This is a genomic window from Leifsonia sp. 2MCAF36 (assembly GCF_052115525.1).
GTDB lineage: Bacteria > Actinomycetota > Actinomycetes > Actinomycetales > Microbacteriaceae > Leifsonia.
Map to the genome: position 1 here is coordinate 1 of NZ_JBFRGV010000006.1, position 56,018 is coordinate 56,018.

The window sequence follows — 56,018 nt, forward strand, 5'->3', positions numbered from 1 at the left end:
CCAACACCACAGCGATCTGCGGAATCCGCAAACCCTGCCCCCACAACGCCTCAATCTTGCCGCGCTCCACCACCGACAACCGTGTCCCGACCATGAGCAGAATCCTCCCGGATCAGCCCGTTGCATCCACCACTAGACCCAGCCCGGCGAAAGTGTGTAAAAAGTGTGGACTCGGCGGCGGGGCTCTGGCCCAGGAGTAGGGACCGGCGGCGGGGCTCAGGCCCAGGAGGCGGGACCGACGGCGGGGCTCACGCCCAGAAGGCGGCGATGCGGGGCGCGAGGGATGCGGCCTGCGCGTGCCCGGCGCGGGCAGCGGCAGGCCGTAGGGTCGGATCCATCGCATTCGGGCCGAACAGGTGCTCCGCCTCGGCATCCGGGAAGATCGTCTCGACCCGGCTCCCGGCCGCGCGCAACGCGTCGACCTGCGCGGCGAGGTGGGTGCCCCATCCGGCCGGCACCAGCGACCGCCCGCCGAACGGCGAGAGCACCAGGACACGGGCGTAGCCGGAGGCGAGGTCCGCGTTCTCGGCGTTCGAACGGAAGCCGCCGTCGAGGTAGCGCTCGTCGCCGATCCGGAGCGGCAGACCGCTGGAGCAGCTCGCCGCGATGGCGTCGGCGAGGTCGACCCCGCTGTCCCGGTCGAACAGCACAGGGTCGCCGGTGCGGGCGTCGATCGCGGTGAGGATCACCCGGCGGTCGGGCCACTCCTGACGAGGCAGGCGTGCGGCCACGATGGTGCGCCACTGGTCCGACCAGGAGCCGTCGGATGCAGCATCCAACTCGAGCGCCGACGCGCTCAGGCGACGGCGGTAGTCGTCGGCATCCGCTGAAACCGCGATCGTCGACGTCAGCCGCTCCAGGTGATTGGCCCCCGGCCGGGCAGGAGCGCGCCCGCCGGATGGCGCAGGAGGGATCTGCCGAGGTGGCGGAGCAGTGAGAGTTGCGGCGTACAGCTCGGCCGGGTTCGCTCCGGCGATCTGCGCTGCGGCGGTCGAGCCGGCCGAGGTCCCGACCGTGAGGTCGGGTGCGGTGATGTCCACCCCGGCATCGTAGAGCCCGGCGATGACGCCGATCAGCCACGCGTTGCCGGTCGAACCGCCGCCCCCGAGGACGAGGGCGCGATCGCGCGCAGTGGCGGACGCAGAGGAGAGCAAAGAAGAGGAAGGTGTTGTGTTCATGGGAGTCGCCTTTCGTGCGAGCCGTATCGGCGCTCCCGGTGGCGACTACCTCAGTCGCGTGATCGTGGACTGCAGGGGAGCGCCCACTGTTGATGCTGCGTACATGGGTCTCACCTCCTGCCGGTCGATAACGATCGCCTGAACACTAGCATGCGCGACGTCGCCGTGCGCGGATCGGGGTCAGCGGGTGGCGTCGAGGAGTTCGTCCTCGACGTCGGCGTCGGTGCGCTTGGCGCGGCGGCGGCGCTCCCGGTCGGCGGCGCGCGCCTTCTCGGCGGGGTCGTCCGAGTTGAGCTTGCGGTACTCGGTCACCAGGGCGTAAGCCAGGCCGAAGAAGCCGATCAGCGCGAAAATGATCCACTGGATCATGTACGACCAGTGGAGGCCCTCATCCTGGGTCGGGGGAGAGGTCACCGTCGGTGTCGGGGCCGTGGCCGGAGCCGGGTCCTCGCTGTCGAGCAGCCCGTAGGCGCCGGTGTACACATCCGCGCCGTCGAGCTTCTGCTTCACGACGGAGAGCTGGATGGTGCCCACCTGGTCACCGGTCGCCGAGCGTCCCGGAATGGCCGGCTCACTGGCCTTGAGCCGCGAGACGACGCTCACGGAACCGGCCGGCGCGGCGGGGACGTGATCCGGTGCGTCGGTCTTGTTACCGGTGGGGACCCATCCACGGTCCACGATGAACAGGGAACCGTCGGCAGTCCGCAGCGGGGTGAGCACCTCGAACCCCGGGCTCCCGTTGAACGGTCGGTTGCGGACCAGGAGTTGCTGGTCGCGCTCGTACGTGCCGGTCACGATGACACGCCGCCACTCCTGCTTGGCGGAGAACGACCCGAGCGTCGGCAGTTCGTCGGTCAGCGCGACCGGTTTCGAGTCGAAATTCTCGGTGACCAGCGCGTTCGCCGCCGCGGCCTCCTTGCTGCGGGCCAGTTGCCAGTTCGAGAGGAAGCCGCAGGCGATGGCGAACACGATCGCGAACGCCAGATAGCCGAGCCAGCGGCGCGAGAAGGCGAACCGCCACCCGGTGGTGCCGGAATCGTCCACCCGACCGTCCCGGCTCACGCGATCGTCCTGGCGTCGTCCGGCTCGCTCGCGGACACCACCCGGAGCGGGAAGTCGCGCGCCGCGAGGAACTCGCGCAGGAACTCGACGTGCTCGTCGCACGCCAGCCAGACCTTCACGCGGTCGGCCGAATGGATGCGCGGGTTGCGCCACTCGATCCGCCACGATGCGGTCTCTCGACAGCCGGCGCGCGAGCAGGTCAGCGGCGCGGGCTCGCCCATACCGATCACTGGCCCATCCTGCTCACTGGCCCTCCCGGTCGTCCTCTCGCGGCCCCGGGGGTGGGGGCGCCATAGGAACGATACTGCCTGGACGCTGGACGTCGACCCGGCCCTGCTCCACCGACACGTTCGCGATCACCACAGCGAAGTACGGGAGGAAGATCGCGGCGACCAGCGGAACGGCGGCCCACCAGCCGGGCACGATGACCGCCAGGATCAGACACAGCACGCGCACGCCCATAGCGACCGAATATTTGATCATCCGGTGCTTTCGCTCCTCATCGGGAGAGAGGGGGAGACTCGTGATCGGCGGGGCTGAGGTCTTCTTCATGTGCGTTGAGTCCAGCGTACGTCCATAAACTTGGGTTCGGCCCCGCTGGGGTCGAATCCGCAGAAAGCTGTTTTTCCTGAAGGGAAGCGCATGACCACGCCACGCACCGTCCTCGTCACCGGAGGCAACCGGGGGATCGGCTATGCCATCGCCGAGGAGTTCGTCGCCCAGGGTCACCGGGTGGCGGTCACCGCGCGTTCCGGCCAGGGTCCGGAGGGTGCGCTGACGGTGCGCGCGGACGTCACGGACGCCGCCTCGGTCGACGCGGCGTTCACGGAGGTCGAGGAGAAGCTCGGTCCGGTGGAGGTCGTGGTCGCGAACGCGGGCATCACCAAGGACACGCTGCTGATGCGGATGACGGACGAGGAGTTCGACTCGGTCATCGAAACGAACCTCGGCGGCGCGTTCCGTGTCGTCAAGCGTGCGAACAAGGGGATGCTGAAGGCGCGTTTCGGCCGGATCGTCCTGATCTCCAGCGTCGTCGGCCTGTTCGGCGGAGCCGGCCAGGTGAACTACGCGTCATCGAAGGCGGGCCTGGTCGGCATGGCGCGCTCGATCACGCGCGAGCTCGGCGCTCGCGGAATCACGGCCAACGTCGTCGCGCCGGGCTTCATCGAGACCGACATGACGGCCGAACTGCCCGAAGCCCAGCAGGCGGAGTACAAGAAGAGCATCCCGGCCGGCCGTTTCGCGTCGGCCGCCGAGGTTGCGAAGGTCGTCACCTGGATCGCCGGCGACGACGCCGGCTACATCTCCGGCGCCGTCATCCCCGTCGACGGCGGCCTCGGGATGGGCCACTGACCGTCAACGCTTCCTCACTTAATCCGCGGAATCGGCCCGGATTCCCGGACTAACCGAGGAAGCGATGGTGAGGGGCGGGAGGCCGGCAGGGGTCAGCCGCGGAGGCCCAGGAGGGGGAGCACCTGGGAGAGGTCGGGGCGGTCGATCACCAGGTCCGCCTCGGCCCGCACCTTGGGCTTGGCGTTGAAGGCGACGGCGAGGCCGGCCTCCGCCATCATCCGCAGGTCGTTGGCGCCGTCGCCGATCGCGACCGTCTGACGCAGGTGGACGCCCGCGGCGGCCGCCCAGAACAGCAGCGCTTGCGCTTTGGCGGCCGCGTCGATCACCGGACCGTCGACCTCCCCGGTGAGTACACCGCTCCGGACCACCAGACGGTTCGCCCGCCAGTGGTCGAGCCCCAGCCGCTCGCCGATCGGGTCGAGCAGTTCGTGGAAGCCGCCGGAGACGACACCGACCACACCGCCCGCGGCCTGGACGCCCGCGATCAGCTCCGGGACGCCTTCGGTCACCCTGATCCGCTCGCCGACATGGTGGAACACCGACGCGGGCAGGCCCTTCAGGGTACGGACGCGCTCACGCAGGCTCCGCTCGAAGTCGAGCTCGCCGCGCATCGCGCGTTCGGTGATCTCGGCGACCTCCGTGCGCGACCCGGCCTCCTCCGCCAGCAGCTCGATGACCTCGTCCTGGAGCAGCGTGGAGTCGGCATCGAGCACGACGAGGACGGACGCTGTTCTGTGCGTGGGCTCGCTCATGGAACGACGTGCACGCCCTTGCCGACGACGGTGATGCCGGAATCCGTCACGGTGAAGCCGCGAGCGCGGTCGCGGTCCGGGTCGACGCCGATCTGCGCACCCTCGGCGACCACCACATCCTTGTCCAGGATTGCGCGGCCGACGAACGCGTTCGGCTCGATGACCGCGCGCTCGAAGACCACCGAGTCGATCACCTTCGCGCCGGAGTCGACCTTGGCCCACGGCCCGAGCACACTGCGCTCGAGGTGGGCTCCCGAGATGACCGAACCGAGCGAGACGATGGAGTCGATGGTCGTGCCGAGCGCGCCGCGCCCGTCGCGCACGATCTTGGCGGGCGGGGAGTTCAGCACCTGGCTGAAGATCGGCCACCTGCTGTTGTAGAGGTTGAAGACCGGCAAGGCGGAGATGAGGTCCTGGTGGGCCTCGAAGAACGAGTCGATCGTTCCAACATCCCGCCAGTAGTAGCGGTCGCGGTCGGTCGACCCGGGAACGTCGTTGTTGCTGAAGTCGTAGACCGCCGCCTCGTTGCGCGCGACGAAGTCCGGAATGATGTCGCCGCCCATGTCGTGGTTGGAGTCCGGCCGGTCGCCGTCCCGCACCACCGCGTCGATCAGCGCGTCGGCGTCGAACACGTAGTTGCCCATCGAGGCGAGCACCTCGTTCGGCGAGTCGGGCAGGCCGATCGGGTCGGTGGGCTTCTCGCGGAACGCGGCGATCCGCGAGGGGCGGTCGGCCTCCACCTCGATGACCCCGAACTGATCCGCGAGCCCGATCGGCTGACGGATGGCGGCAACGGTGGCGGGTGCGCCGGAGTCGATGTGCGCCTGGATCATCTGGCCGAAGTCCATCCGGTAGACGTGGTCGGCGCCGACGACGGCCACGATGTCCGGCTTCTCGTCCCGAAGCAGGTTGAGGCTCTGCAGGATGGCGTCGGCCGAGCCGCTGAACCAGCGCTTGCCGAGCCGCTGCTGGGCGGGCACGGAGGCGATGTACGAGTTCGTGATGCCGTCGAGGCGCCAGGTCTGCGACACGTGGCGGTCGAGGCTGTGGGACTTGTACTGGGTGAGCACCACGATCTGGCGCAGCTGTGAGTTGATCAGGTTCGATAACGCGAAATCGATGAGACGGTACTGCCCACCGAACGGGACGGCGGGCTTCGCCCGGTCCGCCGTCAACGGCATCAGCCGCTTTCCCTCTCCGCCCGCGAGGACGATGCCGAAGATCTTCTTGCCTGGTGCCATGTCCATAACAGTAGAGGCGAAGTGTTCCCTGTACTAGCGTTTTGGTCATGCGCGTCGACCTACTGACCCGGGAGTACCCGCCGGACATCTACGGCGGAGCCGGGGTGCACGTGACCGAACTGGTGCGAGCCCTGCGAACGGATACCGAGGTGATCGTGCGCGCCTTCGGGGAACCGCGAGACGAACCGGATACCGCGTCGTACCGCGTCCCCGCGGAGCTCGCTGACGCGAACGGCGCGCTCGCCACCCTCGGTGTGGACCTGCAGATGGCGCAGGACTGCGGGGGAGCGGATGTCGTCCACTCGCACACCTGGTATGCGAACGGGGCCGGCCAGCTCGCGAAGCTGCTGCACGGCGTCCCGCATGTCGTCACGGCGCACAGCCTGGAGCCGCTGCGCCCCTGGAAGGCCGAGCAGCTGGGCGGCGGCTACCGCGTGTCCAGCTGGATCGAGAAGACCGCCTTCGAGTCCGCCGACACCGTCATCGCGGTGAGCGAGGGGATGCGGCGCGACATCCTCGCCTCGTACCCGAACCTGGACCCGACGAAGGTCGTCACGATCTACAACGGCATCGACCTGGAGCGCTGGCAGCCGCTTCGGGACGACGACAGGGCCCGCGCCCTCGGGATCGACCCCGAGCGACCCGCTGTCATCTTCGTCGGCCGCATCACCCGCCAGAAGGGCCTGCCCTACCTGCTGCGGGCCGTGCGCCGGCTGCCACCGGAGGTGCAGATCATCCTCTGCGCCGGGGCGCCGGACACGAAGGAGATCCTCGCCGAGGTGACCGGTCTCGTCGAGCAGCTGCAGAGCGAACGCGACGGAGTGGTGTGGATCGACCGCCTCCTCCCGAACGACGAGCTGCGGATCGCGCTCACCGCATCCACCGTCTTCGTCTGCCCGTCGATCTACGAGCCGCTCGGGATCGTCAACCTGGAGGCCATGGCGTGCGGTCTGCCGGTGGTCGGAACGGCGACCGGGGGCATCCCCGAGGTCATCGTGGACGGCGTGACCGGCCGGCTCGTCCCCATCCAGCAGCTGCAGGACGGCACGGGCACGCCGACCGACCCGGAGCGCTTCGTCGACGACCTCGCCGCTGCCCTCACCGAGGTCGTCAGCGACCCGGCGCGCGCCGCCGAGATGGGTCGCGTGGGGCGCGAGCGGGCGGAGACATCGTTCAGCTGGACGACCATCGCCGAGCAGACCCGGGACGTCTACCGGTCGCTGGCCAACCGTCACTGATGGCCGCCACGCGCAGGTAGGCTGGAAGACATGGCCGACAGCGTTCTCCGACTTTCCGACGTGTCCGTTGTGCGGGACGGCAACCCCGTCCTCCAGGGAATCGACTGGACGGTCGAGCCGGACGAGCGGTGGGTCATCCTGGGTCGGAACGGCGCCGGGAAGACGACGCTCCTGCAGATCGCGGCCGCCGCGCTGCACCCCAGCTCAGGCGAGGCCGTCGTGCTGGGCGAGTCGGTCGGCCACACCGACCTGGCGGAGCTTCGCCCGCTGCTCGGCTTCGCGTCGAGCGCACTGGCACGGCGCATCCCGCGCAACGAGCGCGTCCTGGATGTGGTGATGACCGCCGCCTACGCGGTGACCGGCCGCTGGAACGAGCTGTACGAAGAGATCGACGAGCGTCGCGCCCGCCGCGTGCTCGCCGAATGGCATCTCGACCACCTCGCCGAGCGGAGCTTCGGCAGCCTCTCCGACGGCGAGCAGAAGCGGGTGCAGATCGCCCGCTCGGTGATGACGGACCCGGAGATCCTGCTGCTCGACGAGCCGGCCGCCAGTCTCGATCTGGGCGGCCGCGAGGAGCTGGTCTCGTTGCTCGGCGGCTACGCGCGCGACCCGAAGTCGCCCGCGATCGTGATGGTGACCCACCACGTGGAGGAGATCCCGCAGGCCTTCAACCGCGCCCTGCTGCTGAAAGACGGCCGGATCGCCGCGCAGGGCCCCATCGACGAGGTGCTCACCAGTGAGAACCTCAGCGACACCTTCGGCATCGATGTCGAGCTCAGTGCGGCCGACGGCCGTTACACGGCACGCGCCACCTCCGGCGAATGACCGCGACGCGCCCGGCCATCTGCTAAACTCGATAGCTGGCCCCGCCGGGCCGAAAGCTTTCCGTCCTCACGCCGACCGGCGCGGACACGACCGAACACTACACGCAACAAGGAAGTCCTGATGAAGACTGGCATCCACCCCGACTACGCCCCGGTGGTTTTCCGCGACCTGGCCTCGGGTGCGACGTTCCTCACCCGCTCCACCGTCTCGAGCGACAAGACCATCGAGTGGGAAGACGGCAACACCTACCCGGTGATCGACGTCGAGATCTCGTCCGAGTCGCACCCGTTCTACACGGGCAAGCAGCGCATCATGGACTCCGCCGGCCGCGTCGAGAAGTTCAACTCGCGCTACAAGAACTTCGGCAAGTAACCCGCCGAGTTCGCCGCTTACGACGAAGGCCCCCGTCTGTTGGACGGGGGCCTTCGTCGTGGGGGCGGCGGCGGTTGCGTCGTGTCGTTGGGGCGGCGGCGGTCGCGTCGTGTCGTTGCGGGCGGCGGCGTTGCGTCGGAGATTCGCCGCCGTGCGTCGGAGATTTCGCCCGATCCTCACCGGTTTCTCCGACCTACCGCGGTCAGTCGGAGAATCGGGCGTCAGTCTCCGACGCTGGTGAGAGACCACGTACAGAGCAGCACGAAGGCCCCCGTCCACGGACGGGGGCCTTCGTCGTTGCTCGCGGGACGGGTCAGGAGGTGCTGTAGGTGATGCCCGCGTTGGCGGCCGCGACGCCGATGATGATGGCGACGATGATGCCCAGGGCGAGGGCCACGAAGCCGATGATGATGGCCGCGAGGGCGAGGCCGCGGCCCTGCTCCCCGGTGCGCTTGATCTGCGAGAGGGCGACGAAGCCCAGGATGATGCCGAGGATGCTGATGAAGAAGGTCGCGATGAAAGCGACGATGGACATGGTGTTCCAGCCGGGCTGCGCAGGGGCGCCATACGGCTGGGCGTACTGGGGCTGCTGCGGCGGGAGGGGCTGCGGATTCAGATTCGAGTCGCTCATAGGGCAGACAATAGCGCCTGGAGCAGACTCACCAGTAGCCCCCAGGTAGAGGGAGGCCTCAGCGCAGCGGCCAGGCTCCGGAGGTGGTGAACTGGGGGTCGCGCTCCCGCCGCATGTAGTCCTGGAAGTCGGCCGCCTGCTCCCGGCACCAGTCGACCTGACGCAGGTGCAGCTCGGCGGCCTCCAGCGCGAGAGCCTCGGCGTGGATGCGCGCCAGCGCTTGGGCGACCCGGCCGGCAGCGATCGCGTCCGCGCCCGCGTCGTGGGCGGCGAGCAGGTCGACGCCATAGTGCGTCGCCGTGACGGTCAGCGTCCGCTTGCCGCGGCGGAACTTGTCGACGGCCTTGTCGATGACCAGCGGGTCGATGATCGGGCCGGGGGAGACCAGCGGGGCGACGTCGTAGCGGCGGGCCTCCCGGTCGAGCAGGGTGAAGTCGTAGGGAGCGTTGTACGCGACGACGGGGATGTCGCGGTCGAACAGGCTCCGCAGCTGCGCCACGATCGCGGAGACGGCGCGGGCCGGCTCCATCCCGAACTCACGGGCCGTCTCGGTGGTGATGCCGTGGACCGCTGTCGCCTCCGACGGAATCTCCACGCCCGGGTCGACGAGCCAGTCCCGGCGGTGGAGCACCTCGCCGGTCTCGTCGAGAAGGCCCACGTGGGCGGTGACGATCCTGGCCGATTCGACGTCGATTCCCGTGGTCTCCAGATCGAAGACGCCGAGACGGTGGTGCCAGGTGCTCATGTCCCCAACGCTAGGCAGGACCGCCGTCATCGCGCGGATGGCACGCCGAAGTGCTTGCTGTTGCGGTTGACACGCCGTGCTGGGGCGCGACTGCGAGCACCTCGGCGACGGGCGGTGCGTCAGTCGCGGCGGGGCTCGATGTGCAGCCAGTAGAAGTTCTGCGTGCCGAGGGTCAGCGTGAAGCGGCCGTCGTCCGCGATGGTCGGGAACTCCGCGCCACCGAACAGGTCGTACAGTGCGCGCCCTGCGAGCTCCGGCGCCTCCAGGGTGACGGAGACGGGATTGTGCGCGAACGAGAATACGCACAGCACGTCCTCCGGCTGGTCGCCGAAGTGCGTGCCGCTGCCCGCGTAGGTGCGCACGAACGCCAGCACCGACTCGTGGTCCGTCGGGAGGACGCGGATGTCGCCGAGCCCGAACACCGGGTGCGCCTTCCGCACGTGGATGACGTTCCGGATCCAGTGCAGCAGCGAGCGGGACTGCGCGAGCTGCGCCTCCACGTTCACCTGGTTGTAGTGGAACACCAGCGACTGCACGACGGGCAGGTACAGCTTGCCCGGATCGGCGCTGGAGAAGCCGGCATTGCGGTCCGGCGTCCACTGCATCGGGGTGCGTGAGCTGTCGCGGTCGGGCAGCCAGATGTTGTCGCCCATCCCGATCTCGTCGCCGTAGTAGAGGAACGGGCTTCCGGGCAGCGAGAACAGCAGCGCGTGTGCGAGCTCCAGCTCGGCGCGGGAGTTGTCCAGCAGCGGAGCGAGCCGGCGCCGGATGCCGATGTTGGCGCGCATCCGCGGGTCGTACGCGTACCAGCCGTACATCGCCTGGCGGTACTCCTCGCTCACCATCTCGAGCGTCAGCTCGTCGTGGTTGCGGAGGAACACGCCCCAGGCCGACCCGTCCGGCACGTCCGTGGTCTCCGACAGGACGCGGACCAGCTCGCCCGCCTGCTGCGACCGCAGCGCGTAGAAGATGCGCGGCATGACGGGGAAGTCGAAGGCCATGTGGCACTCCGGCTCCTCTTCGCTGCCGAAGAATGCCGCGACCTCGCGCGGCCACTGGTTCGCCTCCGCGATCATGATCCGGCCGGGGTACTCGCGGTCGACCCACTCGCGCAGCTTGATGATGAACTCGTGGGTCTTCGGCTCGCCCTCGCCGTTGCCCTCGTCGGACTCGTAGAGGTAGGGGATCGCATCCAGCCGGAACCCGTCGACGCCGAGGTCCAGCCAGAACTTGACCATGTCGTACATGGCCTCGTGCACGGCCGGGTTCTCGAAGTTGAGGTCGGGCTGGTGCGAGAAGAAGCGGTGGAAGTAGAACTGGCGGCGCGCTTCGTCGAAGGCCCAGTTGGAGTCCTCGGTGTCGACGAAGATGACGCGGATGTCCGGCCACTTCTCGTCCGTGTCGTTCCACACGTAGAAGTCGCCGTACGGCCCATCCGGGTCCGAGCGCGACTGCTGGAACCACTCGTGCTGGTCGGACGTGTGGTTGATCGGCAGGTCGATGATGATGCGCATGTTGCGCTCGTGGGCCTTCGTCACGAGCTCGCGGAACTCGTCGATCGTGCCGAACTCGGGGAGGATCGCCTTGAAGTCGGAGACGTCGTAGCCGCCGTCGCGCAGCGGCGACTGGAAGAACGGGGGCAGCCAGAGCGCGTCGATGCCGAGCCACTGGAGGTAGTCCAGCTTGGAGGTGAGCCCCGCGATGTCGCCGGAGCCGTCGCCGTTGCTGTCGACGAACGACCGCACCATCACCTCGTAGAACACCGACCGGCGGTACCACTGCCGGTCGAGGGCGAGACCGGGCAGCGTGATGGGCGCGGTGAAACTCACGGTTCTCCTTGTGGCGACAGCGTAGAGCGGGGGATGGGACGCGGACACAGGGTGGGTGCAAGCGATTGCGTTCAGCAGAGTCTAGGGCGTCGAGGCCGTGGCCTGTCCAGTCCGCTTCCGGACGCGCCGCCTAGACTGTGAGGCGATGTCTCTCACCTCACCCTACGCCGCCGCTCTGGAGCGGGTCGCTGTGCGCGAAGGGGCTCTGCGCATCCTCGGTTCGACCACCCGGTTCTGGGATTACGGCGACCCGGATGCGACCACCACGCTCGTGCTCGTCCACGGTTTCCGCGGCGACCACCACGGCCTGGAACCGGTGGTCGCGCAGCTTGAAGGGGTGCGGATGGTGTCGCCCGATCTGCCGGGGTTCGGTGCGTCCACGCCGATGACCGAGGCGCCGCACGACATCGACGGCTACGGCCGCTGGCTGGGGGAGTTCGTGGCCGGCCTCGACCTGCCCGCGGGTGGGCGTCTGGTGCTGCTCGGGCACTCCTTCGGGTCGATCGTCGTCGCCGGTTCGCTGGCCGCCGCGTCACAGGCCGCTGGGTCCCAGGCCGCCGCGTCGCAGACCGCTACGTCACAGGCCGCTGCCGCGTCGCAGACCGCTGGGCCGCTGGCCGCCAGGCCGGACGCCGTCGTGCTCGTGAACCCGATCGGCCAGCCCGCGCTGGAGGGACCGCGCGGCATCGCCACCCGCCTGGCGATCTTCTACTACTGGCTCGCGGCGGTGCTGCCAGAGCGCCTCGGCTTCGCCCTGCTGCGCAACCGGGTGATCGTGCGGGCGATGAGCGTGGCGATGGCGAAGACGAGGGATGCGTCCCTCCGCCGCTGGATCCACGACCAGCACGACCGCTACTTCTCCGCCTTCAGCGACCGCGGGGTGGTGCTGGAGGCGTTCCGCGCCTCCGTCTCGCACGACGTCAGCGAGTACGCGGCGCGGGTGCCGGAGCCGACGCTGCTGGTCGCGGCCGAGAAGGACGACATCACGCCGATTGCGGCCGAATACCGGCTGCAGACGCTGTTCCCGCAGGCGGAGCTGGTCGTCATCCCGGATGTCGGACACCTCATCCACTACGAGACGCCGGTGACCGCCGCCGAGGCCATCCGCCGATTCCTGGCCGACGGGGTGGACGCGTGAGGGTCCTCTTCGACTGCCGCTACACCCGCATCGGCCGCCACGACGGGATCAGCCGCTACACCGCCGGGCTGGTTGCCGCGCTCGCCAAGCTGCACCCGGTCACCATGCTGATCAGCGACCACCGTCAGCTGGAGCTGCTCCCCGACCTGCCGTGGCAGCTCATCCCGTCGCCGACCTCGGCGCGGGAGCCGTGGGTCGCACGCACCGTCAACAAGTTGAACCCGGACATCGTCTTCACTCCCATGCAGACGATGGGCGGCTTCGGCCGCAAGTACCGGCTCGTGCTGACCGTGCACGACCTCATCTACTACCGCCACCCGACGCCACCGCGCGACCTGCCCGCGTTCGTCCGCGGGCTATGGCGGCTCTACCACCTCGCCTGGTGGCCGCAGCGGATGCTGCTCAACCGCTCCGACGCCGTCGTCACCGTCTCGGAGACCACGAAGGGCCTCATCGCCGAGCACCGGCTGACCAAGCGGCCGGTGTACGTCGTGCCGAACGCGGCCGACCTGCCGCCGGTCGCGCCGGGGCGCGCCGAGCGCAGCGCTCCCGAGACGAAGAGCCTGGTCTACATGGGCTCGTTCATGCCGTACAAGAACGTCGACACTCTGGTGCGGGCCGTCGCGCTGCTGCCCGACTACACCCTCCACCTGATGAGCCGGGTGACGGATGCGGAGCGGCAGCGGCTCACCGAGCTGGCGCCGGGTGCACGGCTGGTGTTCCACAACGGTGCGAGCGACGAGGACTACGCGGAGACGCTCGCCGCGGCGACCGCGTTCGCGTCCGCGTCGCACGACGAAGGATTCGGCATCCCGCTGCTGGAGGCGATGACCCTCGGCACGCCGGTGCTTGCCAGCGACATCCCCATCTTCCGCGAGATCGGCGGGGAGGCGGCACTGTACTTCGCGCCGGACTCGGCCGAAGAGGTGGCGGCGCGGGTGCGGCACCTCGAAGAGGACGGCGTCTGGGCCGCCCGATCGGCCGCAGGCCGCGCGCAGGCGCAGCGGTACACATGGGACGGTTCCGCCGCCCGCCTGCTGACCGTCCTCACCGCGACGGAGTCGCGCCGCCACTGACCCGCCCGTCCGCCCGCCCGCCCGCCCGCGCCCGGCTGCGCCGGGCGTGCATCTGGTGGACGCAACACGCCGTTAGGCGGGTGGGCGTAACGGCGTGTTGCGTCAACTAGATCGCGCGGCAGGGTCACATGACGGACGCGGTGTAGAGGTCGCGGTCCTCCGGGCCGAGGTTGAAGCGGTCCAGGGTCAGCTCGCCGTCGTCGTAGATGAAGCGGTGCACGGAGCCGTTCGGGATCAGCTCGCCGGGCCCGGGGAGTGCGTGGTCGGTGACGTGGCGGACCAGCGACGAGATGACGCCGCCGTGGCTCACCACGATGACGTTCTCGCCGGGGTGCCGCTCGCCGAGGTCGCGCAAGGCCGGGAGTGCGCGTGCGACGACCTCCTCGCGCGTCTCGCGGCCGGGGACGGGGGTCCCTTCCGGCCAGCGGTCGAGGATCTGCGCGCCGGTCAGCCCCTCCGCCTCGCCGTAGTTCCGTTCTGCGACCGCCGGCAGCCGATGCGGGTCATCGAGGCCGACGTGTCCGGCGATGATCCGCGCCGTCTCCAGTGCCCGGGACAGCGGGCTGGCGTAGATGGCGTCGAATCGACCGCCCGAGAGCGCCCGCCCGGTCGTCTCCGCCTGGGCGCGTCCCGTGCGGTTGAGCGGGATGTCGCTGGAACCCTGGATGCGCTTGGCGAGGTTCCAGTCGGTCTGTCCGTGCCGAACGAGGGAGATGAAGGTCACGCGCGTCCTTTCGCTGTGGGACGCGATGACGCTCATCCAGCGGTCAGCAGCCCAGCGGAAGGTCAGCCCAGCCGCTTGGCCAGCTCGACCAGCGTCTCCGTCGTCCCGCCATCCAGCTTAACGGTCGCGCGGCCGTCGCCTTTGGTCTGGCCGCGGTTGACGATGACGATCGGAAGCCGACGTCGGCGCGCCTCCTCCAGCAGCCGGATGCCGGAGTTGACCGCCAGGGACGAGCCCGCGATGACCAAGGCCTCCGCCGACCGCACCAGCGCGCTCGCTTCGCGGTACTTCTCTGCCGGGACGAACTCGCCGAAGAACACGACGTCGGGTTTGAGGTGACCGCCGCAGACGGTGCAGTCCGGCACGACGAAGGAATCGATGTCGGTGACGATCGCGTCGCCGTCCGGGGCGATCTCGACCGCGCCCTCGGCGTCGAGCCACGGGTTGGCGGCGTCGATGCGGGTGGTGATCGCCTCGCGTGCGAAGATCTGGCCGCAGACCAGGCAGACCACCCGATCCATCGCGCCGTGCAGGTCGACCACGCGGCGCGACCCGGCCTCCTTGTGCAGGCCGTCGACGTTCTGGGTGATAACGCCGTTCGCAGCGCCGGATGCCTCCAGCGCAACCAGCGCCCGGTGGCCGTCGTTCGGGTGCGCGGCGGCGAAGCGCCGGTAACCGAGGTGGCTGCCCGCCCAGTACCGCTTGCGGTAGCGGTCGTCGGCGAGGAACTGCTGGAAGGTCATCGGCGAGCGTTTCGGCGCACCTTCGCCGCGGTAGTCCGGGATTCCGGAGTCGGTGGAGACGCCCGCACCGGTCAGTACCGCGAAGCGGCGGTCGGCGAGCAGCTCGACGGTCTGGTCGATGCCGCGCGCGAGCTCCGCGGGAAGCGCGGTCGTCAGCGTGGTCACATCCACCTCCAGATCCTCTCCGAGTCTAAACACCGCAGTTTTCCGATTTGTTTCGCGGGCCTGGCAATGTTGAGGCCATGCTCCTGCACCGCATCGACGATCTGGAGGCCGACGGCCTCTCCGACTATTCACGCCTGACGGATGTGGCGCTGCGCCGCGTGACGGAGCCGGCGGGCGGTCTGTACATCGCGGAGTCCACGAAGGTGATCACCCGGGCGCTGGCGGCCGGCCACCGACCGCGGTCCGTTCTGCTGCAGGAGCAGTGGCTGTCGGACGTCGAACCGCTGCTCGCTCCCTATCCCGAGGTTCCGGTGTTCGTGGGGGATGCGGCCGTGCTGGAGCGCCTCACCGGCTACCACCTGCACCGCGGCGCGCTGGCGGCGATGCACCGGCCGGAGCTCCCGGATCCCGCCGACCTGCTGCGGGATGCGCGTCGTGTGGTGGTACTGGAGGACATCGTCGACCACACCAACGTCGGCGCGATCTTCCGCGCGGTCGCAGGTCTCGGGGCGGACGCCGTGCTCGTCACGCCGCGCTGCGCCGACCCGCTGTACCGCCGCAGCGTCCGCGTGAGCATGGGCACGGTGCTGCAGGTGCCGTGGACGCGCCTGCCGGAGTGGGATGAGGCGGTGCCGCTCCTGCACGACGCCGGCTTCGACATCGCGGCGCTCGCCCTCGCCGACGACGCCGTCACGCTCGACGACTACGCCGCCGACCCGCCGGAGCGGATCGCGATGGTCTTCGGCGCCGAGGGCGACGGGCTGAGCCGGCGAGCGCTGGCGGCGGCGGACACGGCGGTCACCATCCCGATGCTGCACGGCGTGGACTCGCTCAACGTCGCGTCGGCGTCCGCGGTGGCATTGTGGGCGCTGCGCGCGCGTTCTCAGCCGCCGCATCGGTAGTCCCGGCTAAAATCCGAGGGTGCCCCAGCAAGTTCTCGTCGATCCGCCGCGCCGTGTCTCGCGCAAGGTGTACCGCCGTCGGCGGGTTTTCGTCTTCGGTCTGCTGACCGCTCTGCTGGTCGCCTTCGTGTACGTCGTCGGCTCGCTCGTCGCGCCCGTTCCGGCGACGGCCGCCGTGACCGCCCACGACAAGACGCTGACGCAGCCGGCTGTCCAGCTGGCCTGGCCGGGGTACGGATCGGCCGCGGTGGTCGCTCCCGACTATCCCGGCGCCTCCGCCTCGCACGGCGGAGACGCGAGCGTGCCCATCGCCAGCATCACCAAGACCATCACCGCCCTGGTGGTGCTGGAGAAGAAGCCACTGAACGGTGACGATCAGGGGCCGAGCATCGCGTTCACCCAGAAGGACGTGGACATCTGGCACCAGGTGGTCGGCGCGGGCGGATCGTGGGCTCCGGTCGTGGCGGGCACATCGCTCACCGAGAAGCAGGCGCTGGAGGCGATGCTTCTCCCGTCGGCCAACAACTACGCGATCTCGCTCGCGAACTGGGCATTCGGCTCCAGCGACGCGTTCGCGAAGGCGGCAAACGACTGGCTCGCGCAGAAGGGGTTCACCGCGACGAAGATCGTGACCCCCGACGGCCTCGACCCGCGCAACGTCAGCGACACAAAAGACCTGATCGGGATCGGCAAGCTGGTGCTCGATTCCCCGGCCCTGTCCTCCATCGTCTCGCAGAAGAACGCCACCCTCCCCGGGGCGGGTTCGCAGGACAACACCAACACGCTCCTCGGCTTCGAGGGGATGGACGGAATCAAGACCGGCAACACCGACGAGGCCGGCAACTGCCTCCTGTTCTCGGCGCAGGTGCCGGTCGGGACGACCAAGGTGCGCGTGCTCGGCGTCGTGCTGGGAGCCCCGACCGACGACGACCTGCGGGCCGGCGTGCAGGCGCTGCTGACGAGCATGAAGGGCGGCTTCCACCAGGTCACGCCGGTCGAGAAGGGCCAGGTGTTCGGGACATACACGACGGCCTGGGGTGCCGCGTCGAAGCTGATCGCGACCGAGTCGAAGACGTTCGTCGTCTGGTCGGACACGCCCATCCAGGTCGACCTGCGAACCCGCCCGCTGTCGTCGGGATTCACCGGCGACATCTTGGGCCAGGGCACGTTCACGCTGAACGGCAAGACCGCGACCGTGCCGCTCGCGCTGGCGAAGGACGTTCCCGACCCGGGCTTCGGCTGGCGCCTCGCCCACCCGGGCGGCCTCGGCACCTAGCCGCGCACATCCATGGCCGCGACACGCCGTTATGCGTGGCGCGGAACGGCGTGTCGCGTCCCACAGATGAGCGCGTCGCGGGTCAGTCGCCGCCGAGGAGGAATGGGCCGGCGTCGGGGCGCTTCGCCGTGACATGGTCGCCGGACGACTGGTGCCGGATGCGGCGCACCACCCACGGGACGAGGTACTCCCGCGCCCAGGAGAAGTCCTCCGAGCGCGCCTGACGCCAGGTGCGCGGGGGCAGCGGCTCGGGATCGAGCGGCTGCAGGTCGTTCTCGACGTTCAGCGCGGCGAGCACCATCCGGGCGACCGTGTGGTGCCCGAGCGGCGCCAGGTGCAGACGGTCCGGTGCCCACATCCGCTGGTCCTGGATGTCGGTGAGCGCCCACTGGTCGGCCACGATGCAGTCGTACCGGGCGGCAACGGCGCGGACGTTCTCGTTGTAGATCGCCACCTTGCCGCGGATGCCGCGGAAGACGGGGGAGAAGCCCACATCGACACCGGTGAACACCACGATCGTGGCCCCGTCGACGCTCAGCCGGGAGACCGCCTCGTCGAACAGCTGGGCGATGAGGTCCGGGTCGGTGCCCGGGCGGATCACGTCGTTGCCGCCGGCCGAGATCGTGATCAGGTCGGGGCGGAGGGCGACAGCCGCATCCACCTGCTCGTCGACGATCTGCTTGATCAGCTTGCCGCGCACCGCCAGATTGGCGTATGCGAAATCCTGGGTCTGCCGGCTGAGCACCTCCGCGACCCGGTCTGCCCAGCCGCGGTGGCCGCCGGGGCTGCGCGGCTCGGGGTCGCCGATGCCCTCGGTGAACGAATCGCCGAGAGCGACGTAGCGGGACCACGGATGCTGTGCTTCGGCCATTGCTCCATTCTGCATCGGACGACGGTGTCGGTGGGCTCGGGTAGATTTGATCCAAGTGGAGACGACAGCAAAACCCGAGCCGGATGAGACCGACGCGCCCGCGCGGGGTGGGTTCGAGCATGGTGGTCTTGAACTGGGCAGTCTGGAACACAGCGGTCTGGAGCCGGGCGGTCTCGATCGGCCCGGCGTCCACGCCGGAAGCTTCGCTGCCGAGCACCTGTCGCCGTCCTTTCCGGAGCGCGCCGCCTGGGGCACGGCAGGCAAGTTGCGTGCCTGGCAGGCCGAGGCGCTCGACGCCTACTTCGTCAACGAGCCGCGCGACTTCCTCGCTGCCGCGACGCCGGGCGCCGGCAAGACCACGTTCGCTCTCCGGCTCGCGACCGAGCTGCTGTCCCGCCGGGTGATCGAGCGTGTCACCGTCGTCGCACCGACCGAGCACCTGAAGCGGCAGTGGGCGGAGGCGGCCTCGCGCGTCGGCCTGCACCTCGACCCGGACTTCAAGAACTCCGACGGACGCTACGCCCGGCACTATCGCGGCGCCGCCGTGACGTACGCGCAGGTCGCGATGCGTCCCTCCCTGCACAAGGACATCACCGAGGCGCACAAGACGCTGGTGATCCTCGACGAGGTGCACCACGGCGGCGACGCGCTGAGCTGGGGTGACGGCATCCGGGATGCGTTCGAGCGCGCCACCCGTCGGCTGTCGCTGACCGGGACGCCGTTCCGCTCGGACACGGCGCCGATTCCGTTCGTGACGTACCTGCCGGACCGCCAGGGCATCCGCACGTCGCTCACCGACTACAACTATGGCTACGGCCGCGCCCTCGAGGACGGCGTCGTGCGTCCCGTGCTGTTCATGGTCTACGCCGGGCACATGCGCTGGCGCACCAAGACCGGCGACGAGATGGAGGCGCGGCTCGGCGAGGGCAACACCAAGGACATCACCGCGCAGGCGTGGCGCACCGCACTCGACCCGCGCGGCGAGTGGATCCCGGCCGTGCTGTCGGCCGCCGACCGGCGTCTGACCGAGGTGCGCAGCTCCATCCCGGACGCCGGCGGTCTCGTGATCGCGACCGACCACTACACCGCCCGCGCCTACGCCGACCTGCTGCACCAGATCAGCGGCGAGCCGGTCACGGTGGTCCTCTCCGACGAGAAGGAGGCGAGCGACCGGATCGAGGCGTTCGCCAAGAGCGAGTCGAGGTGGATGGTCGCGGTCCGGATGGTGTCGGAGGGCGTCGATGTGCCGCGACTCGCCGTCGGCGTGTACGCGACCAGCGCATCCACACCGCTGTTCTTCGCGCAGGCGATCGGCCGTTTCGTTCGCGCGCGACGCCGCGGCGAAACGGCCTCGGTGTTCCTCCCGAATGTGCCGGCGCTGATGGCGCTGGCGAACGCGATGGAGCTGGAGCGCGACCACGCACTCGACCGGGTGACCGACGAGAACGCCGAAGGCGACCTGTGGAACCCCGAGGACGCCATGGTCGCCGACGCGAACCGCGAGGAGCGGGCGTCCGAGGCGCTGACCGAAGAGTTCGCGTTCGAGGCGCTCGGGTCGGAGGCCAATTTCGACCGCGTCCTGTACGACGGCAAGGAGTTCGGCGGGTTCGCCGTGCCAGGGACGGACGAGGAGCAGGACTTCATCGGCCTGCCGGGCATCCTCGAACCGGACCAGGTGCACGAGCTGCTTCTGCAACGCCAGCAGCGGCAGGCGCGCCGCCACTCGTCCCGGCCGCCGGCCGCTGAGGGGCACCCGCCGGCCCCGCTGCACCGGACGCTGAAGGAGCAACGGCAACTCCTGAACAGCCTGGTCGGCCTCTACTCGAAGAACTCGGGTGAGCCGCACGGACTCATCCACGCCGAGCTGCGACGCGTGTGCGGGGGACCGGCCGTCGCGCAGGCGAGCGTGACGCAGCTCCAGTCCCGCATCGACTTCCTGCGGAAGCGGCTCGGTGCGCATTAGGGTCGCCGAACCTTCCTGGCGGTCGGCGCGACGGGTTCCTAGGCTGGACGCATGAGCGAGACGACGGGGAGTACCGGCTCGATGCCGGAGCAGCATGAGGACGAGCCGCACCGGGGCGGACTGTCGCAGCGGCTGAACTGGCTGCGCGCGGGCGTACTCGGCGCCAATGACGGCATCGTCTCCGTCGCCGCGGTCGTGGTCGGTGTCGCCGGCGCGACCAGCTCGGTCCCGGCCATCGTCACCGCCGGGCTCGCGGCACTGGTCGGTGGTGCCATCTCGATGGCGCTGGGGGAGTACGTGTCGGTCAGCAGCCAGCGCGACAGCGAGCGGGCGCTGATCGCCAAGGAGCGCCGGGAGCTCGCCGAGATGCCCGATGAGGAGTTGGATGAGCTGACCGGCCTGTACGAGGCGCGCGGCCTCTCGCCCGCCACGGCCCGCCAGGTCGCCGTCGAGCTCACCGAGCACGACGCCCTGGCCGCGCACCTGTCGGCCGAGCTGGGAATCGACCAGAACGACGTGGTCAGCCCGTGGCATGCCGCGCTGGCCTCGGCCGTCGCCTTCACGTGCGGCGCGATACTGCCGATGCTCACCATCCTTCTTCCGGCGGGGCTGCGCATCCCGGTCACGTTCGTCGCGGTGCTGGTCGCACTCGCGATAACCGGCTACCTGGCGGCGTGGATCGGGGGCAGTTCGCGCGGGCGTGCGATGCTACGAGTGGTGGTGGGCGGAGCGCTCGCGCTGGCGGCCACCTTCGTGGTCGGCTCGCTTCTCGGCACGACGGTCGCCGGGTAGGCGACCGTCCCGGGCGGCGGAGGAAGGATTCGGGACATGGTGGACGCGGAGAACACGATCGACACGGCCGCCGGGGTCGTTCCCCAGACGGCGCTCCGCGACAAGGCGGCGATCGTCCACGACTGGCTGCCCCGCTACACGGGGACCCCGTTGGAGGAGTTCGGCGACCACATCCTGCTCACCAACTTCGGCGACTACGTCGAGCGGTTCGCCGAGTGGTACGGCACCGAGGTGCGCGGGCTCGACCGCTCGATGCCGAACGCGACCGCCGACGGCATCACCATGGTCGACTTCGGGATGGGCAGCCCCAACGCCGCCACGATCATGGACCTGCTCTCCGCCGTGTCGCCGAAGGCGGCCCTGTTCCTCGGGAAGTGCGGCGGGGTGAAGCGCAAGAGCCAGCTCGGCGACCTGGTGCTCCCGATCGCGGCGATCCGCGGCGAGGGCACATCGAACGACTACCTGCCGCCCGAGGTGCCCGCGCTCCCGGCGTTCCAGCTGCAGCGTGCGGTCTCCTCCACCATCCGCGACTTCAAGCAGGACTACTGGACGGGCACCGTCTACACGACCAACCGCCGGGTGTGGGAGCACGACGAGACCTTCAAGGAGTACCTCCGGCGGACGCGGTGCATGGCGGTCGACATGGAGACGGCGACGGTGTTCGCGGCCGGCTTCGCCAACCGCATCCCGAGCGGCGCGCTGCTGCTCGTCTCCGACCAGCCGATGACGCCGGAGGGCGTGAAGACGGCGGAGAGCGACCGCGGGGTGACGCGAGACTTCGTCGAGCACCACATCCGGATCGGTGTGGAGGCGCTGCGCCTGGTGCGCCGCAACGGCCGCAGCGTGCGCCACCTCCGCTTCGAAGACGACTAACCCCGCGAGGTGCTCGTAGTGGTCGTCGACACGCCGTACGCCAGCGCAAGTACGAGCACCTCGCGGTGGGTCAGCGGAAGTCGCGCGAGACGGTGCGGATGCCCGTGTCGAGGGATTCGAGCTTGTCGGCGATGATGTTGACCACGCCCTCCTCGCTCCGCTCCAGGATGCCGCGGACGATCATCGCCGGAGCCTGCCGGGCCACCCGGCGGTAGCGGTTCCAGACACCGACCGGGCACACCACGTTGACCATCCCGGTCTCGTCCTCGATGTTGAGGAAGGTCACCCCGGCCGCCGTCGCCGGACGCTGCCGGTGCGTGACCACCCCGCCGACCTCGATGCGGCGCCCCGACTCGCCGGCCGCGAGCGTGTCCGCCGGGTACACCCCGCGCGCGGCGAGGGCCGGGCGGAGGAACCGGATGGGGTGGTCGTCGGTCGAGATCCCGGTCGACCACAGGTCGCTGGCCAGCTGCTCGGCGGGGGAGAGCATCGGCAGCAGCGGCGGCTGCACGGTGATCGCCGTGCCCGCCAGGAACTCGGGCCGCTCCTGCGCGGCGTTGCCCGCCTCCCAGATCGCCTGCCGCCTGCTCAGGTCGAAGCCCTCGAACGCGCCCGCCGCGGCGAGCGCCTCCAACTGCCCGGTGTTCAGGCCGGTGCGGCGGGCCAGGTCGCCCAGGTCGCGGAACGGGCCGTACGCCTCCCGCTCGGCGACGATCCTCTCGGCGAGCTTCTGGCCGATGGAGGTGACCGCCGCGAGCCCCAGCCGGACGGCGTGGCCAGCGTCGCGGCGATGCGCGGCGAAGTCGAGCGGGACCGCCGGGTCGAACCGGTCGATCGGCGGCTGGTCCGCCTCCAGACACGGGTCGGAGCCGGTGGGCCCGGAGCCCGTGGGCCCGGAGCCGGTGGGTCGGGAACCCGTTGGCGCCGGCCGTTCGCCGTCCAGCGGCTCCAGCAGCGGGAACACGCCCGAGCGCTGGATGTCCGGCCGCTGCACCACGACGCCGTGCCGGCGGGCGTCGGCGGTGAGCGTTCGCGGCGAGTAGAAGCCCATGGGCTGGGCGCGCAGCAGCCCGGCCAGGAACGCTCCGGGGTAGTGCAGCTTCATCCACGAGCTCACGTACACCAGCAGGGCGAAGCTGATCGCGTGGCTCTCGGCGAAACCGAAGCTCGCGAACGCCTCGATCTTGCCGTAGATCGCGTCGGCGTCGTCGCCGGTGATGCCATTGTGCGCCATCCCCTCGTACAGCTTCGCCTTCAGCGCGTCGATCTTCTCCACCCCGCGCTTGGAGCCCATCGCCCGGCGCAGCTGGTCGGCGTCCTCCGCCGTGCAGTCGCCGACCGCGACCGCCATCTGCATCAGCTGCTCCTGGAACAACGGGACGCCCAACGTCCGCTCCAGCACAGGGACCAGCGCCGGGTGCAGGTAGCTGACCTTCTCCTTCCCGGTCTTGCGGCGGATGTACGGGTGCACCGCGCCGCCCTGGATGGGTCCAGGCCGGATCAGCGCGATCTCGATCACGAGGTCGTAGAAGCTGCGCGGCTGGAGGCGCGGCAGCGTGCCGATCTGGGCGCGGCTCTCCACCTGGAACACGCCGATCGAGTCGGCCCGGCAGAGCATGTCGTAGACGCCCGCCTCCTCCTTCGGGATGGTCTCCAGCGTCCACCGCTCGCCCAGCGACGCCGCGATGGTGCGCATCGAGTAGTCGAGCGCCGACAGCATCCCGAGACCCAGCAGGTCGAACTTGACCAGCCCCATCCACGCGCAGTCGTCCTTGTCCCACTGCAGCACGGTGCGGCCCTCCATGCGGGCGTGCTCGATCGGGCACACCTCGCCGACCGGCCGGTCGGTCAGCACCATGCCCCCCGAGTGGATGCCGAGGTGCCGCGGGAATTTCAGCACCTGCTGCGCCAGCCCCACCACGTCACCCGGGATGTCGTGGTCGTCGCTGGTCTGCACCGAACCCCAGGAGTCGATCTGCTTGCTCCAGGCGTCCTGCTGGCCGGTGGAGTAGCCGAGCGCCTTCGCCATGTCGCGCACCGCGTTCTTCGGCCGGTAGGTGATGACGTTGGCGACCTGGGCGGCGTTGTGCCGGCCGTACTTGCGGTAGACGTACTGGATGACCTCCTCGCGCCGGTCGGAGTCGAAGTCGACGTCGATGTCGGGCTCCTCCTCACGCATGCTGGAGAGGAACCGTTCGAACGGCAGGTCGTACTTGATCGAATCGACCGCGGTGATGCCGAGCAGGTAGACGACCGCCGAGTTGGCCGCCGAGCCGCGGCCCTGGCAGAGGATGCCCTGGCTGCGGGCGAAGCGCACGATGTCGTGCACGATGAGGAAGTAGCCGGGGAAGTCCTTCGCCTCGATCACATCCAGCTCGCGCTCGATGCGCTCCCGCTTGGCCGGGTTGCGGTCGAGGTCGGGGTAGCGTTCGGCGGCGCCGCGCCAGGTCAGCTCGCGCAGCCAGCTCATCGGCGTGTGCCCCTCCGGGACGTCCTGCTTCGGCAGCCGCGGCCGGGCGCTGCGCAGCCGGAAGGCGAGGTCGTCGGCGACCTCGACGGTGCGCTCGACGGCGCCGGGGTAGCGGGCGAAACGGCGGGCCATCTCGGCGCCGCTGCGCAGGTGCGCGGCCCCGGCGGCGGGCAGCCAGCCGTCGAGCCCGTCCAGGCTGCGCCGGGCGCGCACGGCCGAGACGGCGGTGGCGAGCGGGTACTGGGCCGGGCTCGCGTAGTGGACGTTGTTGGTCGCCACCGTCGGAAGCCCCAGCCGGCCGGCGATCCGGGCCAGGATGTCGTTCTCGGTGGAGTCGCGCGGGCCGCCCTGGTCGATCAGCTCGACCAGCACGTTGTCGTGACCGAACAGCTCGGTCAGCCGGGCGACCTCCCGCTCGGCGCCCCGCTCGCCGTGCTCGGCCAGGGCGAGACGGACGTCGCCCTTCCGGCAGCCGGTCAGCACCATCCACTCGCCGTCCGCCTGCTCGGACAGCTCGTCGAGGCGGTACAGCGGGCGCCCCTTCTCCTCACCGGCCAGCTGGCCGGCAGTGATCGCGGCGGCGAGCCGGTGGTAGCCCTCCTGCCGCCGGGCGAGCACGACCAGGTGACTGCCCTCGGGGTCGGGCTCTCCGTTCTGCGGCTTGGTGAGCGAGAGGGACAGCTCGGCGCCGAACACGGTCTTCACCCGGTCGTACGCCTCCGCCGCCTCGGCCAGGTGCACGACCCCGTACATCCCGTCGTGGTCGGTCAGCGCGAGCGCGTGCAGGCTCAGGCGGGTGGCCTCCTCCAGCAGCTCCTCCGGCGAGGAGGCGCCGTCGAGGAAGCTGAAGTTGCTGTGCGTGTGCAGCTCGGCGTACGGGACGGCGTCGCCGTCCGGGGCGTCCGGGATGGGCGCTGGCACGTACTTCTGCCGCTTTCGCGACGACGGCCGCTCGTCGGTCTGCTGCGCGGTGCGCCGCCCCGAGAGCTTCCGTTCGAACTCGGCCCACGGAATCGGCGGGTTGTCGAACCCCATCAGTCGTACCGTGCTTCCGCGAACCAGCCGGTGCCGGCGAGGGCGAGCAGCCACGCCGTCCCGTCCGCGTCGACCAGCTGGAAGCGGTACAGGGCGCGGGCGAGGGACGCATCCCACCACCGCTCCCGCACCGGCCACGGGCCTGCCCAGGAACCGACCGGGCGTGCATCCCCGGCCCGGCCGGTGGGGGAGAAGCGGGCGATCGGCGCGGTCACGTCGCCGCGGTCGGTCACCTCGACGGCCGCGCCCTCCTCGGTCAGCACGGCGACGGGACGCGGCACCTCGAACACGGTCGATGGCGCAGGTGCGGGCAGGGACCCCGGCCACGGACGGTCGGCGCGCGCGACGCCCACCGGCCGGTCGCCCCACGGCACCAGCACCTGCCGCTCGGCGGGCGCCCTCCCACCGGCGATGGTGGCCGTGAGCACGGCGTCATGCCCGAGCATGCTCTGCACGCGGGTGAGGCCGTGGTGGATGCGCTCATCGGCCCCGCCGCCCCAAAGGCCGTCCTCGTGGTGGCCGATGTCGTCGACCGCCGCAGGCTCCAGCACCACACGGGCGATCGGCGACGCCAGGCCCGAGTCGATCGCGCCGGCGCCCTGCAACTGCCAGCGCACCCGGTCCACCACATCCGGGGCGGAGAACAGCCGCGGGTGCAGCCAGGTGCGCTCGCCGACCCGGCCGGACTCGTCGGTCACCTCCACCCGCAGCGACGTGCACACCAGACCTGCCTTGGTGAGGCCGGCGACGAACTGCTCCGCCGTGCCGCGGACGGCGAAGGTCACCTGGTCGACCCGGTCGAGGGGAGGCTCGAACTCGATGGCGCGGTCGAGTTGCGCAGGCGGGGTGCGCGGCACCACCGCTGCACCGTCGAGCCCGCTGGCGAGGGTGTGCGCATGCTCGCCCCGCTCGCCGAACCGCTCCCGCATGTCGATGCGGGAGAGCGCGGCGATGTCGCCAAGGGTGTGCAGGCCGAGGCGGCGCAGCAGCGGCGTCAGATCGGCGAGCCCCAGCTGGGCCACCGTCAGGGGCGCCAGGAACGCGGGGGAGTCGCCCGCCGGGATGACGCGCACGCGGGCGCGGCCGGTGGAGCGGGCGGCCTGCTCGGCCGCGAACGGCCCGTCGGCGATGCCGACCCGCGCATCCGGGAGCCCCAGCCCCTCCAGGCAGCGGAGCAGCTCGGCCGCGGCCGCCTCCTCGCCGCCGTAGTAGCGGGCAGGACCCCGCGCCCGGAGCACGCACGTACCGGGGCGCACCGGCTGCACGCCGGGCGTGATCTCCTCGATGGCGGCGAGCACCGGCTCGAACGCGCGCCCATCCTGCACCGGGTCGTACGTGACCACCTCCAGCTGCGGGCAGCGGGCCTGCGCCTCGCGCATCCGCAGCCCGCGCTTCACGCCGTCGGCGCGCGCGGCGTCCGAGCAGGCGAACACGAGCCCCTTCTCGACCAGCGCCAGCGGCAGGTCGGCGGGGAGGTCGAGGGCCTGACGGGCCGCGATCACCGGCCAGTCGGGGCACCACAGCACGATCGCGCGGGTGACGGCCGCCTCGCGCGCGGTGGGCATCAGCTCACCGCCTCGAGGCGGGTGGGGGCGGATGCGCGGAAGCTCTCATCCACCGCCGGCAGCCACAGGTCGGCGGTGCGGCGTGTGCCGGAACCGCCGCGCGGCGCGGACTCCACCGTCACCCGGCGCGACGCGAGGTAGCCGTTGCCCGCGCCGAGACCGTCCCAACCGCTGCGGGCGACCGTGAGGGTGGCCTCCACCTGCGGCCAGTCGCCCGCGACGATGAGGGTCGCCTCCCGCTGCCGCAGCCGGGCGCTCAGCCGGGCGACGTCGCCGTCTTTCGCGCGGGACGGCGGCGCGACGACCACCACGCTGAGCACGTCGACGACGGCCGCGGTCACGGTCAGCCAGTCGGCGCCGGGATGCGGCACCAGCACCAGCCGCTCCAGGTCGATGCCGAACCGGCCGGCCGCCTCGGCGCCGAAGTCCGGCATCCCGACCACCCCGCACCACGCGCCGGCCGCGCTCGGGCCGGCCAGCATGGCCATCAGCAGCGTGGTCGACCCGTGCACCGAGTACGCCGCGCCCGCCTTGAGCGCGCCGCCGGGAAGCAGCGGAGAGAGCGCGGGATGCGTCTGCAGCGTCCGGCTCTCGAGCTTGGTGGCCTGCATTTGCCGGATGCGGGTCTGCAGCTCGTGCACCTGCGCCCGGTCGACGACCGGTTCGCTGAGGTGCTGGGCTGCGAGTGACACCCTCCTATTTTCGAACACATGTTCGAATCTGGCAAATGTATTTTGGAGCGTTCGTACCTTTGGGTTCAGCCGCCGGGTCCGTGGGGCGGGGACCGGCCGTCGGTCAGGGTTCGGTGACGAAGTCGATCAGCTGCTCGACACGGCCGAGAAGCTCAGGCTCCAGGTCCGAGTACGACCGCACCCGGCCCAGGATGCGTTTCCACGCGCGAGCGATGTCGGCCTGCGACTCGTGGGGCAGGCCGAGCGCGGCGCAGATGCCGTGCTTCCAAGGGACCGAACGTGGGATGGACGGCCACGCCGACAGGCCAACGCGGGCCGGCTTCACCGCCTGCCAGATGTCGATGTACGGATGCCCGACCACCAGGACGTGCGCGCCGTAGGGGCCGCGTGCCACCTGGTCGGCGATCCGGCTCTCTTTCGAGTTCGGAACGAGGTGGTCCACCAGCACCCCGATCCTGCGGCCGCGGTCGGGCCGGAACTCCTTCACGATCGCGTCCAGGTCGTCGACTCCCTCCAGGTACTCGACGACGACGCCCTCGACGCGCAGGTCGTCACCCCAGACGCGCTCCACGAGCTCCGCATCATGCTTGCCCTCGACGAAGATGCGGCTGGCGCGCGCGACCCGGGCCTTCTGATCGCCCACAGCGAACGATCCGGAGGCTGTGCGCGACCGACCCGCGGGCCCGCGGGCAGGAACCACGAGCCGCACCGCCCCGCCGTCGATGAGGAACGAACCGGTGAGCGGGAACACCCGCTTGGTGCCGAAGTAGTCCTCCAGCTCGACGGTCTGCGCCTCGATCCGGGTGACCGCGCCGCAGAATCCGCTGGCGGCGTCTTCGACGACGAGGTCTCTCACGGCCTCCACCGTGGGGACAGGCGTGCGCCCGGCGCCCTTCCAGTCGCCGGCGAGTACATCCGTTCCGTAGCGGTCGTCCATCACCCGATGGAGGCTATGCGACCGGACGCGGCACGTGGGGGAGCCACGCTGGGCTGGTCGGGAACGCCGCATCCCGAACGCCCGCGCCCTGCTTCTTGCCCGGGCCTCTCAGTCGAACACCCGCACCAGCCGCCAGGACCGGTCTACCGCGTCGTGGCGGACGTCGAACACGTGAGCGACGCCCTGCTCGTTCGTGCCCTGGAACCGCCAGCCTCCGATCTCGCGCGGAAGGCTCCCGACCGTGTAGCGGTGCTCGCCGAACGGACGCCACCACGCACAGACCTCCGCCCACACGGTGGGGGTGTCGGAGACGCGGTAGCGGGTGGATCGCCACACCAGCCTCGTGGGGATTCCGTCGTCGGTCGTCCACACGGCGACCGCCTCGTCGATCTCGGTCATGCTGCTCACCTCGCCTATCGAACATACGTTCGATAGCGAGTGTATCGCTCCGCCTCCGACGCTGCATCCTCATTCTTTCTCTAGACGGTGGTCCTGCGCCGGCGCAGGGTGTGCCAGACCGTGAGGCCGCCGACGAGGAGGAGCATCCCGCCGCCGGAGGACATCAGCAGGTCTGAGCCGAGGCCGCCCGTGAAGGGGATGTTCGGCACGGGCAGCTGTTTGTTCGCCACGTCGGGCAGCATGACCGTCGTGGCCCCTCTCGAGATGGTGACCAGGATCGGTGTGGAATCGATCAGGAAGCCGACGGGCGCCTGCGTCTCCACCAAGTGGTAGGTGCCCGGTCCTAGGTTGGTCAGCTGGAAGAGCCCTCCGATGGGATCACGGTCTGCACCCGTGCAGGATGCCGCCGACTCCGCGCGGCAATCCGACACGTCGATGGCCGGTCCGATCGGCTTGCCCGCCGTGCCGACCGGCGTGAGACTCCAGGCCGCACCCGTCAGGAGGTTCTTGGCCTTGGTCTCGTCGACCTTGTGCCACAACAGGTCGATGACGCGGACACGCACGAGAGTGGTGCACCGGGGATCAGCCGTGCCGACCGTGCAGGTGCTGCCTCGGGACTCCGAGACAGCCGCATTGACCAGCGTGTGGTCCCCGAGGTCGGGGCTGTTCACCGTGACCGAGTATGTGATCGTCGCCGATTCGCCAGGTTGCAAAGTGCCCACCCAGGAGAGCACCGGGGCGGTGTACGTCAGGGCGCCCGATGATGCCGAGTGATCGCCGTTGAACGAAGCTTCCCTGAGGACGTCGGTCAGGTCGTCGGACATGACGGCCCCGCCAAACGCCTGAGAGCCGGAATTGCGGAGAGTGATCTCGTAGTGCACCGTGTCTCCCGGCTCGACCTGCTGCTGCGGCGAGCTCTTCGTCACCGTCAGCGAGCACATATCGTCGGGCGTCTGCAGGACGAACGTCACGGGTGCGGTCTGGTTACTGTTCGGGCCGCCGGATCCCGTCCCCCCGTCGACGACCGCTCGGGCCGAGTTCGTCAGGTCCTGGTGAGGGGCGTCGCAGGCTTTCGGCGGTGCAATCGTTTTGAAGCAGAACTCGGGGGGTTCGCCCTTCCAACTGATCGAGATCTGCCCGGTGGCGACGCTCGCCACGTCTTTCGCCCCGACGAGTTCCACCGTGGCGGTGATCGACGTGATACTCGTGGGAATCGACGAGAGGTTCAGGCCCGCGCCGGCCGCGATCGAGACGTTGTCGTAGCCGGCGATGACAGCGCCCTTCTGATCCCGTAGCGTGACGAAGGCGTTCGAGTAGGCCGTGGGAGTAAGCCCGGGAAGCGCCAGCGTGTCCCATCCGCGGAACGATTGGGCACCGCTCCCGCAGTAGTACGCCGCCGGCGCCACCGTGAGGTTCTGCGGGGCGGAGTAGGTGCAACGCGCACCGGTTCGACCGTCGAAGAACGTGATCTGTCCTGAGTCCGAGGCGGCGACCAGGCACTCGGGACCCAGTTCCGTTGCGGGCTCGACGGTGTAGTTCCTCACGTTGGGAACGTTGATGAAGCCGGCGCAGGGCGGCACAGTCCCCGCGCCCGAGTACGAGGCGAAATCGCGGCAGATGACCTGATCGCCATTCGACACGTAAACCCTGGTACCGCGGGCGTAGACCGCTCCGGACGCCCCGTCCGCGGGGTTGTAGTTCGCCCCCGTTCCGGAATACGGGTTGCCGGCACGCAGGGTGAACGAACCGTTGAGATTCCAGCAGAGGTTGGAGCTGCTCGGACCATTCGGCACAGTGCACACGCCGATGAAGGCGCCAGACGTGGAAAGAATGGGCGCGAACACCGCTCCACCGAATCCCGAGCCCACCGTCGTCACCCATCCGTTCGCCCAGCCTGGGCACGGAGCGCCGAGTGTGATGTTGTAGCAGTACGTGCTCCATGGCCCGTCACCGACCCGGTGTGCGTTGGCGAAGACGTAGTCGCCGAAGGCGACAGCGGCGAAGATCTTTGGACTGTCGACACTCGTCAGAAGACCTGCGTATCCGCGGCAAGCGGAGCCGTCAGGCTTCAGGCAGATGAGGTCTGCCGACCCGTTGTTGACGGCAACACTGTAGCGATTGCCGTCCGAGGCCGGCATGCCGACGCCGCCGATCTGCGCCCCGATGTAGTTATTGCTGATGGCGCGGCCGGAGCGCGGGAGGTATCCGCAACTGGTCGGTGTCGTCGTGGTCAGGTCGAGGCAGCCCAATCCTGTGCTCGACGAGTCGGACAGCCCGGTGTACCAGTACAGCTTGTCGCCCGTGATCCAGGTGGAGTTCGCGGGGGCCGTTATGCCCGGGAACTGGGTGCCCGTCCCGACCCGTGTTCCGACCGTTGACGACCAGTACTGCGCGTTGCCGTCTGTCGGCCAGCCGGGACATGTTCCTCCCTCGATCCGGGCGCAGTACAAGACCTGCCCGGCCCAGTGGTGGAAGACGGCGTACACCAGACCGTTGTGGAGGACGGCATTGAAGGCATCCCCGCCGAGAGTGGAGAGGGTCGGCGGCTGCACGGCGGTGAACGGCGGGGACAGCTGTTGCGTTCCCGGGGGTGCCAGCGTGCCGGTGAAACCGATTCCTGTCGCTCCCGGCGGGGGAGTGCCGGGCTTCCACGAGGCTCCGCCGTCGGTGGAGTGCTGAGGGGTGAGTGTTCCGGCCGGGTTCGGGTTCGGCGGCAACTCCAATGATCCCGGAAGGTAGCTCCCGGCGTCGGAAGTGACATCGGTCACGGAGACGGATGCGTTGGCGTTGGCAGAGTTCAGAAGGCTGATGGTCCACTTGAGCGTGTCGCCGGGCGCGGCCGTGCCGACCAGGTTGCCGCGCGGGGAGTCGGCGGAGGACGCCGTCGATCCGCTCGTCAGGTTGACGCCTGTCTTGTAGAGCGTCGACGGTGCGGTGCTGCTCGCATTGGACAAGTACTGGGGCAGGACGAGAGAGGCGGCGAGAGCACCGACTGCGGTGCAGATGACGACGAAAGCGCCGACACGCCAGCGACGTGCTCGGCGGGCCAGGGATCTGGAACGACGCGCCATGATCTGCGTTTCCCCTCGGGTTCTCGGGTGAAGTCTTCCGGGGCGTTGGCGCCCTACTTGAGAAGACGGCGGATTCGCTGATCCGTGACGCAGCGGAGGGGCCCAATTCGAACAACGACGGGAATGCAAACATGGGTTCCCGCGACGCCATCCTGCGCGAGGTCCTCTCGCTCCGGCATACTGACGGACATGGCAGACATGGCGGATTCATCCGGCGCATCGTTGCGCCTCAGCAACGACGAGCGCGAACGGGCTGTCGCCGCCCTGCAGTCGCACGCCGGTCAGGGCCGGCTCAGCGACGCGGAACTGCAGACCCGAGCGGTGGCGGCGCGCTCAGCCGTCACTCGGGGAGACCTCGCCCCGCTGTTCGCCGACCTGCCCGGCGGCCTCCACCTCGACCCGGCCCAACAGCCGACCGCCCAGCAGCCGACCTCGCAGCAGCCGTACCCGCAGCCCGCCGCGCAGCAGCCGTATCCGCAGCCCTACGATTCCGGCGCCAGCTGGGGCGGCGGCAACCGGGAGCCGTCGAGCCGCTGGGGGCTGCTCATCGTCTCGGTGATCCCGTTCGTGTCGCTGATCCTGTTCTTCCTGACCGGGATGGCGTGGGGTTACCAGTACAGCTGGCTGTGGTTCCTGCTGATTCCGCTGGTGGGTGCGATCACGTACGGCACCGGCTCCGGCCGCCGCAGGTAACCCGAGGGCGCGGGGGCGTTACCCGATCGTCGCGCCGAACAGGAGTCCGAGGAGATACGTCGCCGCCGCTGCGCCGTAGCCGATGAGCAGCTGGCGTATGGCGCGTTTGAGCGGCGAGCCGCCGGAGAGCAAGCCGACGACGGCGCCCGTTCCCAGCAACACGATTCCGACGAGCAGGGCGGAGACGATGATCGCCGCCGTCCCGGTCAGCCCGAAGAGGAACGGCAGGATGGGGATGAGAGCTCCCGACGCGAAGAAGCAGAAACTCGATATGGCGGCATTCCATCCGGTGCCGATCGCCTCGTGCTCGTCCTCCGGTGCGTCGGACGTGACGGTCGCGATCGGGATGGGCGAGGTCACCGCCTGCAGGCCGGAGAGGACCTCACGCGCGTGTTCGGCCGCCTCCTCCGCCGACATTCCGCGCGCCCGGTAGACCAGGGTCAGTTCGTTCGCGTCCACGTCGAGGTGGGGGAGGGCCGACCCGGTGGCCGGGTTGGGGGAGGATGCCTCGAGCAGCTCCCGCTGGGATCGCACCGAGACGTACTCGCCCGCGCCCATGGAGAGCGCGCCGGCCAGCAGTCCGGAGATACCGGTCAGAAGGACGACGTGGCTCGCGACGCCGCTGGCACTGACGCCGAGGACGAGCGCCAGGTTGCTGACCAGACCGTCGTTGGCGCCGAACACGGCCGCGCGGAAGGTTCCGGAGAGCCGCTGCCGTCCGCGTGCGGCGAGCGCTCGCACGACCTCTTCGTGCACCTGCTCGTCGGCCGCCATCTGCGGGGTCGCGTCGCTGTCTGCGGCGTACGGGGAGCGGGCCTCGGCGCGCTGGGCGAGGGCGAGCACGAAGACGGACCCGAAACGGCGGGCCAGCCAGCCGAGCATCCGCGTGCGGACGTCGCCGCGCAGCGGTCGTCCAGCGCGCTCGCCGAGCAGGCCGACCCAGTGCTGTTCGTGGCGGCCCTCGGCCTCGGCGAGGGCGAGGAGGATCTCGCGCTCTTCGCCGCGGCGGCGGCTGGCCAGGTCGCGGTACACGGCGGCCTCAGCCCGTTCGTCGGCGAGATAGCGGCGCCACCTCTTGATGTCGGCGGGGCTCGGGGTGCGGGCTGCGGTCGTCATCCCCTCCAGTTTAGCCGCTCAGCCAGCGGGGGCCGGGGGCTTCCCGTCCACTCCTGAGTCGATTCCCAGTGCGGCCGCCGACCGGGTGAACCGCTCGCCCCAGTCCGCCGCTGCGAGGAGGGCCTCCTCCGGTCCGATGATCCGGAACGGCGCATCCACTGCGGCCAGCCCGAACAGAGCCCACTCGGCACTGTCGGCCGTGATGTGCACGGAACTCGTCCCGTCGCCGTTGTCTTCGACGGTGCACCAGCGCCCCAACACCTCGACCACTCGGTCGTGCGGCGCCTCGATCGTCGCGTCCACCACCATCGGCTCGACCATGCTGTGCAGGGACTCCCGCACGTACTCGGCCGCGTCTTCCGCCGGAAGCGCGCGCGGCCGGAACCGGTGGCCGGTGGTGCGCGGCTCGGCGATGCGGTCGAGGCGGAAGCTGCGCCAGTCGAAGCGCGTCAGGTCGTAGGCGACGAGATACCAGCGGCGCTCGATCGACACCAGCCGATGCGGCTCGACGGTGCGGGTGGAGGCCTGCCCGTCGCGGGCGACGTAGGCGAACTCGATCCGCTCCTCGTCGCGGCAGGCCTGGGCGAGGGCGGTGAGGATGCCCGGGTCGGCGGAGGGCGACGGTCCGAGCGCGGTCGAGAGGGTCGTCATCCGCAGCGCGTCGACGCGTCGTCGCAGTCGCGGTGGCATCACCTGCACGATCTTGGCCAGCGCGCGGACCGATGCCTCATCCACCCCGGCGATACCGCTCTGGGCCGCGGTGCGGAGGCCGACCGCGAGCGCCACGGCTTCGTCGTCGTCCACCACGAGCGGGGGCAGCGATGCGCCGGCCGCCAGCTGGTAGCCGCCCGCCACGCCGCGCGTGGCGTCGACGGGATAGCCGAGGTCGCGGAGCCGTTCGACGTCGCGCCGCAGTGTGCGGGGCGAGACGTCGAGGCGGTCTGCGAGCTCCTGACCCGGCCAGTAGCGGTGGGTCTGGAGCAGCGAGAGGAGCTGGAGTGCTCGGGAGCCGGTGCTTGCCATGCTTCCCATTGTGCCGAGCTTGCGGTCGGATAGTGTCCGCTATGGCCGCAATGCGGCTTCCGAACCCGATCAGTCGCCCGCGGTCACCGCAGGCACCAGCGCCTCCGCGCCCGGCCGGGACAACGTGAGCACAGCCTCCGTCACCCACGGTGAACGCTCCAACTCCTCCTCGACGTCCTGAAGGTCGACGGCCACGTCCGACTCGGGGTCGTTCCCGAGCAGGTCGACTGCGGCGACCAGGTAGAACCTCTCAGGGCCGACGTACTCGATGTGCAGGTAGGTGACCTTCTCGACCGCAGGGTGCCGCAGCAGCGCCGTGAGGACGAGCTGCCAGGCGCGGTCGGAACCCGGCTCGCCGACCAGGAACCGTCGATTCCGGTCGATGAGCACGACCGCGACGACCGCGAGCAGCACGCCGATCAGGATGGAGCCCAGCGCATCCCAGAACGGGTTGCCGGTCAGCTCGTGCAGCAGGAGGCCGAAGAAGGCGATCACCAGGCCGACGAGTGCCGCGGAGTCCTCCGCGAAGACGGCACGCAGGGTCGGATTGGAGGTGCGGAGCACATGCTCGAGGGTGCCCGTGCCGGTCGAGGACGCTTTCGCGTGCGCCTGCCGGTACGACTGGACGAACGAGATCCCCTCGAAGACGAACGCCGCCGCCAGCACGAGGTAGCCGACGAGGTACTCGGTGTCCTCCCGCTCGGCGCTGAGCGCGGACACGCCGTGCATGATCGACACGACCGCGCCGGCCGTGAAGAGGCCGACCGCCGCGAACAGGCTCCAGACGTACGCGCCGCGCCCGTAGCCTCCGGGGTGGGAGTCGTCCCGCGGCTTCGCTGCGGAGCGCTCCGCCTGGATCAGGAAGATCTCGTTGCCCGCGTCCGCCCACGAGTGAGCCGCCTCTGCGACCAGCGATGCGGACCCGGTGATCACCGCCGCGACCGTCTTGGCCAGCGCCACCAGGATGTTCGCGGCGAAGGCGAACAGGACGGTGAACAGGCTCGAGGACGACCGCTTCTTCCGGGGCATGGCGACACCATAGACCCGCCCGCAAAACGCCGGCGGCGCCGTCGGAGAAAGCAACAGGACCCCGGTCGATGACCGAGGCCCTGCGTTATGTGTCCGAGGGGGGACTTGAACCCCCACGCCCTATACGGGCACTAGCACCTCAAGCTAGCGCGTCTGCCATTTCCGCCACCCGGACTCAGGTGTGCGGCCTCCGGACTTCTCCGGCTGCCGAAGAAAAACCCTAGCATGGATTCCCCCGGCCGGATCACTCGGAACCTCAGCCCGGGCGTGGCGGGACGGGCCGTCCTCGCGCCCGGTAGCGTAATGGGATGACCGACGAACTCCGCACGTCCGAGTCCGGCCTCGACGAGACCGCGATCATCGCCCGCGATCTCATCCGTTTCGACACCACGAACTACGGTGAGGGCCGGTCGAACGGCGAGGCGGACGCCGCGGAGTACGTCGAGGCGAAGCTCGCGCAGCTGGGGCTGAAGCCGCAGGTCTTCGAGTCGGACCCGGGCCGTGCGAGCGTCGTCGCCCGCGTGGAGGGCGCAAACCCGGAGCTGCCCGCGCTCGTCGTCCACGGTCACCTCGACGTGGTGCCAGCCGACCCGCGCAACTGGACGGTCGATCCGTTCGGCGGAGAGATCACGGACGGCCTGCTCTGGGGCCGCGGCGCGGTCGACATGAAGAACATGGATGCGATGATCCTGACCGCGGTCGGCGACATCCTGAGCGCGGGGAAGCGGCCGGCGCGCGATCTGGTCGTAGCGTTCTTCGCCGATGAGGAGGACGGCGGCCGGCGCGGCTCGCACCACCTCGTCGACAACCATCCGGAACTCTTCGCGGGTGCGACGGAGGCGATCAGCGAGGTCGGCGGGTACTCCATCGATCTGGCCGGCCGACGCGCGTACCTGCTTCAGACCGGCGAGAAGTCGCTGGTCTGGATCAAGCTCATCGCGCGAGGCCGCGCCGCTCACGGCTCGCGCCTCATCCGCGACAATGCCATCACGAAGCTCGCGGAGGCGGTCGTGACTCTCGGCCGAGAGGAGTGGCCGCTGCAGCTCACGGCGACGACGACCCGCCTGATCGGCGAGCTCGGCCGCCTGCTCGACGTCGACCCGCAGCGCATCGGTCCTGATGAAGTCGTCATCCGCACCGGGACCGCGGCCGGCTTCATCCTCGCCACCCTGCGCACCACCACGAACCCGACCGTGCTCGAGGCCGGCTACAAGCACAACGTCATTCCGGACACGGCAGAGGCTCTGATCGACATCAGGACGCTCCCCGGCGAAGAGGATGCCGTGCTCGCCCGCGTGCGCGAGCTGATCGGGGACGACGTGGAGATCCAGGTGATGCACCGGGATATCGGCCTGGAGGCCGAGTTCGGCGGGGGCCTCGTCGACGCCATCACCGGGACGCTGCAGCAGCACGATCCGGGTGCGCCTGTGCTTCCGTACCTCCTGTCCGGCGGGACCGACAACAAGGCGCTGAGCAAGCTCGGAATCACCGGCTACGGCTTCGCACCGCTGCGGCTGCCCGCAGACCTCGACTTCCCCGGCATGTTCCACGGGGTGGACGAGCGGGTGCCGCTCGACGCGCTCGTGTTCGGGAGGACCGTGCTCCGCGACCTCCTCCGCACCTACTGACTCCGGGGACCTTCCGAACGCATGGACTTCATCAACGCTCTCATCCTCGGCCTCGTGCAGGGTCTCACCGAGTTCCTGCCGGTCTCGTCGTCGGCGCACATCCGCATCGTCGGGGAGCTGCTCGGGACCGGCGCGGACCCCGGTGCCCGGTTCACCGCGATCATCCAGTTGGGCACGGAAGCTGCCGTGGTGCTGTACTTCTGGCGCGATATCACGCGGATCATCAAACAGTGGTTCCGCGCCCTCTTCGGCCGCATCCCGCGCAACGACCCCGACGCGCGGATGGGCTGGCTGGTCATCCTCGGCAGTATCCCGATCGTGGTGCTCGGGCTGTTCTTCCAGAACCAGATCGAGACGACGTTCCGTTCGCTCTGGATCGTCGCGACGACCCTGATCGTCTTCGGCGTCCTGCTCGGGATCGCCGACTGGGTGGGCGCGAAGACCAAGCGGTTGCGCGAGCTAACCTGGCTTGACGGCATCATCTTCGGCCTGGCGCAGGCGCTGGCGCTGATCCCGGGTGTCTCGCGTTCGGGCGGCACGATCACAGCCGGCCTCTTCATGGGCTACCAGCGCCGGGCCGCTGCGCGCTACTCGTTCCTGCTGGCGCTTCCCGCGGTGTTCGGGAGCGGCTTCTATCAGCTGTACAAAGCGATCAAGGAGCCGTGCACGCAGGCTCTCGCCAGCGCGGGGACCTGCACGCCGGAGGTCTTCGGGCCGGTGGAGACCGCTGCGGCGACCATCGTCGCCTTCGTGGTCGGGCTGCTGGTGATCGCGTTCTTCATGGGCTACATCTCGCGACGCAGCTTCCTGCCGTTCGTGATCTACCGCATCGCCCTCGGTGTGCTTCTCATGGTGCTGCTCGCCACCGGCGTCCTGCAGGCGTAACCCGGCGCGTAAGCCTGCACGCGTGACCCGGCACGCGTCAGCCGCGGCGGGGGTCGTCGGGGGCGCGACCGGCGGTGCCGCCGTCGCGGCCGTCTCCGCGGCGGCGCAGGTAGCGCTCGAACTCCTGCGCGATCGCCTCGCCGCTCGCCTCGGGCGAGTCGACCGTGTCGCGCGCCTGCTCCAGCTGCTGGATGTAGGACGCCATCTCCTCGTCGTCGGCGGCGAGTGCGTCGATGCCCGCCTCCCAGGCGGCCGCTTCGTCGACCAGCGTTCCGCGCGGGATCGTCACATCGACCAGCTCCTCCAGCTTGTCGATCAGAGCCAACACCGCCTTCGGGCTGGGCGCGTTGTGCACGTAGTGGGGAACCGACGCCCAGATCATGATCGTCGGGATGCCGACGTCCTCCGCCCCTTCGGCCAGGGCGCTCAGGATGCCGACCGGCCCCTCGTAGTTCGAGCGCTCGACGCCGAGCTCAGCACGAACGGCGGCGTTGTCGCTGGAGGCGAAGACGGAGATCGGCCGGGTGTGCGGCACGTCGGCGAGCATCGCGCCGAGGAAGACGATCGCGCCGATGTCGGCCGCGAGTGCCACATCCATGATCTCGGCGGTGAAGCTCCGCCAGCTGCGGGACGGCTCGGTGCCGAGCAGCAGGAAGATGTTGCCCGCGTTGTCACCGGTGACCATCAGCTCGGCGTCGCCGGCGAGGTCTTCGGGGACCCGCCCGGGCAGGGACGGCCCGTACACCGCCGCAGACGGCCAGATCAGGCGCCGGCGCCCGTCGTCATCCGTCACCACCGGCCGGTTGAACTGGAAGTCGAAGTAGAGCTCCGGGTCGACCTCGGAGAGCTGCACCACCTCGAGCTGCTCCTTGAGCGTCTTCACCGCACCGCTGGCTGCCTCGCCCGCGTCGTTCCAGCCTTCGAACGCAACCACGAGGATGCGGCCGCCGAGGATGTTCTGTCCGTCAGTCACGAAGTCGTCCCTCGTCCTTCCCGGCGACCGGTCGGGGCGCCATCCCTCAAGGATAGGCCTGCGCCTCTGCCGATAGACTTGCCCGTTGTGACCGCGTCTTCCCCTCGCAGCGAACAGGCCCCCATCGAACAGGATGCGGCGGGCCTGCCTGCCGCCGTCCTGTGGGACATGGACGGTACCCTCGTCGACACCGAACCGTACTGGATGGCCTCCGAGCAAGAGCTGGTGGGCTCGTTCGGCGGCACCTGGACGCGCGACGACGGGCTGCTGCTCGTCGGCCTCGGTCTGTGGAACTCGGCCGAGATCCTCCGCTCGCGCGGCGTGGCGATGGAGGCGGACGAGATCGTCCACTGGCTGACCGACCGGGTGCAGCAGAAGCTCGACGAGGACGGCGTGCCGTGGCGGCCCGGGGCGCGCGAGCTGCTGCAGTCGCTGCGGGAGCGCGGGATCCGCACCGCTCTGGTGACCATGTCTGTGCGCCGCATGGCGGAGCAGATCGTCGGGCACATCCCCTTCCCGGCGTTCGATGCGATCGTCAGCGGCGACGAGGTGGACGAGCCGAAGCCCGCCCCGGAGCCCTACCTGCGCGCCGCGCGCCTGCTCGGCGTCGAGCCGGCCGACACCGTCGCCATCGAGGACTCGCTGGTCGGCGTGGCGTCGGCGGTCGCCTCCGGGGCGACGACCATCGGCGTCCCGCACATCGTTCCGCTCCCGGAGTCGGACCAGCACACGCTCTGGGAGTCGCTGGAGGGCCGCACGGCCGATGATGTCGTCGCGGTGGCCCGCGCACGTCGTGAGGCGGTCGGACGATGAACGAGACGCCCCGCAGCTCCGGCCCGTTCCGCGCCGGCGACCGCGTTCAGCTGACCGGTCCCAAGGGCCGGATGAACACCATCACTCTGGAACCGGGCAAGCAGTTCCACAGCCACCGCGGCGTGCTCGCGCACGACGACATCATCGGTCTCCCGGATGGCTCGGTCGTGACCAACAACGCCGGTGTCGAGCACCTGGCGCTCCGTCCGCTGCTCACCGACTTCGTGATGTCGATGCCGCGCGGCGCCGCGATCGTCTATCCGAAGGATGCGGCGCAGATCGTCGCCCTGGCGGACATCTTCCCGGGCGCGACCGTGGTGGAGGCGGGCGTCGGCTCCGGCGCTCTGTCCCTCTGGCTGCTGCGTGCGATCGGCCCGGAGGGCCGGCTGCTCTCGTTCGAGCGCCGCGAAGAGTTCGCCGAGGTCGCCCGTGCGAACGGCGCCACCTTCCTCGGTGCCGATCCGCAGAACTGGACGCTCACCGTCGGCGATCTGCAGGATGCGCTGCCCGCCGCGGTCGAGCCGGGAACGGTCGACCGGGTCGTCCTCGACATGCTCGCGCCGTGGGAGACGCTCGACGTGGTCACCGAGGCGCTCAAGCCGGGCGGTGTCGTCATCTGCTACGTCGCCACCGTCACCCAGCTCTCGCGTGTCGCCGAGGCGATCCGCGCCTCCGGTCACTTCACGCACCCGCAGTCGAACGAGACGATGGTGCGCGGCTGGCACGTCGAGGGTCTGGCGGTGCGCCCCGACCACCGGATGATCGCGCACACCGGCTTCCTCATCACCGCCCGGCGGCTGGCGCCCGGCACGGTCCTGCCCGAGCTCAAGCGGCGCCCGTCCAAATCCGACTACTCGGACGCGGATGTGGAGGCGTGGACGCCCGGAGCGCTGGGGGAGCGGCAGTCCAGCCCCAAGAGCCTGCGCAAGCGGATGCGGGAAGCGACCGCCAGTGCCGACCTCGCGAAGACTCGCGATGCCGAGGCCGACGGTAACGCGGACGCGGACGAGGACGCTCCGGGCGTCGGCTAGCATAAATGGGCCGCCTCAAGCCCCGATCGAAAGAGAACCCGTGCGCAGAGTCACCCTCGGAAGAACGTCCGCCGTCGTGCTCGCCGCAGGCCTCGTGGCCGCCGCGCTGACCGGGTGCTCCACGAACCCCAACCAGGATTGCGGCACCGCCCTCCCGTCTGGCCCGGCCTCGCAGTTGGTGGAGGCCACCGGCAAGATCGGTTCGAAGCCGAAGATCACGGTCCCGACGCCGCTCGACACGAAGAAGTCGGAGCGCAGCATCCTCACCGAGGGCAGCGGGGAGCAGGTCCACAAGGGCCAGGTCGTCGAGATCCAGTACACGATCCTCGACGGTGCGACCGGCTCTGTGCAGCAGACATCCTTCGGCAGCGGTGACACCTACCCGCTGGCGCTCGGCTCCGGGAACGCGACCCTGAGCAAGGGCCTCCAGTGCGCTCCCGTCGGATCGCGCGTCGCCGTCGTCATCTCGCCGAAGGATGCGGGCGGCTCCGGCGCCACAGGTTCCGGCGTGATCGTCGTCGACATCATGAAGGCGTACCTGGCGAAGGCGAACGGCGCGGTCCGGCCGTCGGTTTCGGGCTTCCCGACCGTGGTGCTGGCGCCGACCGGTCAGCCCGGCATCACCATCCCGTCGTCCGGTTCCGCCCCGAAGACACTCCGCACCGAGCAGCTGAAGGTCGGCGACGGCGGAACGGTCAAGAAGGACTCGCTCGTCATCCTGCAGTACACCGCCGTCGGCTGGGAGAACAAGAACGTCGTCTTCTCCAGCTGGCAGTCGGGCTCGCCGGATCTGGTATCCATCGGCACCGGCCAGAGCCAGCTGAACCAGGCCCTCCCGCAGGGCGTCCTCGGGCAGCTCGTCGGTAAGACGGTGGGTTCGCAGGTGGTCATCGAGGCGCCCACCGAGGGCCAGGTCCCCGCGGCGGCATGGGCCGTCGACATCCTGGGGATCCGCTAGCCCGCGGACTAGGATGGACGGGTGTCCCGTTCCTCGTCCTCGCCCGCGCGCGTCCCGGTCGAAGAGCGTCTGTTCAGCCTGGTGCTCGCCCTGCTCGCGACGGAGAACGGCCTGACCAAGAGCGAGATCCTGTCCACCGTGCAGGGCTACCGCCAGCGCTACGAGTCGCACGGCGACAACAGCAGCCTGGAGCGCCAGTTCGAGCGTGACAAGGACGACATCCGCGAACTCGGTGTCCCGCTGGAGACAGTGGAGGCTCCCGAGGCGTCGGGCAACAATCAGCTCCTGCGCTATCGCATTCCGAAAGGCGCATACGACCTGCCGGCCGATGTGAGCTTCTCGCCGGAGGAGCTCACACTGCTGGGCCTCGCGGCTGCCGTCTGGCGCGAGGGTTCGCTGTCGGGGGAGTCCCGGCGCGCCCTGATGAAGCTGCGTTCGCTCGGCGTCGAGGCCGACGATCCGGTGGTCGGCTACGCACCGCGGCTGCGGGTGCGGGAGAGCGCATTCGAGCCCTTCAACCAGGCCCTGGAACGGCACGTCCTGGTCCAGTTCCCGTATCTGAAGCCCGGCGAGAGCGCGTCGCGACAGCGCACGGTCGCCCCGCTTGCGCTGGTCCAGCACCAGGGCCGCTGGCACCTGCAGGGCATCGATCAGCAGGCGAACGGTTCCCGCACCTTCCTGCTGTCTCGCGTCGTCGGTCCCGTGAAGCTCACGTCGCAGGTGTTCGATCCCGAGCAGTACCGCGTCGGCGGCGAGGCGTTCGCCGAGCGCGCCCTCCTCGAGCTGGAGCGGATCTGGGAGTCGAACGTCGCCGAGATCGAGGTCACGGCGGGTACGGATGCGGCCACCCGGCTGGGCAAGCGTTACGGCGACGCGATTCCCGTCGGCGCAGACGGGCAGCCCGTGCGCCTGACCGTCAATTTCTCGGACAGCAACATCCTCGCGGACCAGCTGGCCTCGTTCGGTCCGGAGGTGCTCGTGCTGGCGCCGCAGGAGCTGCGCGACCAGGTGCTGCAGCGACTGGAAGCGGTCGTCGCCGCTCACGCAAGCGCACACAGTGCCCCGGCTGACGCCGCGGGGGAGGCCGCAGATGGCTGAGCGCCGCAAGCCAATGCAAGCGCAGGACAAGCTCGCCTTCCTCCTCGCTCTCGTCCCGTACCTGATGGACCGTGACCGGGTCAGCGTCGCCGAGGCCGCCGACCACTTCGGCGTCGAGCAGGAGCAGCTGCGCGACGCGGTCCGCCTGATCGCGGTGTCGGGCATCCCCGGCGAGACGAACGCCTATCAGCCCGGCGACCTGTTCGACATCGCCTGGGACGACTTCGAGGAGAACGACCAGATCGTCCTCACCCACCAGGTGGCCATCGACGACTCGCCGCGCTTCTCGGCGCGCGAGGCTGCGGCGCTGATCGCGGGCCTGCAATACCTCACAGCGCTGCCCGAGAACGCCGACCGGGATGCGATCGGCTCGCTGATGGCGAAGCTCGCCCGCGGCGCCTCCGCGGCGCCCAGTCAGCTCGCGGTGGCCCGGTCGGAGACGGACGAAGCACTCGCGACCATCCGTGACGCGGTCATCGCCGGCGTGCAGGTCGAGTTCGACTACCTGAGCTCGCGCGGCGAGCGAGAGCGCCGCCGGGTCGATCCGCTGCGGATCGAGTCGGTCGACCAGGACTGGTACCTGCGCGGCTGGGACCACCTCCGCACCGCCATCCGCACCTTCCGCCTCGACCGCATCGACGACCTGGTCGCGACCGCGGAGCCGATCACCTACCGTCCGGGCGATGTGAAGCTCCCGGAGACGCTGTTCACCGGCACGGACGACGACCAACTGGTGACGGTCGACGTCTCCGCCTCGGCCATCCGCCTGATCGAGGACTACATCCCGGAAGGCGCCGAGCGCGCCGAGCGCGCCGAGCGCGGCGGCATCATCCGCACCAGCGTCCGCGTCGCCCACTTCCACGGGCTCAAACGGCTGGTCGCCGGGCTCTCCGGCGTGCTCACGGTGCTCGACCCTCCTGAGGCGCGCCAAGTCGTGGCCGGCTGGGCCCGCGCCGGCGCGGAACGGTACACCGGCGCCTCCGACCTCCACCGGTAGGCTGGGCGCATGCCCTGGTGGTCGTGGCTGGTGATCTGGACCGTGCTCGTACTCGGTCTCCTCGGCATGCTCGTCTTCTTCGCCTGGTGGCTGTTCCGCAAGCTCATGGCGGCGGGGCGCGAGGCGGCGGCGCTCATGGACAAGACGGAGGTGCTGTCTCGTCGCGCCGACGAATTGCACGAACGCTTCGAACCAGCCGTGCTCGCCGACGCGGGGGAGCTGCTCGCCGAGCGCCACGGCAAGCTCGCCGAGCGCGCGATGGCCAGGCAAGCTCGCAGGGACGCCAGAGTCAGGCGCGGTAGACTACTTGTCGATGTGGACCCGGCAACGGTTCCCGATCGCTTCGCCCACCTTTTGAGAAGGACCTGATCTCATGTTCGCAGGACTGACCGGATGGCATCTGCTCATCATCCTCGCCGTGATCCTGCTGCTCTTCGGTGCGCCGAAGCTTCCCGGGCTCGCCAAGAGCATCGGCCAGTCCATGCGCATCTTCAAGGGCGAGGTCGAGGAGATGAAGAAGGACGGCAAGTCGGACCAGGCCGCTGACGGCACGGCCCAGAACACCGCCTCCTCCAGCCCGGCCGCACAGGCGCCGGCTGCGCCGACGCCGGTCGTTCCGGCTCCGGTCGACCCCTCGACCGAATCCAAGCCGAAGCCCTAGCCCGGTGGCCTCCACCAAGCGAGGCTCGAGCCGCGAAGGACGGATGACGCTCGCCGAGCACTTCATCGAGCTTCGCAAGCGCCTCTTCCGTTCCGCCCTTGCCCTGGTGGTGGGCGCGGTCATCGGGTGGTTCCTCAGCGACTATGTGATGGACGCGATGCGCGGCCCGATCACGGACATCGCCAAGCAGCAGGGCCGCCAGGCGATGCTCAACTATGACAGCATCACCGGCGCGTTCGACCTGAAGATGCAGGTCGCGATCACCATCGGCGCGATCATCTCCAGCCCGGTCTGGCTCTACCAGATCTGGGCGTTCTTCGTTCCGGCGATGACGCGCAAAGAGCTGAAGTACGGTTTCGGCTTCTTCTTCACGGCCGTCCCGCTCTTCATCGCCGGGGGAGTGACCGGCTGGCTGCTCGTCCCGCACATCGTGAGCCTGCTGACCAGTTTTGCGCCAGAGGCCGACTCGGCCATCATCGGCGCCAAGACCTACTTCGACTTCATCCTCAAGCTCGTCATCGCCGTCGGGATCGCCTTCGTGCTTCCCGTCTTCCTCGTGCTGCTGAACTTCGTGGGCGTGCTGAGCGCGAAGTCGATCATCGCGTCGTGGCGCTGGGCGCTCATCCTGATCGCGCTGTTCACTGCGATCGCCACGCCCGCGGCCGACGTGCTGTCGATGTTCCTGCTGGCGATCCCGATGGTGGCGCTGTACTTCGCCGCGTACGGGGTGGCCTGGCTGCACGACCGCCGCGCGGTCAAGATCGCGAACCGGTTGGAAGCAGAGCTCGCCGCTTAGCGCTGCCACGCGCCCGGCCCAGAGCCAGTCCCCGCGTCGTGTCCCCGCCCGGGCATAGGCTGGACGGGTGACCGACCAGACGCTCTCGCCGGCGGAGCGGTACTCCGCCTCGCGCGACCGGGCCCGCCAGCCCCTGCTCGAGACCTTCCGGGAGGGGCTCCGCTTCGACCTGGACCCGTTCCAGCGGGAGGCATGCGCCTCCCTGGAGCGCGGCAGCAGCGTCCTGGTGGCTGCGCCCACCGGCGCCGGCAAGACGATCGTCGCCGAGTTCGCGGTGTTCCTGGCGATGCGGGAGGCCAACGCGAAGGTCTTCTACACGACGCCGATGAAGGCGCTGAGCAACCAAAAGTTCCAGGAGTTCGTCGACGCGTACGGACCGGAGTCGGTTGGCCTGCTGACCGGCGACACGAACATCAACTCGCGGGCCCGGATCGTCGTCATGACGACCGAGGTGCTCCGCAACATGCTGTATGCCGACTCCGACCTGCTCACCGATCTCGCCTACGTGGTCATGGACGAGGTGCACTACCTGGCCGACCGGTTCCGTGGCGCCGTGTGGGAGGAGGTCATCATCCACCTGCCGTCGGAGGTGCGGATGGTGTCGCTCAGCGCCACGGTGTCGAACGCGGAAGAGTTCGGCGACTGGCTGCAGGCGGTGCGCGGGGACACCGAGGTGATCGTGTCGGAGGAGCGGCCGGTGCCGCTGGAGCAGCACATCCTGATGCGGTCGAAACTCATCGACCTGTTCGACTCCTCGGGGTTGGCGGCGACCAACCGGGTGAATCCCGAACTGGTGCAGATGGCGCGCTACGGCGGTCGGGTGCTGAGCAGCCGGCAGATGCGCGACGTCGGTCGCTACCACTCGAAGGGCGGCCGCCCCGACGGCTACCGGATGAACCGGGCCGACCTCGTCGCGTTGCTCAACGACCGCAACCTGCTGCCCGCGATCTTCTTCATCTTCAGCCGCAACGGCTGCGACGCCGCGGTGAAGCAGGTGCTGCGCGGAGGCGTGCGGCTGACCGAGCAGCACGAGCGCGACGAGATCCGCGAGATCGTCGAGGACCGCTGCCGCACGCTGCTCGATGAAGACCTCGCCGTGCTCGGCTACTGGGAGTGGCTGGAGGGCCTGGAGCGCGGGGTCGCCGCGCACCACGCGGGCATGCTGCCCGCCTTCAAGGAGGTCGTCGAGGAGCTGTTCCGCCGCAAGCTCGTCAAGGTCGTCTTCGCGACCGAGACGCTCGCCCTCGGCATCAACATGCCGGCGCGCACGGTCGTGCTGGAGAAGCTGGAGAAGTTCAACGGTGAGGCGCGCGTCCCGATCACGCCGGGGGAGTACACGCAGCTGACCGGCCGGGCCGGCCGCCGTGGCATCGACGTCGAGGGACACTCGGTCATCCAGTGGGAGGACGGACTCGACCCGCAGTCGGTCGCGTCGCTCGCCTCCCGGCGCAGCTATCCGCTGAACTCCAGCTTCCGCCCGACGTACAACATGGCCGTCAACCTGATCGACCAGTTCGGACGGCCGCGCACCCGCGAGATCCTGGAGTCGTCCTTCGCGCAGTTCCAGGCCGACCGCGCGGTCGTCGACCTGGCGAGGAAGGCGCTGCAGCAGGAGCAGTCGCTGGCCGGCTACGAAGAGGCGATGACCTGCCACCTCGGCGACTTCAGAGAATACTTCAACATCCGGCGAGAGCTGACGGACCTGGAGCGCAAGGGTTCCCGCATCGAGTCGGCGTCGAACAGCGACCGTGAGAAGCGGCAGCATCAGCTCGCCGCGCTCCGCAAACGGATGAAGGACCATCCCTGTCACCGGTGCACCGAGCGGGAGCAGCACGCCCGCTGGGCCGAGCGCTGGTGGATGCTGAAGCGCGACACAGACAAGCTACGTTCGCAGATCCAGTCGCGTACCGGCGCGGTCGCCAAGGTGTTCGACCGGGTGTCGGATGTTCTGCTCGAGCTGGGCTACCTCCAGCAGGCGGACGGCGAGGTTGCACTCACGGTGCACGGCCGCACGCTCAAGCGCATCTACGGCGAGCGGGACCTCCTGGTCGCCGAGTGCCTGCGCCGCAACGTCTGGAAGGACCTCGACGCGCCCGGACTCGCCGCCATGGCGTGTGCGCTGGTCTTCGAGCCGCGCCGGGACGACGGGCTCGCCAACGAGCGGACCCTCCCTCGGGGTGCCTTCCGTCCCGCCCTGGAGCGGACCACGGACCTGTGGAGCAAGCTGGACGACCTGGAGCAGGACAACCGGCTCCCCGGGAGCGAGCCTCCCTCGACGACCATTTCGCTCGCGATGTGGATGTGGTCGCGCGGTTCAGGGCTCGATGCGGTGCTCTCCGAGGCCGACATGGCCGCCGGTGACTTCGTCCGCTGGGCGAAGCAGACGATCGACCTGCTCGACCAGCTGTCGCTCGTGGCTCAGGGGAACGTCGGCCGTGTCGCCCGGCAGGCGCTCGAGTCCATCCGCCGCGGCATCGTGGCGTACTCGTCGGTCGCCTGAGTGCCGCCCGTTGTCGCGTCCGCGCCCGCGCGCCCGGCCGCGCACGTGACAAACGGCAGCAGTCGCTTGGCTGGATGACATAGGCTCTTCACTCGTGCAGATCGTCCCGCGAGCCCCTCTTCCGCTGTGGCTCGCGATCCTGGTCGCGGCGGGTGCCGGGCCGGTGCTCGACGCCGGGTTTCCGGCAATGGACGTCTGGCCCCTGACCTTCGTCGGTATCGGGATGGTGCTGCTCGCCCAGCGCGGGCGCCGTGCAGGGTCGGCGTTCCTGGTCGGCTTCGTCGCGGGGGAGGCGTTCTACCTGGTGCACATCGCCTGGACGGCGCTGTACCTCGGTCCGGTGCCGTGGATCGCCCTGGCCACGCTCGAGTCGCTGTTCTGGGGTGTGGGCGGCATCCTGATCACTCTGGCGTACCGCTGGGTGCCGCGTGCGTTCCCGTCCACCCTCGGCCGGCTCGGTCTGCTGCCGGTGATCGTGGCGGGCCTGTGGGTGCTGCGGGAGTTCGTGACCGGGACCTGGCCGTACGGCGGCTTCTCGTGGGGCCGCGTCGCCGAGTCGCAGTCCACCAGTCCGCTGGCGCCGCTGGTGGCCTGGCTGGGCATCTCCGGCCTGAGCTTCGTCATGGTGTGGCTCGTCGCACTGCTGATCGAACTGCCTTTCGCGCCGGAGGTTCGAACGGACGCGCGCGCGCTCCTGGCGGGGATCGCCGTCGCGCTGGTGTTCGCCATCCCGGCCTGGCCGGCGACCACCCACGGCACGACGCGCATCGCCGCGGTGCAGGGCAACGGGCCGGCCGGGTACTTCGACAACGCGCCGCCCCGTGCAGTGTTCGACAGCCAGGTCGCCGAGACGCTGCGCATCCCGTCCTCGCAGGTGACGGGCGCCAAGAAGGTCGACATGGTCGTCTGGCCCGAGGGGTCGGCGATGCCCGACCCGACGCGCGACCCGGACAACGCCGCGATTCTGGATGCGCTCAGCCGCAAGCTCGACGCGCCGTTCGTGGTCGGCACCATCACCAAGCGCGACGACAAGCTCTACAACACCTCCGTGCAGTGGGTAGCCGGTGAAGGTGCCGTCGACTTCTACGGCAAGAAGCATCCGGTGCCGTTCGGGGAGTACGTGCCCGACCGGGCGTTCTGGCGACCGTTCGCCCCGAGCCTGATCGACCTGATCGGCCGCGACTACACCCCGGGGACGCGTGACAACGTCTTCGAGGTCGGCGGCGTGCGAGCGGGGATCTCGATCTGCTTCGACATCGTCGACGACCAGCTGCTGACCGACATGATGCACGGGGGAGCGCAGGTGATCCTGGCTCAGACGAACAATGCCGACTTCGGCGAGACCGACGAGAACCAGCAGCAGCTGGCCATCGCCCGCCTGCGTGCCATCGAATCCGGTCGGTCGCTTGTCAACATCTCGACGGTCGGCAGCAGCCAGATCATCGGCCCGGACGGGCGCACCATCAGCTCGATCCCGCCGTTCAAGCCGGGTCACATGGTGGCGGATGTGCCACTCGGCACCACGACGACGCCCGCGACCCTGCTCAGTCGCGGGATCGAGTTCCTTGTGGCGGGGCTGGGGCTGTTCGGGCTGCTGGTCGCCTTCACCGCACGTCGTGTCCAGGCGCCCACCCCGACGCGCCCTGTGGACACGAAAAGGCCGCCCTCACCTCGACGGTGAGAACGGCCTCGGGTGTCCGACGGTCGGCGAACCGACGGTCAGGCGCTGTGCTTGCGCTCGCTGGTGCCTCGACGGGAACGCAGGTACTGCAGGCGCTCCTCCAGGAGCTCCTCCAGTTCGGCGCGTGAGCGCCGCTCGAGCAGCATGTCCCAGTGGCTGCGGGGAACCTTGGCGTCCGAGTGGTCCACCTCGACGGGAATGTCTCCCACGAGCAGACGGGCCTCGTGTCCGCAGTGCTTGCACTCCCAGGTGTCGGGTGCTTCGGCCTCGGCCGAGAACACGACCTCGGACTCCTGGCCGCAAACGGTGCACAGGTAGGTATAACGGGAACGCGGAGAGTAGACGACGCCTTCTTCGCTCTGTAAGCTTTGGGCGCCGAGTCTCATGCCGCGCAAGCTGCGATCTGCCATTGTGTGGTCTCCTCTGGTGCGCGCGAATCCTCACAGTTATAAACCGTCAAGCTGGGGATTCTCTTTCCGGGCGGCCGTTTCTCCCAGAGGCTTCACAGTGTCCCAGAGTGTTCACAGTGTTGCGCCGCCGTCGTAGCGTCAGAGGTCAGCGCCGCTCGTCGACCACTCGCCGGAGGACGTCGCAACGGTCGGTGACGATGCCGTCGACACCGAGGTTGAGCAGCCGGACCATGTCGCCGGGGTCGTTCACCGTCCAGACGTGCACCTCGGCGCCGGCGGCGTGGATGCGGTCCACCGTCCGCCGCGTGACCAGGCGAAGCGGCCCCCGGCGCTCCGGGATCTGGACCGCCGCGAATCCCCGCAGCGAACGCCGCAGGAGCGGGCTGATGCTCAGTTTGGCTCCCGCGAGGACGGGCAGGAACTCGGAGACGGCGGGGGAGGAGGCGACACCCGGGAGATGTTCGGCCACGGCCCGTCGCCGCTCGGGGGAGAAGCTGGTGATGAGCACCCTGTCGACCGCACGGGCGGCGCGGATGGCCGCCACGGCCGGAGCCGCTGCCCGCGCATCCTTCACGTCGATGTTGAAGCGAGCCGTCGGGAAGGCGTCGAGCGCCTCGGCCAGCGAGCAGAACCCCTGACCGTGGCCGAGGTCGATGCGGCGGAGCTCCGGCATCGTCAGGTGTGCGACCTGGACGTCGCGCCCCGCGACGCGGGTGAGCTCCGGGTCGTGCGCGATGACCGCGACGCCGTCCGCCGTGGCGTGGATGTCCGTCTCCAGGTGCGTCGCGCGCGCCGACAGGGCGCGGGCGAACGCCAGCAGCGTGTTCTCGGGCGCGTCGATCGCCAGACCACGATGCGCGATGACGCGCGGGGGCTGTCCGTCGAGAAAGGTCACGTTCCAGACGGCGGTGCGGACGGCGCAGGCTCAGCCACAGCGGCCGCCGACGGGGCTGCACCCGCCGAACCGAACGCCGTACCGATGCCCTTGAGCGCCTCCGTCAGTTCGCTCGGGATGATCCACAGCTTGTTCGCCGGGCCTTCCGCCAGCTTCGGCAGCGTCTGCAGGTACTGGTAGGCGAGCAGCAGGTTGTCCGGGTTCCCCTCGTGGATGGCCTCGAAGACGGTCGTGATCGCCTTCGCTTCACCCTCGGCACGGAGCACCGCCGCCTTGGCGTCACCTTCGGCGCGGAGGATCGAGGCCTGCCGCATCCCCTCCGCGTTGAGGATCTCGGACTGCTTCGTGCCCTCGGCGGTCAGGATGACCGCGCGGCGGTCGCGCTCGGCGCGCATCTGCTTCTCCATCGAGTCCTGGATGGACGCGGGCGGGTCGATCGCCTTGAGCTCCACTCGGGAGACTCGGATGCCCCATTTGCCGGTTGCGTCGTCGAGGACGAGACGCAGCTGGCCGTTGATGTTGTCGCGGCTGGTCAGAGCCGCCTCGAGGTTGAGGCCGCCGACCACGTTGCGGAGGGTCGTCGTGGTCAGCTGCTCGACCGCACCCAGATAGTTGGCGATCTCGTAGGTTGCTGCGCGGGCATCCGTCACCTGGAAGTAGACGACGGTGTCGATCGACACGACCAGGTTGTCCTCGGTGATCACCGGCTGCGGCGGGAACGACACCACCTGCTCGCGCAGGTCGATGAGCGGACGCACCTTGTCGATGAACGGGACGACCACGTTCAGGCCCGGCAGCAGCGTCTTGTGGTACCGGCCGAGACGCTCCACCACCCCGGCGCGCGCCTGCGGGATGATACGGATCGCGCGGAACAGCGTGACCAGCACGAAGATCGCGATGACCAGAACGACCACGCTGACGACGATGGTCACGACGAGTTGGGTGACATCGTTCATGGGGCGATCCTTTCGGTGAGTCCGTCGGTTCCTGTGGAGACCGGCGCGGGGGCGACGATGGCGGTGGCGCCCTCGATCGAGACGACGACGACGTGTTCGCCCGGGACCAGCTCGGGCGGAGTCGCAACGGGAGAAGCGAGCCGGGCCGTCCAGGTCTCGCCGACCTGCAGCTTCACCAGGCCGGAGGTTCGTGTGACCGTCGACTCGACGATGCCGCCCATCCCGATCAACCGATCGACATTGCTCTTGGCCGGGTCGCCGCCGCGTTTGAGCGCATGCAGCAGGGGAGGCCGGATGAAGAAGATCAGGAGGACCGAAAGGATGGCCGCAATGATGAGCTGGAGCCACCAGGGCGCCCCGATGAGGCCCGACAGGAGGCCGCCCAGGCTGCCGATGGCGATCATGAGGAAGACGAAGTCGAACGTCAGCATCTCGATGATCACGAAGACGAGGATGAGGACCAGCCATACGATCCACGCGAAGGACGTGATGTCCATGACGTCCTCCTTTCACTGCTGTTGGTATGACGGTACCAGTCTGCGACGACGCCGTATCCGACCCACTTGGTAGTCTCAGGATGCTGGACATCGACGCCGAGGAGTATTCGTGGCAAACCCCCTTTCCGCTGGTTCGCTGACGGGCAAACGTGCCCTCGTGACCGGCTCGTCGCGCGGTATCGGAGCCGACACCGCGCAGTACCTCGCCGACGCCGGAGCAGGCGTCGTCATCAACTACCGCAACAAGGAGGCGCGTGCGGTCAAGCTCGTCGACTCCATCGTCGAGAAGGGCGGAACCGCCATCGCGGTCGGTGCCGACCTGACCGACGAGGCCTCTGTAGCAGGGATGTTCGAGAAGGTCGCCGACGCGTGGGGCGGCCTCGACATCCTGGTGCTGAACGCCTCCGGCGGCATGGAGTCGGGCATGGCCGAGGACTACGCCATGCAGCTCAACCGCGACGCGCAGGTGAACGTGCTGACGGCCGCGCTCCCGCTGCTGGGTGAGGGTTCGCGCGTCGTCTTCGTGACGAGCCACCAGGCGCACTTCATCCAGACCACGCCGACGATGCCCGAGTACGAGGCGGTGGCGCTGAGCAAGCGGGCCGGTGAGGACGCACTGCGGGCGCTGCTGCCGACGCTGCGCGAGAAAGGCGTCGAGTTCGTCGTCGTCTCCGGCGACATGATCGAGGGCACGATCACGGCCACCCTGCTGAACCGCCTCAACCCGGGTGCGATCGACGCCCGCAAGGAGGCCGCCGGCCGGCTGTACAACGTGAGCGAGTTCGCCGCCGAGGTCGCCGCTGCGGTCGTCGAGCCTGTGCCGGCCGACCACACCCGCCTGGTCGGGGACGTCTCGAGTTTCACACCGGTCGTCGAATCCGAGACCATCGAGTGAAGGCCGCCGACCTCGACCTGCTGGTCGGCGTCTCGACGCCCACGGTCCACCCGGGCGGCGGGCGCGCCGTGGTCTCGGTGACGCATCCGTCGCTGGCTGCGGATGCGACCGTCGGCCAGTTGTGGACCATCCCGTTGAGCGGACACGCCGCTCCGAAGCTGTTCAGCCGCGGGTTCCGGGATACTGAACCGCGGTTCTCTCCCGATGGTCGGCTTCTCGCGTTCCTGCGTGCCGAACCGAAGCGTCCGCCCCAGTTGTACGTCGTGGACGCTGCGGGCGGAGAGCCCGTGCCGGTGACGGATCGCAAACTCGGTGTGACCGAGTTCGCCTGGTCGCCGGACGGTCGCACGCTCGCCTTCGTCAGCCGCGAACCCGAGCTGGGACGCTACGGCACCGTCGAGGGGATCGACCCGAACGGGGAGCCGGCCCGGCGCATCGATTCCCTGAAATATCAGACGAACGGACTCGGCTATACGATCGACCGTCGCGCGCACGTCTTCGTCGTCGCCGCACCCGACGTCTGGTCGGCACCCTCGCCGGCGCCCGTTCCGCTGCCCGACGGCAGCACCGACGGGGGAGTGGGGGTCGCCGAACCGCGCCGGCTGACCGACGGACCGTGGGATGACGGCGCCATTTCGTTCTCGCCGGACGGCAAGCGGATCGCGTTCGTCTCCGCCCGTCACTCCAGCCGCGATGTCGACCTGCGCTCGAACGTCTTCACCGTCCCCGTCGAGGGCGGAGACGCCCGCGACCTGACCGGCAAGCACGGTTCGTACAGCGTCGTCGACGCGCAGTACGCCGACAACGGCGTCCTGTTCTTCACGGCACAGGATGTGGGGGAGAGCGGCCGGGACTTCGTCGGCCGCAACACTGCCCTGTACGTCATCGACGCCGATGGTCAGGCACCCCGCCTGCTCACCGACCCCGAGACGGTCGACTTCACCGAGTCCGTCATCGCGGCGTACCGCGACGATGCCGTGCTCGTGCACGACCGACGTCGTGGTGCCCTCGTGCTCACCGAGGTGAACGCAGCGGGGGAGCGCCGACGCCTGACGGATGACCAGACGATCGTCGGCGGGGCCGGCGTCGCGGGCGAAACGATCGTGGTCTCCTTCGCCGACGTCCGCACCTCCGGCGATGTCGCCGTGGTCGGCCCGGACGGTCTGCACCGCCTGACCGATCTGTCGGCTCCGCTCCGCGCCAAAGGCGTTCTCGCACCGACCGAGCTGACGGTCATGGGCCGTGACGGCTACCCCGTGCACGGCTGGGTGGTCGCCCCGGAAGGGGAGGGGCCGCATCCTGTGCTCCTCACCATCCACGGCGGACCGTTCGCCGCGTACACCGGAGCGCTGTTCGACGAGGCGCAGGTCTATGCCGCAGCGGGGTACGCGGTCGTGATGTGCAACCCGCGGGGGTCAGCCGGCTATGGGCAGGAGCATGGACGCGTCATCCGTCAGCGGATGGGAACCGTCGACCTGACGGACGTGCTCGACTTCCTCGATGGCGCCATCGAACAGGTGCCCGGCCTCGACCGCGACCGCGTCGGCATCATGGGCGGTTCGTACGGCGGCTACCTGACCGCCTGGACGATCTCGCATGACCACCGGTTCGCCGCGGCGATCGTGGAGCGCGGGTTCCTGGACCCGGAGTACTTCGTCGGTACCAGCGACATCGGCAGCTTCTTCGGCGACGAGTACACCGGGACCGACCCGGAGCTGATGCGGTCGCAGAGCCCGCAGGCGGTCGTCGACCGGGTGCGGACGCCGACGCTGGTGCTGCACTCGTCCGCCGACCTGCGCTGCCCGCTGGGTCAGGCGGAGCGGTACTACACGGCGCTGAAGCGGCGAGGCATCGAGACCGAGCTGGTGATCTTCCCGGGGGAGGACCACGAACTCAGCCGCAGCGGCCGCCCGCGGCACCGCCGGGAGCGGTTCGACATCATCCTGGACTGGTGGGCCGAGCACCTGCCCAGCCGCAGCAACCGTCGCTGACTGACGTCGAGGAAACGGACTGCGCGTAGGAAACGGAGGAGTTCCGCCGCCGCGGGCCGCGATTCTCTTCCGTTACCCGCGGTGAGCCGGCGTGTCGCGCGCGTTCTTCCTCCGTTCCCGCCCCAGGCGGAAACGGAGGAAGACGCAGATCGACGCGCCAGGACCCGCCCGGAAATGGAGGAGGTCCGCACCGTTCGGGGGCGGTCCTCCTCCATTGCCTGCAGTTCTAGGCGACTCGAGGCGCAGCCGGTGCGGCCTCCGTGGCCTTGAGGATGTCGCGCCCGAACGTGAAGGCGCGGACGATCCCGATGATGCCGAGCACGATCAGGGCGATGGAGGCGAACAGCAGCAGGAACGCCGCCGAGGAGACCGGCAGGACGAGCACGACGATGCCGGCGAGGATGCTGAGGATTCCGAACGCGATGGACCAGCCGGAGGATGCGGACCGTCCGGCCTCGGCCAGCGCCATGACGCCTTCGATGATCCACCCGACGCCGATGAAGGCGACGGCGAAGATGACGAGGGTGACGGCCGCAGCGGAGACGTTCTTCAGCGCCAGGATCCCGACGAAGAT

Annotated in this window: 53 protein-coding genes and 1 tRNA gene (1 of these 54 running past the window's edge); 26 read left to right on the top strand and 28 right to left on the bottom strand. The window is 69.6% G+C overall.

Translation table 11 applies throughout. From position 1 onward, the window contains the following. Window positions 1–248 precede the first annotated feature (248 nt). The 4 genes from AB4079_RS10050 to AB4079_RS10065 all read right to left on the bottom strand — a co-directional run bounded on the left by AB4079_RS10050 (window position 249) and on the right by AB4079_RS10065 (window position 2,792). The gene (locus tag AB4079_RS10050) at window positions 249–1,178 is read right to left on the bottom strand and encodes a patatin-like phospholipase family protein (RefSeq protein ID WP_441787159.1); all 930 of its coding nucleotides are present in this window, start codon (window positions 1,176–1,178) and stop codon (window positions 249–251) included. Window positions 1,179–1,358: 180 nt separating this feature from the next. Then, window positions 1,359–2,240, bottom strand: a complete 882-nt coding sequence (locus AB4079_RS10055; RefSeq protein WP_441787160.1) for an SURF1 family cytochrome oxidase biogenesis protein — start codon at window positions 2,238–2,240, stop codon at window positions 1,359–1,361. Continuing rightward, window positions 2,237–2,461: a hypothetical protein gene (locus tag AB4079_RS10060; protein WP_441787544.1), complete on the bottom strand. Its 225-nt coding sequence runs from the start codon at window positions 2,459–2,461 to the stop codon at window positions 2,237–2,239. Before AB4079_RS10060 ends, AB4079_RS10055 begins: the two co-directional genes overlap by 4 nt. Window positions 2,462–2,483: 22 nt before the next feature. Beyond that, window positions 2,484–2,792 (bottom strand): DUF3099 domain-containing protein, encoded by a 309-nt coding sequence (locus tag AB4079_RS10065; protein ID WP_441787161.1) that lies wholly within the window; start codon window positions 2,790–2,792, stop codon window positions 2,484–2,486. 90 nt (window positions 2,793–2,882) lie between these two features. Between AB4079_RS10065 and fabG the strand changes: the two genes are divergently transcribed. After that, the gene (fabG, locus tag AB4079_RS10070) at window positions 2,883–3,593 is read left to right on the top strand and encodes a 3-oxoacyl-ACP reductase FabG (protein WP_441787162.1); all 711 of its coding nucleotides are present in this window, start codon (window positions 2,883–2,885) and stop codon (window positions 3,591–3,593) included. A gap of 92 nt (window positions 3,594–3,685) precedes the next feature. Here the strand turns inward: fabG and serB are convergent, their stop codons facing one another. Together serB and AB4079_RS10080 are read right to left on the bottom strand one after the other, a co-directional pair. Further along, window positions 3,686–4,345, bottom strand: coding sequence for a phosphoserine phosphatase SerB (serB, locus tag AB4079_RS10075; protein ID WP_441787163.1), 660 nt, complete (start codon window positions 4,343–4,345; stop codon window positions 3,686–3,688). After that, on the bottom strand, window positions 4,342–5,586 hold the full coding sequence (locus AB4079_RS10080; protein WP_441787164.1) for a glucose-1-phosphate adenylyltransferase: 1,245 nt from the start codon (window positions 5,584–5,586) through the stop codon (window positions 4,342–4,344). The genes serB and AB4079_RS10080 overlap by 4 nt, the downstream gene beginning before the upstream one ends. 47 nt (window positions 5,587–5,633) lie before the next feature. On the opposite strand from AB4079_RS10080, the gene glgA reads away from it, so the two are divergent. From glgA to AB4079_RS10095, 3 genes are all read left to right on the top strand, one after another. Further along, on the top strand, window positions 5,634–6,824 hold the full coding sequence (gene glgA / locus AB4079_RS10085; RefSeq protein WP_441787165.1) for a glycogen synthase: 1,191 nt from the start codon (window positions 5,634–5,636) through the stop codon (window positions 6,822–6,824). Between the two features lie 30 nt (window positions 6,825–6,854). After that, complete coding sequence (locus tag AB4079_RS10090; RefSeq protein ID WP_441787166.1) at window positions 6,855–7,649, top strand: ABC transporter ATP-binding protein; 795 nt, start codon at window positions 6,855–6,857, stop codon at window positions 7,647–7,649. A 120-nt stretch (window positions 7,650–7,769) separates the two neighbouring features. Further along, on the top strand, window positions 7,770–8,021 hold the full coding sequence (locus tag AB4079_RS10095) for a type B 50S ribosomal protein L31 (protein WP_441787167.1): 252 nt from the start codon (window positions 7,770–7,772) through the stop codon (window positions 8,019–8,021). Between the two features lie 313 nt (window positions 8,022–8,334). On the opposite strand, the gene AB4079_RS10100 is transcribed toward AB4079_RS10095, so the two are convergent. The 3 genes from AB4079_RS10100 to treS all read right to left on the bottom strand — a co-directional run bounded on the left by AB4079_RS10100 (window position 8,335) and on the right by treS (window position 11,226). Beyond that, window positions 8,335–8,652 (bottom strand): DUF4190 domain-containing protein, encoded by a 318-nt coding sequence (locus AB4079_RS10100; protein WP_441787168.1) that lies wholly within the window; start codon window positions 8,650–8,652, stop codon window positions 8,335–8,337. A 58-nt stretch (window positions 8,653–8,710) separates the two neighbouring features. Continuing rightward, a complete protein-coding gene (locus AB4079_RS10105) occupies window positions 8,711–9,397 on the bottom strand; it encodes an exonuclease domain-containing protein (RefSeq protein WP_441787169.1) in 687 nt (228 codons plus the stop codon). Window positions 9,398–9,516: 119 nt separating this feature from the next. Next, window positions 9,517–11,226: a maltose alpha-D-glucosyltransferase gene (gene treS, locus AB4079_RS10110; RefSeq protein WP_441787170.1), complete on the bottom strand. Its 1,710-nt coding sequence runs from the start codon at window positions 11,224–11,226 to the stop codon at window positions 9,517–9,519. Window positions 11,227–11,371: 145 nt separating this feature from the next. Between treS and AB4079_RS10115 the strand changes: the two genes are divergently transcribed. Then, window positions 11,372–12,364: an alpha/beta fold hydrolase gene (locus tag AB4079_RS10115; protein ID WP_441787171.1), complete on the top strand. Its 993-nt coding sequence runs from the start codon at window positions 11,372–11,374 to the stop codon at window positions 12,362–12,364. Continuing rightward, window positions 12,361–13,440 carry a glycosyltransferase family 4 protein gene (locus AB4079_RS10120; RefSeq protein WP_441787172.1) on the top strand — a complete coding sequence of 360 codons (1,080 nt, stop codon included), beginning with the start codon at window positions 12,361–12,363 and terminating at the stop codon, window positions 13,438–13,440. Before AB4079_RS10115 ends, AB4079_RS10120 begins: the two co-directional genes overlap by 4 nt. Window positions 13,441–13,564: 124 nt before the next feature. Here AB4079_RS10120 and AB4079_RS10125 read toward each other — a convergent pair whose 3' ends face one another. Together AB4079_RS10125 and AB4079_RS10130 are read right to left on the bottom strand one after the other, a co-directional pair. Further along, the gene (locus tag AB4079_RS10125) at window positions 13,565–14,164 is read right to left on the bottom strand and encodes a histidine phosphatase family protein (RefSeq protein ID WP_441787173.1); all 600 of its coding nucleotides are present in this window, start codon (window positions 14,162–14,164) and stop codon (window positions 13,565–13,567) included. 62 nt (window positions 14,165–14,226) lie between these two features. Next, window positions 14,227–15,072: a Sir2 family NAD-dependent protein deacetylase gene (locus tag AB4079_RS10130; protein WP_441787545.1), complete on the bottom strand. Its 846-nt coding sequence runs from the start codon at window positions 15,070–15,072 to the stop codon at window positions 14,227–14,229. A gap of 77 nt (window positions 15,073–15,149) precedes the next feature. Between AB4079_RS10130 and AB4079_RS10135 the strand changes: the two genes are divergently transcribed. Continuing rightward, window positions 15,150–15,974 (top strand): TrmH family RNA methyltransferase, encoded by an 825-nt coding sequence (locus AB4079_RS10135; protein WP_441787174.1) that lies wholly within the window; start codon window positions 15,150–15,152, stop codon window positions 15,972–15,974. A 19-nt stretch (window positions 15,975–15,993) separates the two neighbouring features. After that, window positions 15,994–17,250 carry a D-alanyl-D-alanine carboxypeptidase family protein gene (locus AB4079_RS10140; protein ID WP_441787175.1) on the top strand — a complete coding sequence of 419 codons (1,257 nt, stop codon included), beginning with the start codon at window positions 15,994–15,996 and terminating at the stop codon, window positions 17,248–17,250. Window positions 17,251–17,332: 82 nt separating this feature from the next. Here the strand turns inward: AB4079_RS10140 and AB4079_RS10145 are convergent, their stop codons facing one another. Beyond that, window positions 17,333–18,121, bottom strand: coding sequence for an SGNH/GDSL hydrolase family protein (locus AB4079_RS10145; RefSeq protein WP_441787176.1), 789 nt, complete (start codon window positions 18,119–18,121; stop codon window positions 17,333–17,335). A gap of 157 nt (window positions 18,122–18,278) precedes the next feature. Between AB4079_RS10145 and AB4079_RS10150 the strand changes: the two genes are divergently transcribed. The 3 genes from AB4079_RS10150 to AB4079_RS10160 are packed head-to-tail and all read left to right on the top strand — an operon-like array spanning window position 18,279 to window position 21,749. Then, window positions 18,279–20,084 (top strand): DEAD/DEAH box helicase, encoded by a 1,806-nt coding sequence (locus AB4079_RS10150; RefSeq protein WP_441787546.1) that lies wholly within the window; start codon window positions 18,279–18,281, stop codon window positions 20,082–20,084. A gap of 51 nt (window positions 20,085–20,135) precedes the next feature. After that, complete coding sequence (locus AB4079_RS10155) at window positions 20,136–20,876, top strand: VIT1/CCC1 transporter family protein (protein ID WP_441787177.1); 741 nt, start codon at window positions 20,136–20,138, stop codon at window positions 20,874–20,876. A gap of 36 nt (window positions 20,877–20,912) precedes the next feature. After that, window positions 20,913–21,749 (top strand): AMP nucleosidase, encoded by an 837-nt coding sequence (locus tag AB4079_RS10160; protein WP_441787178.1) that lies wholly within the window; start codon window positions 20,913–20,915, stop codon window positions 21,747–21,749. Window positions 21,750–21,819: 70 nt separating this feature from the next. On the opposite strand, the gene AB4079_RS10165 is transcribed toward AB4079_RS10160, so the two are convergent. The 6 genes from AB4079_RS10165 to AB4079_RS10190 form a co-directional block, all read right to left on the bottom strand. Further along, the gene (locus AB4079_RS10165; protein ID WP_441787179.1) at window positions 21,820–25,254 is read right to left on the bottom strand and encodes an error-prone DNA polymerase; all 3,435 of its coding nucleotides are present in this window, start codon (window positions 25,252–25,254) and stop codon (window positions 21,820–21,822) included. Beyond that, the gene (locus AB4079_RS10170; protein WP_441787180.1) at window positions 25,254–26,819 is read right to left on the bottom strand and encodes a DNA polymerase Y family protein; all 1,566 of its coding nucleotides are present in this window, start codon (window positions 26,817–26,819) and stop codon (window positions 25,254–25,256) included. The genes AB4079_RS10165 and AB4079_RS10170 overlap by 1 nt, the downstream gene beginning before the upstream one ends. Next, window positions 26,819–27,511, bottom strand: coding sequence for a hypothetical protein (locus tag AB4079_RS10175; RefSeq protein ID WP_441787181.1), 693 nt, complete (start codon window positions 27,509–27,511; stop codon window positions 26,819–26,821). Before AB4079_RS10175 ends, AB4079_RS10170 begins: the two co-directional genes overlap by 1 nt. 103 nt (window positions 27,512–27,614) lie before the next feature. Beyond that, window positions 27,615–28,448, bottom strand: coding sequence for a DUF3097 domain-containing protein (locus tag AB4079_RS10180; RefSeq protein WP_441787547.1), 834 nt, complete (start codon window positions 28,446–28,448; stop codon window positions 27,615–27,617). A 108-nt stretch (window positions 28,449–28,556) separates the two neighbouring features. Further along, complete coding sequence (locus AB4079_RS10185) at window positions 28,557–28,847, bottom strand: DUF6504 family protein (RefSeq protein WP_441787182.1); 291 nt, start codon at window positions 28,845–28,847, stop codon at window positions 28,557–28,559. An 80-nt stretch (window positions 28,848–28,927) separates the two neighbouring features. After that, window positions 28,928–31,918 (bottom strand): DUF7927 domain-containing protein, encoded by a 2,991-nt coding sequence (locus AB4079_RS10190; protein ID WP_441787183.1) that lies wholly within the window; start codon window positions 31,916–31,918, stop codon window positions 28,928–28,930. Window positions 31,919–32,107: 189 nt separating this feature from the next. Between AB4079_RS10190 and AB4079_RS10195 the strand changes: the two genes are divergently transcribed. Beyond that, window positions 32,108–32,611: a DUF1707 domain-containing protein gene (locus AB4079_RS10195; RefSeq protein WP_441787184.1), complete on the top strand. Its 504-nt coding sequence runs from the start codon at window positions 32,108–32,110 to the stop codon at window positions 32,609–32,611. A gap of 18 nt (window positions 32,612–32,629) precedes the next feature. Here AB4079_RS10195 and AB4079_RS10200 read toward each other — a convergent pair whose 3' ends face one another. The 4 genes from AB4079_RS10200 to AB4079_RS10215 form a co-directional block, all read right to left on the bottom strand. Beyond that, window positions 32,630–33,727 carry a VIT1/CCC1 transporter family protein gene (locus AB4079_RS10200; protein ID WP_441787185.1) on the bottom strand — a complete coding sequence of 366 codons (1,098 nt, stop codon included), beginning with the start codon at window positions 33,725–33,727 and terminating at the stop codon, window positions 32,630–32,632. 18 nt (window positions 33,728–33,745) lie between these two features. Further along, a complete protein-coding gene (locus AB4079_RS10205; protein ID WP_441787186.1) occupies window positions 33,746–34,750 on the bottom strand; it encodes a helix-turn-helix transcriptional regulator in 1,005 nt (334 codons plus the stop codon). A gap of 69 nt (window positions 34,751–34,819) precedes the next feature. Then, window positions 34,820–35,779, bottom strand: coding sequence for a cation diffusion facilitator family transporter (locus tag AB4079_RS10210; RefSeq protein WP_441787187.1), 960 nt, complete (start codon window positions 35,777–35,779; stop codon window positions 34,820–34,822). Between the two features lie 90 nt (window positions 35,780–35,869). After that, a tRNA-Leu gene (locus AB4079_RS10215) sits at window positions 35,870–35,954 on the bottom strand. 133 nt (window positions 35,955–36,087) lie between these two features. Here AB4079_RS10215 and AB4079_RS10220 point away from each other — a divergent pair. Both AB4079_RS10220 and AB4079_RS10225 read left to right on the top strand, forming a co-directional pair. Then, a complete protein-coding gene (locus tag AB4079_RS10220) occupies window positions 36,088–37,407 on the top strand; it encodes a M20/M25/M40 family metallo-hydrolase (protein ID WP_441787188.1) in 1,320 nt (439 codons plus the stop codon). A 21-nt stretch (window positions 37,408–37,428) separates the two neighbouring features. Then, complete coding sequence (locus AB4079_RS10225; protein WP_441787189.1) at window positions 37,429–38,292, top strand: undecaprenyl-diphosphate phosphatase; 864 nt, start codon at window positions 37,429–37,431, stop codon at window positions 38,290–38,292. Between the two features lie 37 nt (window positions 38,293–38,329). On the opposite strand, the gene AB4079_RS10230 is transcribed toward AB4079_RS10225, so the two are convergent. Then, window positions 38,330–39,265, bottom strand: a complete 936-nt coding sequence (locus AB4079_RS10230) for a proteasome assembly chaperone family protein (RefSeq protein WP_441787190.1) — start codon at window positions 39,263–39,265, stop codon at window positions 38,330–38,332. Between the two features lie 87 nt (window positions 39,266–39,352). Between AB4079_RS10230 and AB4079_RS10235 the strand changes: the two genes are divergently transcribed. The 10 genes from AB4079_RS10235 (at window position 39,353) to lnt (ending at window position 49,800) form a co-directional block, all read left to right on the top strand. Continuing rightward, window positions 39,353–40,078 (top strand): HAD family hydrolase, encoded by a 726-nt coding sequence (locus tag AB4079_RS10235; protein WP_441787191.1) that lies wholly within the window; start codon window positions 39,353–39,355, stop codon window positions 40,076–40,078. Next, the gene (locus tag AB4079_RS10240) at window positions 40,075–41,109 is read left to right on the top strand and encodes a tRNA (adenine-N1)-methyltransferase (protein WP_441787192.1); all 1,035 of its coding nucleotides are present in this window, start codon (window positions 40,075–40,077) and stop codon (window positions 41,107–41,109) included. Before AB4079_RS10235 ends, AB4079_RS10240 begins: the two co-directional genes overlap by 4 nt. A 40-nt stretch (window positions 41,110–41,149) precedes the next feature. Then, window positions 41,150–42,067 carry a peptidylprolyl isomerase gene (locus tag AB4079_RS10245; RefSeq protein ID WP_441787193.1) on the top strand — a complete coding sequence of 306 codons (918 nt, stop codon included), beginning with the start codon at window positions 41,150–41,152 and terminating at the stop codon, window positions 42,065–42,067. Between the two features lie 21 nt (window positions 42,068–42,088). Then, on the top strand, window positions 42,089–43,165 hold the full coding sequence (locus AB4079_RS10250) for a helix-turn-helix transcriptional regulator (RefSeq protein WP_441787194.1): 1,077 nt from the start codon (window positions 42,089–42,091) through the stop codon (window positions 43,163–43,165). Further along, a complete protein-coding gene (locus AB4079_RS10255) occupies window positions 43,158–44,162 on the top strand; it encodes a helix-turn-helix transcriptional regulator (protein WP_441787195.1) in 1,005 nt (334 codons plus the stop codon). The genes AB4079_RS10250 and AB4079_RS10255 overlap by 8 nt, the downstream gene beginning before the upstream one ends. Before the next feature lie 9 nt (window positions 44,163–44,171). Further along, window positions 44,172–44,531, top strand: coding sequence for a hypothetical protein (locus tag AB4079_RS10260; protein ID WP_441787196.1), 360 nt, complete (start codon window positions 44,172–44,174; stop codon window positions 44,529–44,531). A 4-nt stretch (window positions 44,532–44,535) separates the two neighbouring features. Next, window positions 44,536–44,823, top strand: coding sequence for a Sec-independent protein translocase subunit TatA (gene tatA, locus AB4079_RS10265; RefSeq protein ID WP_441787197.1), 288 nt, complete (start codon window positions 44,536–44,538; stop codon window positions 44,821–44,823). A gap of 43 nt (window positions 44,824–44,866) precedes the next feature. After that, complete coding sequence (tatC, locus tag AB4079_RS10270) at window positions 44,867–45,619, top strand: twin-arginine translocase subunit TatC (RefSeq protein WP_441787548.1); 753 nt, start codon at window positions 44,867–44,869, stop codon at window positions 45,617–45,619. Between the two features lie 67 nt (window positions 45,620–45,686). Continuing rightward, window positions 45,687–48,119 (top strand): DEAD/DEAH box helicase, encoded by a 2,433-nt coding sequence (locus tag AB4079_RS10275; protein ID WP_441787198.1) that lies wholly within the window; start codon window positions 45,687–45,689, stop codon window positions 48,117–48,119. A 94-nt stretch (window positions 48,120–48,213) separates the two neighbouring features. Continuing rightward, window positions 48,214–49,800 carry an apolipoprotein N-acyltransferase gene (lnt, locus tag AB4079_RS10280; RefSeq protein ID WP_441787199.1) on the top strand — a complete coding sequence of 529 codons (1,587 nt, stop codon included), beginning with the start codon at window positions 48,214–48,216 and terminating at the stop codon, window positions 49,798–49,800. Between the two features lie 38 nt (window positions 49,801–49,838). Here lnt and AB4079_RS10285 read toward each other — a convergent pair whose 3' ends face one another. The 4 genes from AB4079_RS10285 to AB4079_RS10300 all read right to left on the bottom strand — a co-directional run bounded on the left by AB4079_RS10285 (window position 49,839) and on the right by AB4079_RS10300 (window position 52,558). Further along, on the bottom strand, window positions 49,839–50,210 hold the full coding sequence (locus AB4079_RS10285; protein WP_441787200.1) for an RNA polymerase-binding protein RbpA: 372 nt from the start codon (window positions 50,208–50,210) through the stop codon (window positions 49,839–49,841). Window positions 50,211–50,355: 145 nt separating this feature from the next. After that, entirely contained in the window at window positions 50,356–51,105 is a 750-nt protein-coding gene (locus tag AB4079_RS10290) for a glycerophosphodiester phosphodiesterase family protein (RefSeq protein ID WP_441787201.1), read from the bottom strand. Continuing rightward, a complete protein-coding gene (locus AB4079_RS10295; protein WP_441787202.1) occupies window positions 51,102–52,061 on the bottom strand; it encodes an SPFH domain-containing protein in 960 nt (319 codons plus the stop codon). The genes AB4079_RS10290 and AB4079_RS10295 overlap by 4 nt, the downstream gene beginning before the upstream one ends. After that, window positions 52,058–52,558, bottom strand: coding sequence for an NfeD family protein (locus AB4079_RS10300; protein ID WP_441787203.1), 501 nt, complete (start codon window positions 52,556–52,558; stop codon window positions 52,058–52,060). The genes AB4079_RS10295 and AB4079_RS10300 overlap by 4 nt, the downstream gene beginning before the upstream one ends. A 109-nt stretch (window positions 52,559–52,667) precedes the next feature. Here AB4079_RS10300 and AB4079_RS10305 point away from each other — a divergent pair, with 109 nt between their 5' ends. Next, complete coding sequence (locus AB4079_RS10305) at window positions 52,668–53,453, top strand: SDR family oxidoreductase (protein WP_441787204.1); 786 nt, start codon at window positions 52,668–52,670, stop codon at window positions 53,451–53,453. After that, window positions 53,450–55,444, top strand: a complete 1,995-nt coding sequence (locus tag AB4079_RS10310) for a prolyl oligopeptidase family serine peptidase (RefSeq protein WP_441787205.1) — start codon at window positions 53,450–53,452, stop codon at window positions 55,442–55,444. The genes AB4079_RS10305 and AB4079_RS10310 overlap by 4 nt, the downstream gene beginning before the upstream one ends. A 226-nt stretch (window positions 55,445–55,670) precedes the next feature. Here AB4079_RS10310 and AB4079_RS10315 read toward each other — a convergent pair whose 3' ends face one another. Further along, window positions 55,671–56,018, bottom strand: the 3' portion of a protein-coding gene (locus AB4079_RS10315; protein ID WP_441787206.1) for an HdeD family acid-resistance protein. 294 nt of this gene lie beyond the right edge of the window; only the last 348 of its 642 coding nucleotides appear in the window; the start codon falls outside the window, past its right edge; it ends in the stop codon at window positions 55,671–55,673.

Excerpts from the sequence above, each read along its gene's own strand:
- AB4079_RS10225 (WP_441787189.1), top strand. The coding sequence starts at position 37,429 with ATGGACTTCATCAACGCTCTCATCCTCGGCCTCGTGCAGGGTCTCACC.
- AB4079_RS10060 (WP_441787544.1), bottom strand. The coding sequence starts at position 2,461 with ATGGGCGAGCCCGCGCCGCTGACCTGCTCGCGCGCCGGCTGTCGAGAG.
- tatC (WP_441787548.1), top strand. The coding sequence starts at position 44,867 with ATGACGCTCGCCGAGCACTTCATCGAGCTTCGCAAGCGCCTCTTCCGT.
- AB4079_RS10220 (WP_441787188.1), top strand. The coding sequence starts at position 36,088 with ATGACCGACGAACTCCGCACGTCCGAGTCCGGCCTCGACGAGACCGCG.
- AB4079_RS10105 (WP_441787169.1), bottom strand. The coding sequence starts at position 9,397 with ATGAGCACCTGGCACCACCGTCTCGGCGTCTTCGATCTGGAGACCACG.
- AB4079_RS10300 (WP_441787203.1), bottom strand. The coding sequence starts at position 52,558 with ATGGACATCACGTCCTTCGCGTGGATCGTATGGCTGGTCCTCATCCTC.
- AB4079_RS10295 (WP_441787202.1), bottom strand. The coding sequence starts at position 52,061 with ATGAACGATGTCACCCAACTCGTCGTGACCATCGTCGTCAGCGTGGTC.
- tatA (WP_441787197.1), top strand. The coding sequence starts at position 44,536 with ATGTTCGCAGGACTGACCGGATGGCATCTGCTCATCATCCTCGCCGTG.
- AB4079_RS10170 (WP_441787180.1), bottom strand. The coding sequence starts at position 26,819 with ATGCCCACCGCGCGCGAGGCGGCCGTCACCCGCGCGATCGTGCTGTGG.
- AB4079_RS10065 (WP_441787161.1), bottom strand. The coding sequence starts at position 2,792 with ATGAAGAAGACCTCAGCCCCGCCGATCACGAGTCTCCCCCTCTCTCCC.
- AB4079_RS10160 (WP_441787178.1), top strand. The coding sequence starts at position 20,913 with ATGGTGGACGCGGAGAACACGATCGACACGGCCGCCGGGGTCGTTCCC.
- AB4079_RS10240 (WP_441787192.1), top strand. The coding sequence starts at position 40,075 with ATGAACGAGACGCCCCGCAGCTCCGGCCCGTTCCGCGCCGGCGACCGC.
- serB (WP_441787163.1), bottom strand. The coding sequence starts at position 4,345 with ATGAGCGAGCCCACGCACAGAACAGCGTCCGTCCTCGTCGTGCTCGAT.
- AB4079_RS10255 (WP_441787195.1), top strand. The coding sequence starts at position 43,158 with ATGGCTGAGCGCCGCAAGCCAATGCAAGCGCAGGACAAGCTCGCCTTC.
- fabG (WP_441787162.1), top strand. The coding sequence starts at position 2,883 with ATGACCACGCCACGCACCGTCCTCGTCACCGGAGGCAACCGGGGGATC.
- AB4079_RS10285 (WP_441787200.1), bottom strand. The coding sequence starts at position 50,210 with ATGGCAGATCGCAGCTTGCGCGGCATGAGACTCGGCGCCCAAAGCTTA.
- AB4079_RS10080 (WP_441787164.1), bottom strand. The coding sequence starts at position 5,586 with ATGGCACCAGGCAAGAAGATCTTCGGCATCGTCCTCGCGGGCGGAGAG.
- AB4079_RS10095 (WP_441787167.1), top strand. The coding sequence starts at position 7,770 with ATGAAGACTGGCATCCACCCCGACTACGCCCCGGTGGTTTTCCGCGAC.
- AB4079_RS10050 (WP_441787159.1), bottom strand. The coding sequence starts at position 1,178 with ATGAACACAACACCTTCCTCTTCTTTGCTCTCCTCTGCGTCCGCCACT.
- AB4079_RS10185 (WP_441787182.1), bottom strand. The coding sequence starts at position 28,847 with ATGACCGAGATCGACGAGGCGGTCGCCGTGTGGACGACCGACGACGGA.
- glgA (WP_441787165.1), top strand. The coding sequence starts at position 5,634 with ATGCGCGTCGACCTACTGACCCGGGAGTACCCGCCGGACATCTACGGC.
- AB4079_RS10145 (WP_441787176.1), bottom strand. The coding sequence starts at position 18,121 with ATGGCCGAAGCACAGCATCCGTGGTCCCGCTACGTCGCTCTCGGCGAT.
- AB4079_RS10090 (WP_441787166.1), top strand. The coding sequence starts at position 6,855 with ATGGCCGACAGCGTTCTCCGACTTTCCGACGTGTCCGTTGTGCGGGAC.
- AB4079_RS10200 (WP_441787185.1), bottom strand. The coding sequence starts at position 33,727 with ATGACGACCGCAGCCCGCACCCCGAGCCCCGCCGACATCAAGAGGTGG.
- AB4079_RS10155 (WP_441787177.1), top strand. The coding sequence starts at position 20,136 with ATGAGCGAGACGACGGGGAGTACCGGCTCGATGCCGGAGCAGCATGAG.
- AB4079_RS10210 (WP_441787187.1), bottom strand. The coding sequence starts at position 35,779 with ATGCCCCGGAAGAAGCGGTCGTCCTCGAGCCTGTTCACCGTCCTGTTC.
- AB4079_RS10180 (WP_441787547.1), bottom strand. The coding sequence starts at position 28,448 with ATGGACGACCGCTACGGAACGGATGTACTCGCCGGCGACTGGAAGGGC.
- AB4079_RS10165 (WP_441787179.1), bottom strand. The coding sequence starts at position 25,254 with ATGGGGTTCGACAACCCGCCGATTCCGTGGGCCGAGTTCGAACGGAAG.
- AB4079_RS10195 (WP_441787184.1), top strand. The coding sequence starts at position 32,108 with ATGGCAGACATGGCGGATTCATCCGGCGCATCGTTGCGCCTCAGCAAC.
- AB4079_RS10135 (WP_441787174.1), top strand. The coding sequence starts at position 15,150 with ATGCTCCTGCACCGCATCGACGATCTGGAGGCCGACGGCCTCTCCGAC.
- AB4079_RS10115 (WP_441787171.1), top strand. The coding sequence starts at position 11,372 with ATGTCTCTCACCTCACCCTACGCCGCCGCTCTGGAGCGGGTCGCTGTG.
- AB4079_RS10190 (WP_441787183.1), bottom strand. The coding sequence starts at position 31,918 with ATGGCGCGTCGTTCCAGATCCCTGGCCCGCCGAGCACGTCGCTGGCGT.
- AB4079_RS10205 (WP_441787186.1), bottom strand. The coding sequence starts at position 34,750 with ATGGCAAGCACCGGCTCCCGAGCACTCCAGCTCCTCTCGCTGCTCCAG.
- AB4079_RS10100 (WP_441787168.1), bottom strand. The coding sequence starts at position 8,652 with ATGAGCGACTCGAATCTGAATCCGCAGCCCCTCCCGCCGCAGCAGCCC.
- AB4079_RS10260 (WP_441787196.1), top strand. The coding sequence starts at position 44,172 with ATGCCCTGGTGGTCGTGGCTGGTGATCTGGACCGTGCTCGTACTCGGT.